General features: G+C 44.2%; 46 protein-coding genes and 1 tRNA gene (2 of these 47 only partly in view). 15 read left to right on the top strand and 32 right to left on the bottom strand.

What is annotated here, in order from left to right:
- The 8 genes from BMZ40_RS13720 to BMZ40_RS13690 all read right to left on the bottom strand — a co-directional run.
- A protein-coding gene (locus tag BMZ40_RS13720) for a DNA-processing protein DprA (RefSeq protein WP_092376917.1) crosses the window boundary here: on the bottom strand, window positions 1-499 show its 5' portion. It extends 497 nt beyond the left edge of the window; the window shows 499 of its 996 coding nt (coding positions 1-499); its start codon is at window positions 497-499; its stop codon lies off the left edge, out of view.
- Between the two features lie 22 nt (window positions 500-521).
- Entirely contained in the window at window positions 522-1130 is a 609-nt protein-coding gene (locus tag BMZ40_RS19325; RefSeq protein WP_143075645.1) for an amidophosphoribosyltransferase, read from the bottom strand.
- Window positions 1131-1132: 2 nt separating this feature from the next.
- Window positions 1133-1741: an HAD hydrolase-like protein gene (locus tag BMZ40_RS13715; RefSeq protein ID WP_092376913.1), complete on the bottom strand. Its 609-nt coding sequence runs from the start codon at window positions 1739-1741 to the stop codon at window positions 1133-1135.
- Between the two features lie 239 nt (window positions 1742-1980).
- Complete coding sequence (locus BMZ40_RS13710; protein ID WP_092376910.1) at window positions 1981-2442, bottom strand: hypothetical protein; 462 nt, start codon at window positions 2440-2442, stop codon at window positions 1981-1983.
- A 183-nt stretch (window positions 2443-2625) separates the two neighbouring features.
- Window positions 2626-4476: a VWA domain-containing protein gene (locus tag BMZ40_RS13705; protein WP_092376907.1), complete on the bottom strand. Its 1851-nt coding sequence runs from the start codon at window positions 4474-4476 to the stop codon at window positions 2626-2628.
- A gap of 37 nt (window positions 4477-4513) precedes the next feature.
- Complete coding sequence (locus BMZ40_RS13700; RefSeq protein WP_092376905.1) at window positions 4514-5749, bottom strand: ISL3 family transposase; 1236 nt, start codon at window positions 5747-5749, stop codon at window positions 4514-4516.
- On the bottom strand, window positions 5691-6149 hold the full coding sequence (locus BMZ40_RS13695) for a VIT domain-containing protein (RefSeq protein WP_092376902.1): 459 nt from the start codon (window positions 6147-6149) through the stop codon (window positions 5691-5693). Before BMZ40_RS13695 ends, BMZ40_RS13700 begins: the two co-directional genes overlap by 59 nt.
- Before the next feature lie 5 nt (window positions 6150-6154).
- Window positions 6155-6571, bottom strand: a complete 417-nt coding sequence (locus tag BMZ40_RS13690; RefSeq protein ID WP_092376899.1) for a helix-turn-helix domain-containing protein — start codon at window positions 6569-6571, stop codon at window positions 6155-6157.
- Between the two features lie 397 nt (window positions 6572-6968).
- Between BMZ40_RS13690 and BMZ40_RS13685 the strand changes: the two genes are divergently transcribed.
- Window positions 6969-7421 (top strand): ATP-binding protein, encoded by a 453-nt coding sequence (locus BMZ40_RS13685; protein ID WP_281243797.1) that lies wholly within the window; start codon window positions 6969-6971, stop codon window positions 7419-7421.
- A 47-nt stretch (window positions 7422-7468) separates the two neighbouring features.
- Here the strand turns inward: BMZ40_RS13685 and BMZ40_RS13680 are convergent, their stop codons facing one another.
- Complete coding sequence (locus BMZ40_RS13680; protein WP_092376893.1) at window positions 7469-7870, bottom strand: AAA family ATPase; 402 nt, start codon at window positions 7868-7870, stop codon at window positions 7469-7471.
- Between the two features lie 694 nt (window positions 7871-8564).
- Here BMZ40_RS13680 and BMZ40_RS13675 point away from each other — a divergent pair.
- The 6 genes from BMZ40_RS13675 (at window position 8565) to BMZ40_RS19315 (ending at window position 13054) form a co-directional block, all read left to right on the top strand.
- Entirely contained in the window at window positions 8565-9023 is a 459-nt protein-coding gene (locus tag BMZ40_RS13675; RefSeq protein WP_092376890.1) for a LexA family protein, read from the top strand.
- Complete coding sequence (locus BMZ40_RS13670; RefSeq protein WP_092376887.1) at window positions 9023-10312, top strand: Y-family DNA polymerase; 1290 nt, start codon at window positions 9023-9025, stop codon at window positions 10310-10312. Before BMZ40_RS13675 ends, BMZ40_RS13670 begins: the two co-directional genes overlap by 1 nt.
- A gap of 9 nt (window positions 10313-10321) precedes the next feature.
- Complete coding sequence (locus BMZ40_RS13665; protein WP_143075644.1) at window positions 10322-10711, top strand: thermonuclease family protein; 390 nt, start codon at window positions 10322-10324, stop codon at window positions 10709-10711.
- Between the two features lie 76 nt (window positions 10712-10787).
- Window positions 10788-11864, top strand: coding sequence for a DUF2569 family protein (locus BMZ40_RS13660; RefSeq protein WP_092376882.1), 1077 nt, complete (start codon window positions 10788-10790; stop codon window positions 11862-11864).
- Window positions 11865-12282: 418 nt separating this feature from the next.
- Complete coding sequence (locus tag BMZ40_RS19320; protein WP_177193179.1) at window positions 12283-12627, top strand: hypothetical protein; 345 nt, start codon at window positions 12283-12285, stop codon at window positions 12625-12627.
- Between the two features lie 55 nt (window positions 12628-12682).
- A complete protein-coding gene (locus BMZ40_RS19315) occupies window positions 12683-13054 on the top strand; it encodes a hypothetical protein (protein ID WP_143075642.1) in 372 nt (123 codons plus the stop codon).
- 247 nt (window positions 13055-13301) lie between these two features.
- Here BMZ40_RS19315 and BMZ40_RS13655 read toward each other — a convergent pair whose 3' ends face one another.
- Window positions 13302-13865 carry a recombinase family protein gene (locus tag BMZ40_RS13655; protein WP_092376879.1) on the bottom strand — a complete coding sequence of 188 codons (564 nt, stop codon included), beginning with the start codon at window positions 13863-13865 and terminating at the stop codon, window positions 13302-13304.
- Window positions 13866-14569: 704 nt separating this feature from the next.
- On the opposite strand from BMZ40_RS13655, the gene BMZ40_RS19310 reads away from it, so the two are divergent.
- Window positions 14570-15214, top strand: a complete 645-nt coding sequence (locus BMZ40_RS19310; protein ID WP_143075641.1) for a hypothetical protein — start codon at window positions 14570-14572, stop codon at window positions 15212-15214.
- Between the two features lie 1032 nt (window positions 15215-16246).
- On the top strand, window positions 16247-16759 hold the full coding sequence (locus tag BMZ40_RS13650) for a hypothetical protein (protein ID WP_092376876.1): 513 nt from the start codon (window positions 16247-16249) through the stop codon (window positions 16757-16759).
- Between the two features lie 204 nt (window positions 16760-16963).
- Here BMZ40_RS13650 and BMZ40_RS13645 read toward each other — a convergent pair whose 3' ends face one another.
- From BMZ40_RS13645 to BMZ40_RS13585, 13 genes are all read right to left on the bottom strand, one after another.
- Window positions 16964-18340, bottom strand: a complete 1377-nt coding sequence (locus BMZ40_RS13645; RefSeq protein ID WP_092376873.1) for a hypothetical protein — start codon at window positions 18338-18340, stop codon at window positions 16964-16966.
- Window positions 18341-18402: 62 nt separating this feature from the next.
- Window positions 18403-20409, bottom strand: a complete 2007-nt coding sequence (gene brxL, locus BMZ40_RS13640; protein WP_245751115.1) for a protease Lon-related BREX system protein BrxL — start codon at window positions 20407-20409, stop codon at window positions 18403-18405.
- 112 nt (window positions 20410-20521) lie between these two features.
- The gene (locus BMZ40_RS19305) at window positions 20522-23581 is read right to left on the bottom strand and encodes a sacsin N-terminal ATP-binding-like domain-containing protein (RefSeq protein WP_143075640.1); all 3060 of its coding nucleotides are present in this window, start codon (window positions 23579-23581) and stop codon (window positions 20522-20524) included.
- Window position 23582: 1 nt separating this feature from the next.
- Window positions 23583-27167 carry an SNF2-related protein gene (locus BMZ40_RS13630; RefSeq protein ID WP_092376863.1) on the bottom strand — a complete coding sequence of 1195 codons (3585 nt, stop codon included), beginning with the start codon at window positions 27165-27167 and terminating at the stop codon, window positions 23583-23585.
- Between the two features lie 162 nt (window positions 27168-27329).
- Window positions 27330-29942: a BREX-1 system phosphatase PglZ type A gene (pglZ, locus tag BMZ40_RS13625; protein WP_092376860.1), complete on the bottom strand. Its 2613-nt coding sequence runs from the start codon at window positions 29940-29942 to the stop codon at window positions 27330-27332.
- Window positions 29939-30403, bottom strand: coding sequence for a hypothetical protein (locus tag BMZ40_RS13620; protein WP_092376857.1), 465 nt, complete (start codon window positions 30401-30403; stop codon window positions 29939-29941). Before BMZ40_RS13620 ends, pglZ begins: the two co-directional genes overlap by 4 nt.
- 114 nt (window positions 30404-30517) lie before the next feature.
- Window positions 30518-31153: a hypothetical protein gene (locus BMZ40_RS13615; RefSeq protein ID WP_092376855.1), complete on the bottom strand. Its 636-nt coding sequence runs from the start codon at window positions 31151-31153 to the stop codon at window positions 30518-30520.
- Window positions 31154-31159: 6 nt separating this feature from the next.
- Window positions 31160-34831, bottom strand: coding sequence for a BREX-1 system adenine-specific DNA-methyltransferase PglX (gene pglX, locus BMZ40_RS13610; RefSeq protein WP_092376851.1), 3672 nt, complete (start codon window positions 34829-34831; stop codon window positions 31160-31162).
- A gap of 64 nt (window positions 34832-34895) precedes the next feature.
- Window positions 34896-36608 (bottom strand): DUF262 domain-containing protein, encoded by a 1713-nt coding sequence (locus BMZ40_RS13605; RefSeq protein WP_092376848.1) that lies wholly within the window; start codon window positions 36606-36608, stop codon window positions 34896-34898.
- Between the two features lie 59 nt (window positions 36609-36667).
- The gene (gene brxC / locus BMZ40_RS13600; protein WP_092376845.1) at window positions 36668-40219 is read right to left on the bottom strand and encodes a BREX system P-loop protein BrxC; all 3552 of its coding nucleotides are present in this window, start codon (window positions 40217-40219) and stop codon (window positions 36668-36670) included.
- Between the two features lie 16 nt (window positions 40220-40235).
- The gene (locus tag BMZ40_RS13595) at window positions 40236-40823 is read right to left on the bottom strand and encodes a DUF1788 domain-containing protein (RefSeq protein WP_092376841.1); all 588 of its coding nucleotides are present in this window, start codon (window positions 40821-40823) and stop codon (window positions 40236-40238) included.
- Window positions 40820-41410, bottom strand: a complete 591-nt coding sequence (locus BMZ40_RS13590) for a DUF1819 family protein (RefSeq protein WP_177193178.1) — start codon at window positions 41408-41410, stop codon at window positions 40820-40822. Before BMZ40_RS13590 ends, BMZ40_RS13595 begins: the two co-directional genes overlap by 4 nt.
- Before the next feature lie 224 nt (window positions 41411-41634).
- Window positions 41635-42027 (bottom strand): hypothetical protein, encoded by a 393-nt coding sequence (locus tag BMZ40_RS13585; RefSeq protein WP_092376834.1) that lies wholly within the window; start codon window positions 42025-42027, stop codon window positions 41635-41637.
- A 334-nt stretch (window positions 42028-42361) separates the two neighbouring features.
- Between BMZ40_RS13585 and BMZ40_RS19300 the strand changes: the two genes are divergently transcribed.
- Window positions 42362-42697 carry a helix-turn-helix domain-containing protein gene (locus tag BMZ40_RS19300; protein WP_143075639.1) on the top strand — a complete coding sequence of 112 codons (336 nt, stop codon included), beginning with the start codon at window positions 42362-42364 and terminating at the stop codon, window positions 42695-42697.
- Window positions 42698-42793: 96 nt separating this feature from the next.
- Here the strand turns inward: BMZ40_RS19300 and BMZ40_RS13580 are convergent, their stop codons facing one another.
- Window positions 42794-43153, bottom strand: a complete 360-nt coding sequence (locus BMZ40_RS13580) for a hypothetical protein (RefSeq protein WP_092376831.1) — start codon at window positions 43151-43153, stop codon at window positions 42794-42796.
- A 272-nt stretch (window positions 43154-43425) separates the two neighbouring features.
- Here BMZ40_RS13580 and BMZ40_RS13575 point away from each other — a divergent pair, with 272 nt between their 5' ends.
- Window positions 43426-43770 carry a helix-turn-helix transcriptional regulator gene (locus BMZ40_RS13575; protein ID WP_218143777.1) on the top strand — a complete coding sequence of 115 codons (345 nt, stop codon included), beginning with the start codon at window positions 43426-43428 and terminating at the stop codon, window positions 43768-43770.
- Between the two features lie 118 nt (window positions 43771-43888).
- On the opposite strand, the gene BMZ40_RS20055 is transcribed toward BMZ40_RS13575, so the two are convergent.
- From BMZ40_RS20055 to BMZ40_RS13555, 5 genes are all read right to left on the bottom strand, one after another.
- Entirely contained in the window at window positions 43889-44023 is a 135-nt protein-coding gene (locus BMZ40_RS20055; RefSeq protein ID WP_281243796.1) for a hypothetical protein, read from the bottom strand.
- 375 nt (window positions 44024-44398) lie between these two features.
- Complete coding sequence (locus tag BMZ40_RS13570) at window positions 44399-46315, bottom strand: AAA family ATPase (protein WP_092376824.1); 1917 nt, start codon at window positions 46313-46315, stop codon at window positions 44399-44401.
- A gap of 1820 nt (window positions 46316-48135) precedes the next feature.
- Window positions 48136-49350: a tyrosine-type recombinase/integrase gene (locus tag BMZ40_RS13560; RefSeq protein WP_092376818.1), complete on the bottom strand. Its 1215-nt coding sequence runs from the start codon at window positions 49348-49350 to the stop codon at window positions 48136-48138.
- Between the two features lie 204 nt (window positions 49351-49554).
- Window positions 49555-49836 carry a hypothetical protein gene (locus tag BMZ40_RS19295; RefSeq protein ID WP_143075638.1) on the bottom strand — a complete coding sequence of 94 codons (282 nt, stop codon included), beginning with the start codon at window positions 49834-49836 and terminating at the stop codon, window positions 49555-49557.
- Between the two features lie 872 nt (window positions 49837-50708).
- A tRNA-Pro gene (locus BMZ40_RS13555) sits at window positions 50709-50785 on the bottom strand.
- Window positions 50786-50954: 169 nt separating this feature from the next.
- Here BMZ40_RS13555 and BMZ40_RS13550 point away from each other — a divergent pair.
- From BMZ40_RS13550 to BMZ40_RS13540, 3 genes are all read left to right on the top strand, one after another.
- Window positions 50955-52418 (top strand): HD domain-containing phosphohydrolase, encoded by a 1464-nt coding sequence (locus tag BMZ40_RS13550; RefSeq protein ID WP_092376815.1) that lies wholly within the window; start codon window positions 50955-50957, stop codon window positions 52416-52418.
- An 83-nt stretch (window positions 52419-52501) separates the two neighbouring features.
- The gene (locus BMZ40_RS13545) at window positions 52502-53347 is read left to right on the top strand and encodes a pseudouridine synthase (RefSeq protein WP_092376812.1); all 846 of its coding nucleotides are present in this window, start codon (window positions 52502-52504) and stop codon (window positions 53345-53347) included.
- A gap of 66 nt (window positions 53348-53413) precedes the next feature.
- Window positions 53414-53839, top strand: a complete 426-nt coding sequence (locus BMZ40_RS13540; RefSeq protein ID WP_092376809.1) for a DUF1499 domain-containing protein — start codon at window positions 53414-53416, stop codon at window positions 53837-53839.
- A 34-nt stretch (window positions 53840-53873) separates the two neighbouring features.
- Here the strand turns inward: BMZ40_RS13540 and ftsY are convergent, their stop codons facing one another.
- Both ftsY and BMZ40_RS13530 read right to left on the bottom strand, forming a co-directional pair.
- Window positions 53874-55511 (bottom strand): signal recognition particle-docking protein FtsY, encoded by a 1638-nt coding sequence (ftsY, locus tag BMZ40_RS13535; protein ID WP_092376806.1) that lies wholly within the window; start codon window positions 55509-55511, stop codon window positions 53874-53876.
- Window positions 55512-55544: 33 nt separating this feature from the next.
- On the bottom strand, window positions 55545-56243 hold the full coding sequence (locus BMZ40_RS13530; protein WP_092376803.1) for a Smr/MutS family protein: 699 nt from the start codon (window positions 56241-56243) through the stop codon (window positions 55545-55547).
- A 176-nt stretch (window positions 56244-56419) separates the two neighbouring features.
- Between BMZ40_RS13530 and BMZ40_RS13525 the strand changes: the two genes are divergently transcribed.
- The gene (locus BMZ40_RS13525) at window positions 56420-57400 is read left to right on the top strand and encodes a response regulator (protein WP_092376801.1); all 981 of its coding nucleotides are present in this window, start codon (window positions 56420-56422) and stop codon (window positions 57398-57400) included.
- A gap of 3 nt (window positions 57401-57403) precedes the next feature.
- On the opposite strand, the gene BMZ40_RS13520 is transcribed toward BMZ40_RS13525, so the two are convergent.
- On the bottom strand, window positions 57404-57671 hold the 3' end of the coding sequence (locus BMZ40_RS13520; RefSeq protein WP_092376798.1) for an HDOD domain-containing protein. The gene runs 584 nt beyond the window's last position; only the last 268 of its 852 coding nucleotides appear in the window; the start codon falls outside the window, past its right edge; the stop codon is at window positions 57404-57406.

Below are 57671 nucleotides of genomic sequence, written 5' to 3'. Positions count from 1 at the left end.
TAGATTGCAAAGCTTGTCTGTGTGCAATTGTGTCGCATCCAAGTGCGAGCCCGCTTACAATAGTTGCACCTTTATTAACAAGTTCATTAACAACACTTCTTTCAATATTCTCTATGTTAGCATCTGGGTGGAGTAGTCCTATTACGGCAATATTTTTATTTGATTTTTTTAAAAGATCTAAATTTCCTTTATAAAATAAAAATATTGGTTTTTCGCTGTCTTTAACGTGTCCTCTGTGTGTTGGAAAGTTTTCGTCTCCTATTGCGATTACGCCATCAATATAACTTGATGAGTTATGTATTATTTTTTTTAAATTATTTTTTTTGTTCTCAAAATCGTCAATTGTTATATCAAACTCTGTTTTTGAACTTTTATTAAGTTGCTCTATTAAAGAGTTTATGTTTTTATAATAATTTATATTTTTTGACACCCATGCGCGTCCAATTCCTTTATACATCAATGATGCTAAAATATTGAGGGCATTTTCCGTATATTTCATATTATACTTACCTATATGTTGTTTAGCGTACTGTTTTCGCAACTGAGTAAAATATTACAGATTTAGCGCCTTGTTCTAATAGTGCTTCAATTGCGTCTTCAATAATGTTTATTGTTTGTGTATAAATATCGTCAACTAGCAATATGCTTTTATTTCTAATGCTGTCAGAAATGTGGCATGTGTTTTTTGTAATCCCTTTGTACGGATAGTCTCCATCATTTTCGTAATTAGGTGTGTTTGGTGGCAAGTGGGTTGTTTTTGTGTTCGTATGTCGAACAATTCCGTTTGTTTCGTCTATTAACCCATTAATATTTGATGAAACGTAACTTACCGTTTTTTTAAATAATAACTGATTTGGTTGATATGTTGATTTTGCTCTTGGAACAACGCAAACATATATTGGTTCTGAATTAATTTTTTTAACGATTAATGGTAAGTCTGTATGTAATACATTTAAGAGATCGTTTACTGCTGAATTTAAATATGATGCTGAGTAGCTGTTGTATGTGTTTTTTAAAATATTTATATAGTTTGGATTCCCTGGTTTTTTGTAGCCGACATAATCGGTATGGAAAAATGCATTAATTTTTCTGCTTAAAAAATAATTTGATTCAATGACAAATTCATTCACAACTAGACTCTCCATATGTTATGATTTGGAATGCCAGATGATATTGCTTGAATAATTTCTGTTTCTTCATTTTCAAATAGAATTATGGTAGATGGTATGATGTTTAATTCCGCAATCGCTATTTCAAATTTGTTTGAATTGTTACTTATTTCAATATTTTCATGTGTGAAAATTTTTGTAAAATAATTTGTCAAATTGTAATATTCTAATGTAGATAGAACTCTGCTTTGTTTGCATTTACTTACAAGTAATGTTTTATTTTTTTTTGATAAACTAATTAGAGTGTCAGTTATGATTTTATTGAGATTTGTAAACGATGTGTATTTGAAGTAGTTATTATCTTTATACTGAATTATTTTATTATATTCAAATGGAGAAATTTTCCCTAATAGTTTATGTAATGAATTTCGAGTCAAGCGTTCTGAAGGATTATACTCAATGTTTTGATTTTTTTTGTAAATTGTATTTATAGCTTCTTTATAGGATAAATAATTTGCATAGTTTGTTTCGACGATAGTTCCGTCTAAATCAAAAAAAATAACGTCGTCATTCTTTATTTTTTCCAGAAATTTATTTAATAAATGATTTGGTATGTTATTATTTTTATTCATTTTAAAATTTCAAATTATATTGAAAATATGTTTTTATATATATGATGTTTACGTTGTGGTTACAATTTTATGAAATGATATCAATTTGCAGCTATTCTTAGATTCGAATTTGTCAATGTGAAGTATAATTAGTTTAATTTTGCTAATTCAAAGTGTTGTTATGTTAATAAAAGATGTTCTGCCAAAGGCGCAAAGCCTAGAATGAATTATTCACGTATTTCTAGTCTTGCGAGTTTCAATTACTTTAAAATATCTTCGAAGTAAGGGCCAAAGGCCCCTTTGATTATGTTGCCATCGGAGATTGGCTGTCTTTTAGGCAAATGTGCATTTGCTTCTTCTAGTTCTTTGTGGATTTTGTCGACCCATTCTTTTGATGGGCCACATTCGTACAAATTATTGTACATCACTCTTCCAATATTTTCATCATTTTCGATAAAAAATTTATATGCGTTTTTTACAGAATCTTCAGGAGTATAGACAGAAATTATATTTATATTCTTCATTAAGTTTGCAGTTTCTTTTTCCGTTAGATCTTGCTTTAACTTGCATTTTAAAATTGGACTAAAAGAAAAAAAGCGTTCTTTTGATTCTGTATCTGTGACTATTTTTATAAAAAAAGCATCTTTTACAAGCTCATTTTCAAAATAAAAAATTATAGTTTCTCCAGAAATAAATGATGCGCATTTAATATCGTAGTTCATTCGTTGCCTCTTTGATTCATACCATGTCTATTTGTTAATATGTAAAATTCGCTAAAATACGATAAATTTTTTTTATTGAGCGCAATTATAATTAGATAATTATGCTTAATTCTCACACATTTCACTATAGTGAGTATTATAGACATGCCTTATCTAGTTACAAAACTATTTACCTTTTTTATGTTAGATTTTTTCAATAACTTCTGCAAGGGTGTCTATTCTTCTCATCTCTCCTTTCGGAGGTAAATTTTTCCCCAAAGCTTTTCGAATACGCCGCGCATCGATACGTTGAGTATTTTGATTTTTTTTAGCCAAGGCAAGGGCAAAAGCTAACACCAACGTTCGTTCCGTGGTCTGGGTTAGTCGATGAGGATTTTCAAACAGTTCGTGTAGGCCCTTCATGATTTCTTGGGGTATTAGCCCATTCAATCGCTCTAATAATCCAAGGTGGATGGCGTCATCCTGCCCGGATTTGATTTGATAGATAACTAGTTCAAGAAAAATATTCTGCCACGTACTTGAACTTGGATCGTTAGGCTCACAATCTTCGAATAGATTATCGTCATTCTCAGAATATGTGAAGGGAGACTCAACAGGATAGTTTTGATTTAAACTTGAAGGAGCCAAATCTAATGACTCATAAATATTGAACGCCATCCCGCCCCAGCGATGAGGAATATTGTGATCTATCTTGCGAATTTTTGGCAATTCTACTGCCTTCTCGGTATCTGTTCTTTTCATTACGACAAGATAATTCGTAAACACGCTGACTAGGTTGTATTCAACGGCCAACTTGACGGCTTGATCTTTGGGATAGTCCTTGATTTTCAAAGCTGCGGCAAAACGAGGCAGTTTCTCTCCGTATTCATTCACCTGTTTTACCGGTGCGCTACACGTTAAAGAGCCTTCGGGAGTCTCCAGGCTGAACCTTACGCACTGTGGCAGGGACTCCAACCAAGCGCAGACCATGATCATGTCACCTTCAAAAACGGGTGGTAAGTTTTGAGGAGCAATGGTCAGGGGCTTATTTTCGTCAAAGTCGAGGTCGGGCTTGCCAGTCAGTGGAAGGATCATGCGTTTAAAATGCTCGAAAACTTTATTGCCCATGTCTTCGCACGGACTAACGAAAATCGCTTCGCCCCTTGTTTTTGAAGAAAGTGTGTGAAGAATACCGCGCTCAACTGCCGATCCCACACCGATGCAGAATACACGGTGATTTCTACGACAGAGTCTGTCTGCGACAGAGGACATATCCCAGACTTGGCCGTCAGTGATGAGTAGGATGTCCTCAGACATGCCCACGGGAGATGCAGAGGACAGCGCTTTGTCCAAGGCATTGGATATTTCTGTACCCCCCATATTCGCGTCCATGGTTCTCACCATGGCCATGGCAGCCTCAATGTGAACTTCGTCAGCGATTTCCTGTTTTCGAAAAAGCATTGTGCTCGAAAATCCGAACTGAATTATGTTGAAACGATCTTCAGGGCGAAGTCGGTCCAGGATACGCAGCAGAGCTTCACGGGCCTGAAGGATCGATTCCCCAGCCATGGAGCCAGAACAATCAACGACAATTTTGACGCTTTTCGCTGGAGATACTGCTGTGAAACGTGGACTAAAGCCAGCACAGACGACGTACCCGCCTTTGTCCATAGCGCATATGGCAAAAGCCGGAGGCAGGCTTTCAGACCGGAAAACTACGATGAAATCCCGATCCATCGAAATAGTTGGCGCGGAATGGGTAAGCTTGGCTTGGCCATATTCTTTTGTCAGAAAGGTTTTGTGGCTTGGGGCCAAAATGACTGCGTTTACCAGGCAACCCTTGATATTTACTTCAATGCTGCAACGATTATCGGCGAGCAGGCTGGTGGCAGGATACTGATGTGGATCCAGGCCTCGAACTGATGGGTCTCCGTAAAGTGGCGCTAGCGTCGTCGGCAGTTCATAACGGGCCTCGTTTGACTTGATTCGTAAAATCTCCATGAACTCTATAGATACCTCGGCAAGTTCATCGGGCAAGATATTTCCGATGTTCAAAATGTAGGTCCTTCCGGAAACTCTGTGGGTAACGTGTTCAAACTGACCTCGGATACAGGTCGAGTCCACCACAGAAAAAATAGATCGCCGTCTTGAAATGATCCTTGTTGCTGTACCCGCACGCCTTTCGCTTGATGCTCATGATCTTGCTGTTTAATCCTTCGGCGACGCCGTTGGTGATCCGGTGGCGGCAGAAAGTCAGGATATTTTCAAGATGCCGCGAAAGTAACTGTCCCACCCGCTTCATTGGTTTCAAGTCGGAACGATCAATCCATTTTATCCAACGTTTGAAGAATCTACGTCCCCATCCAGGAGACATATAGCCCCACAATGACTGCAAGTTCTCTTTCATGGCCCACGCTTTGGCCACCTTGAGAGTGCTGGTCTTGAGGACGTCGAATGTCGGCTGATGCTTGGCAGGCAAGTTCTCGGGCCGAAACAGCCAAAGGTACTTGGTCCCTTTGAGGGTTTCGTCGCCCTGAGTCATCAGGGCCTTATGTTCTTGCTTGCGCACTTTATCCACGGCTCCGTTCACGTGTTTCATCACATGAAATCTGTCGTGGACGATTTTGGCTCCGGCATCCGGCACATGCGCCATGGTCGCCGTGAAATATGGCTCCCACATATCCATTGCGATGGCCCGTATAGAATCCAGTTGATCGGGTGAGAGCCTGCGGTAATATTCCTCCAAGCTGCTCTTCTTCCGCTCTTCGGAAACATGCTCGACCGTGCTGCGCATAAGGTCGCAGACGATGGTCATGTAGGAGTGCCCTTTGCGGAATGCTTTCTCGTCCACTCCGAGATAATGAATCGGACGGGCCTCCTTGCGTGAAAGACCTCGTCGAACAGCTCGCTCCATTACTCCCCAAACCTCATCCCATGTGAGTTTCAGCAAGCGCCGAGAGCCTTCCACTGTCGAGCACTCCGTGAGCACATCTATGATCCAGCGTTCCATGAGCAAGGTGAAGCGCGACCGTGGCTCAGCCCAGGGCACAAGCACCTGGTGCACTCCATGTTCCGGACATTCAACTCGTGGAACTCGGGCATGAAGTAACGTCTTGAACTGACACGTATCCAGATGGCGCCAGACTCGTTCCCCTGCATGGTCCCGGCAGGGCAGAAGCTTGCCGCATTCTGGGCAGGGCCAGCGCTCGCCCGGGCCATGGTTTAGCCAAATATCAACACTATTCTCGGATACTTTCAGATCAACCTTGTCAACAAACCAAGGGGCTTTGACTCCAAGAATCTGCGCGTAAAGTTCGGTGTCTCTCATCGGCGTCCTCCGTGAGAAGACTCCTAACCAAGTCATTTACCCACAGCAATTCCGGAAGGACCAAAATGTAGAGGCCCGAGTCCAGGCGTTCCAGCATAATCGGTGAGTCGCCATCGCACACCGCCTGTTCGTATTCTTCTTGAGCTTGACTTTTTTCAACAGCCACGCCGTGCATCTCGCGCTGGCCGATTTTCACGCGTAGATTTGTCAACACTCCATCGATAGGCAGTGGGAAGGTGTAGACAGTTTCAATGCTGGCGTCCTCACTGTTGACAAATATGTAGGTCATGCGCGTGGCGGCAAGATAGTCGTGGATGTCAACGCGGATATCTACTCCTTGGAGGCAGACGTTGCGTGAATCAGTGGTTTTCAATGTCGGGGCAGTGGTGTCGGAATACATGGACGTCACTCCTTTGAAGTCATAGAAGAAACCAAGTCGGATATTTTTCCAGCTAGCCGTCGTAATTGTTCAGTATTGAGTTTTAGTTCCGAAGGATCAAGGTGTAGTTCAAGACCGGGTGCCAACCACACTTTGGAGCAGATTTTGATCTCTCCGGGTCGCTGCATTGTTTCAGGAATCCCAAGGCTGGTCTGCTCCCCTGACATGATAGCCCGAATGGCATCCAACGATACGCCGGCGGCTTTCCATTTTTCGACCTCCAATAGCTGGCGGACATGCTCACGGGTGTAATGGGCTGCCTTGCGCTGACCGACGGGGCGGTCAATCAGTTCTTTCTGGATGTAAAATCTTATTGTCCTTGGTGATACGGAAGTCAGGCTACTGACTTCGGCTATGCTGAGTTTGTTATCGATTGTGTTCACGAATTACATATGCGACACTTAAGGTGTTTTTGTAAAGTGTCGTAAAAATATTTCAATATTAATTTACTCCATTAAAACAGATAGTAGTCTTATGTTTAGTTTTTAATTTCAGGTGTCTTTAAGTGCGCGGACGATAATCTCAAAGGCGAGGTCCCGGTTCCAAACAGAATCACGAGGTTGCGATATAAGAGTGTTTCCCTAGATGGGAATCGGATGGGATTTGTGTTCCGAAATATGCTTTTGTCTGGAAAATTTAGACTCGTCAGATAAAAAAATGGAAACAATTTTAGCTTGTTGCAATAAGGTGAGGATGTTGGGAATGTGGGATTCATGAAGCCACCACGATCTGAATCGGGGCTGCAATCAAGTAAACCATCACGATGTAGAGAAGGTCCCGGTGCTCATCGTCGGCCCCTGCGGCACCGGCAAGAGGCACCTTGCCCAGGCACTGGGCCACATCGCCGTACGTCGCGGCTACGACACTGTGTTCGCTTCCCACGCTAAGTTGCTAGGTCAACTCGCTTCAGCGCGGGCTGTGGGCAACTTCGAGCGCAAGCTGGCGGCACTGACCAAGGCAGACCTGCTCATCATCGACGACTTCGGCCTCAAGCCAATGCGCCCCGGTCAAGACGAGTACTTCCACGACGTCATCGCGGATCGCTACGAGTGGCGGCCATCGATTATCACCAGCAACCTCGACTTCTCGGGGTGGAACGACGCCTTCCACAACAAACTGCTGGGCGGGGCCACTCTCGACCGGATCAAGCACGGCGCCTATCAAATCGTGCTGGACGGCAAGAGCTACAGGACTACACGCAGTGATCTTTCCCCTTGCAGTGGCGACTCATAAACACATAACCAGACGAGGTTCAGAACGACGAGGATAACTCCGTCAATCTATGGTTTAAATTGATTTTCCATGTGTGCTTCCCATCTATTTTTCATAATTTCTAGCTTATCAAATTCAACTCCATGAATGTTTTTCCAATCTCCATGACATTCGATTATTTGAGTTGAATATTCATATTTTTTAGCCATTTTCAAATATGGTTCATATTCCCATTTTTTAATAAACGTATTGGATACGGCACATTCGTGCCCATGAATCATAAGATTTTCGATTTCATTTTTGCACCAAGCATGGGCTTCTTTGATCTTGGTATGATCAAAGTTATAATTTCCATTTACCGTAAAATACATATCTGCTTCGCGATGAAAATCTTTGCTCACGAGTTTTAGCGCCAGTGTTGATTTACCAGATCCGGGCAATCCTCTCAAAATGTAAAGTATCTTATTCATATCCAATAATGCTCCTTTTATTTGATTATTGAACGACTATGTTTTGTCGTGTCATTCTTACTTGTTCTGGGAAGAGCATTTTTTCATGGTCAACTGCGTTTTTTTTGCTTATTTCGGGGGATTTTTTAATTTATGCCACAATTTTAGTGGGTTGTTGCTTGGTAATGAGTGAGCTGCTTATTTTTTGGATATTCTTGACAGTTGATTAACTTTTGTTAATTGGCAGGGCCATGGGATTCGTTGATTTCTCAAGGAGCCCGTCACGGATTGCTGGTGTTTCGGTCCAGCAGGGTCTGGCCAAACTTTTTGGGATTCAGCTAGTCTTGGATACTTTAGTGGAGAGGAGTGGGTGCCCAAGTTTTCGGTACTAACTCCCTCGGTTTGATAAGTTTGACGTAAACCCTTGTGTACGGGTTTGCTCGGGCTTGATCATTATTTTCTGTACAAACCAACGCTACGCTCAGAACAACGAGATCGACATTCTTCACGTTTTTCGTCGTGTCCGGTGTGATAGCAGGAACTACGCATAGGTTTATTAGGTCTCTTGTGTTTACTTATGTTAATCGCTGAAATGTTGGAGGTATTACATGCCGCAGAGATTTTGTGAATACGGGCATCCGCTTGCTTTCAACGCTTGGAACCGGACGCTGCCTCCTGAGGACGGACGAAATTGAAAACCGCTTTTGATCATCTTATGCCGCCTGAACGATCGAGCGAGGTCAGTGATCGCGTGGACTTCTTGGGCTGCGTTTCGCAGGATTTGGAACTTCTTGTTCTGCCGTTATATTTGCATCGGATACCGGCGGGGTTCCCCTCTCCTGCCGATGATTACATCGAATCGGGCTTGGACTTGAATGATTTGCTTGTCAGGAATCCCGCCGCGACCTTCATGGTCCGGGTCAGCGGTGATTCCATGATTGGCGTGGGTATCCATGATGGGGACATCCTGGTGGTCGACCGGTCTGAGACGGCGGTGCATGGCAAGATCGTAGTCGCGGCCCTGGATGGGGAGATGACAGTCAAACGCCTTCACCTGAAAGACGGACAGTGTCGGTTGGTTCCGGAGAACAAGGCTTTCCAGCCCATACAGGTCGGCACGGAGCAGGATCTTCAGGTCTGGGGGGTGGTCGTGGGCGTGGTCCGGAGGGTCTGATGATTGCCGCCCAAAGCCGGGACTTTTTCGCGATGGTGGATTGCAACAATTTCTACGTCTCCTGCGAGCGGGTGTTCCAGCCTGCGCTCGAAGGCAAGCCGGTAGTCGTGCTCTCCAACAACGACGGCTGCGTCATCGCCCGGTCCAACGAGGCCAAGGCTCTGGGCATCGCCATGGGAGAGCCGGCCTTCAAGCGCAAGGCCTTCTTCGCGGGCAATGGCGTGCGGATATTCTCATCTAATTACGCGCTCTATGGGGATATGTCCGCCCGGGTCATGCAGGTGCTGGCAGGGTTTTCCCCGGAGGTAGAAATTTATTCCATCGATGAGTCCTTCCTGCTGCTCAGGGCCATGAGTCCGGCCAGGCTCGTTCAGATCGCCGACGACATCAGGCAGACGGTCCACAAATGGACGGGGATTCCGGTCTGCGTGGGAATTGCCAGGACGAAAACTCTGGCCAAGGTCGCGAACAGGTTGGCAAAGAAGACCCCTGCCAGTAATGGAGTCTGGCTGCTCGATGAGACGCAGGATATCGAGCGGCAGTTGGCCAAGATCGATGTGGGCGATGTGTGGGGGATCGGGCGCCGCTATTCGCGGTTACTGAAGGCTTCGGGCATCAATACCGCCGACAAGCTTGAGCAGGCTCCACGGGATTGGGTGAAGAAGAATCTGACCATCGCCGGGTTGCATACGGTGTTGGAACTGGGACAAATACCGTGCGTAGCGTTTGAGGAGGTTCCGCCCACGGCAAAAAGCCTTGTCTGTTCACGATCCTTCGGGACCCGGATTGCCGAGTTGGATAGCCTGGAGGAAGCCTTGTCCGCGTATGTCCAACGCGCCGCCGAAAAACTGCGCGTCAAGAAGCTGTTGGCCGGGGTGGTGCAGGTATTTGTTGAGACCAGCCGCTTCCATCCCGATCCTCAGTACAACGGCAGCGGTAGTCAGGCGCTGGCCGTGCCCACCTCGTACACACCGATCCTGCATGCTCAGGCTCTGCGCATTCTGCGGCGCATCTACCGCGAGGGGTTTAGGTACCAAAAAGTCGGGGTCATGTTTCTTGAACTCGTGCCGGAGAACAACCGCCAGCTATCCTTCATGGAGCCAAGCGGGGAAGAGCGCAGGAAACAGCAGGCCCTCATGAACGTGCTGGACAAGGCCAATGACAGATATGGCCGGAAGATTCTGACCCTGGCCTCGTCAGGAGTCGGACACAAACCGTGGCACATGAGACAGGAGCGGAAATCGCCCCGGTACACGACGTGCTGGGCTGAATTGCCGCCGGTGAAATGACCGCAACCAATGACGGCGGATCTGGAAATGAATTATAAGAGGTGGATATGTAAGATCGCAGTCTGGGCTGCTCTAATGCTTCTGCTTGTCATACTCCAAGCCGAAGCAGGGTGGGCATGGACCGGAAAGGTTGTCGGAATCGCCGACGGCGACACGATCACCGTCCTGCGTGACGGGCACGACCAGGTTAAAATCCGGCTTTACGGCATTGACGCCCCCGAGTCAGGACAGTCATTCGGCAAGGCCTCGAAGCAGAACCTGTCGTCCATGGTACACGGGCTATTTCAGCAGAGTATGCTGACTGTGCGCGGTCAGGCATTTTTGGGTAAGCATGTTAGGTCGATGATGAAGAAGCATGAGGAGAGGCAGGGGAGGGCTGGCGAGATGTGCGGTGTATGACAGTAAAGATTCTTGATTATTTGAAGAATCTGAGTTTATAGGATCGAGAAAATAATCTTTTTGGGCGAGGCTATCAATGAGCGACAAAGAACTCGTCGGAGTGAAAGGCTGGTTATTGTTTCTTGTTTTAAGTTTAAGCGTTCTTAGTATTTTAGGAACTATTGCATCATTAGGTCAGTTCAGCATTGCAGAGCACCTATACCCTGGTTTAAAATCTGTCGACACATGGCAAGCCTTTAAACAATGGATTTATATTTTAGCGTTAGCTTCTCTCAGTATGAGATTTTTAAGTGCATATAGGCTTTATTATAAACACGAAAAATCAAGTGTGGAATTAGCTATATTTACTTTGTGGATTACTGGACCTGTATTGTCGATATTTATTATAATTTTAATGCACAGCTTGCTTGATGATGGGTTGCAAATATTTAGTTTAAAAGAAACTATAATAAATTTTATTGGCGCTATATGTTGGACATTGTATTTAAACAAATCTACACGAGTTAAAAATACGTATTATTATGAACAAATAATTAATAAAAATCAATATGGTGACAAGATTGTATTGAGTGACCCTGTAAAGCAAAGTTATTTAAGGTCAATCAATAATATGTCACACAGCATACCAGAGAAGCTGCTTGAGATGCCTGTTCAGACATACAAACAAGATTCAGTGAAGCACAGTGAGATAGCCATGAATAATAATGAGTATTCAGAAGTGTTTAACGAAGACGAACTGTATTTACAAGCAACAAATGAAGTGGAAGATGGGAGTCAAGACAAAGCGCTGTGGGCTAAGTGCATGGCTCTATGTGAGGGCGATGAGGCCAGAGCTAAGTATAAGTATATTAAAGAGAGAGTTGATAGGTTGCGAGATGTGAAAGTAAGAAAGATTGAGGAAGAGAGGATAAAATATAAAAAAAATATCGATAATATAAAATTTCGAAGTTTAGATGATAAGGTAAGAAAGTACTTAGACATAGATCATATTGATGAGTTTAAGGAAATACTAAAACAGAACGGATGTGACATAATTCTTGTGCATGAAGTTGTTCAGTTTTATGATAAAAATCGGACATTCCGAAAATTTCAGGATTCAGACAGCTTTGTTTCTTATTTTGTAGACACATATCCAGATATAGTGAAACTATAAATATAATAGAACTACAGCTAAAAGTTTCCATATGCAAGAAGAATCAAACAGCAATACTTATTATATTAAAGCAAGTGCATGGACATACACGGGTGTAGTTCTGACGGATGTTTTTTTAGAGGGGTATCGGTATAGTAATTTTTTTGTGGTCATCCTAATCGGAGTAATTTTTAGCATACTTTCTGCTAAATTTTTTTATTTCATATTTGGATATTATTTGAGAAGAAATTTTAAACTAAAGAATATAGCCAAGGACATCGACAAAATTCATGCTCTAAGAAAAGAAATAAGAAATTATCAAATAATAACCGTAGCGATTATTTCAATAATTACAGTTTCGAATTTAAAATAATCTATAATACGTATTTATGATTATATTTTTTATACTAATTATAAACATACAATAGAATGTTTTGAAATGGGAATATTCAGAAATATCGCTGTGAAAACACCAGTCAAAAAAGCATTGCTTGATGTGACTGGTGAAATTGAAAAAATAAATAAATCACTAGGCAATGCTTATAGTTTTGGTGACATGGTTTTATTTTACGCAAAAAATAACCCTACAATTGAACTCGATTTAATAGACGAAACATGGGAGGGTACATTCTTTGGTGTTGTTGCCCACAGAGCGCAGTCCGAAATGCCATCAAGTTATTTAATTCAAAATGAGAAAGAATTTACTGTAGTCGTGTCATTAATCTTAGAATGGGTGCATAATTACGGAGGTGATATTTCGAATATAACTAAAAAATTTGATTAATTGAATATCAACATTTATAAGAAAATATGAAATAAAATTCAAAAAAAGGTTTACTATGAAATTTTTTTTATGTGTTCTTTTTATGTGTTTATTTTTTGTAAGCTTGTCGCACAGTCAACAAAAAGGAATATTACAAGAAGGATACCATACTCCTGGAGCTATTTACAGCCAACCTTCTAACTCTGAAGCACAGTCAGCTCCGGCATCAAATAGCCAGAATTCAGAGATCAAAAATGAATATATAAAAGAAGCCAACATTTTAAAGGCAAAATACGATACATGCATGGTAGAGCACGATAGAATGCCAACTCCAACAAGCGCTTTTGATCTTCAAAAATCATTAAAATATAAAGAATGCAAAAGATATTATGATACTTATATGCAACTTACATCCAGAGTAATACAGTTAGAGCAAGCTGGATTTTAAAGAGACTATGGCGAGTGTTTGGTAATTATTGTAAATATGAAATAGTTTTCGTGCATAATTCATGACATAGTTTGTTCTTTATCCTGTATCCACACTTGAAGGCGGCTTCCCGAGTGTGTGTGTTGGTATCAGATTTGGACTGGAGGCCAGCCGGGGACAATTCTCCTCACGAATACGGGTATCTGCGAGTCTCGGCTCGACAGGAAGGACGCCCATTGTAACCATCCTCCCTGGCGCTGATGACTGGCTACTCAGCCAAGCACCGCTGAACGCTGGAAAGAGAGCAACCAATCTGTTCGGCTATCTTTCTAAACGATACACCTTCAGCCCTGAGCTGCGCCACTTGTTTACGGTCAACGGTCTTCTTCCTGCCACCATGACGGGCCTTGTACACGCCAGCCGCCTTAGCCTTGGCTATCCCCTCTCGTTGCCTCTCTCTGATTATGTTACGCTCGAACTCCGCAAACGAGCCCAGCACCTGGAACAACAGCTTGGCGAACGGATCCTGCGTGCCATGATTGACGAACGTCAGACTCTCTTTGTGGAACTTCACCTTCACACCCTTGGTCAACAGGCCGTCGATGAGGCTCTGCAAGTCCTGTAGGCTACGGGCCAGGCGGTCGATGGAGTGGACACTCAGCGTGTCGCCGTCACGCAGATAGGCCAGGCACTCCTGTAGGGCTGGTCTGTTAGTGGAGCCACCAGAAGCCTTGTCCTCGAATATCCTGTCGAAGCTGATGCCAGTGTCCGCGAGCTGCCGATCTGTGTTCTGGTCTGTTGTTGAGACTCTAATGTACGCTACGTTTGCCATGATCGTCCTCGTTGGTGAGGGTGTGTGCTCAGTGCGGAGTTGTGCAAATGGCTCCGTATGTACCCGATGGCATCTAGATGTCAAGTTTAAGTGTACCCAATATTCAATTCTCCCAAGTTATCGATACATGATCCCGTACCCGTTCAACGTGCCCGTCAGGGTGTACTCAATCGGGTATACTGCTGTTCCAAGAAGGATCAAAAATAAACAGCTAATCAATGATCATAAACATGGGTGCATAAAATAATTAAAACCATGTGCGCTATAAGAAATTGAAAAGCGAAGTGCATTTTTAAGTTAAGTCAATCAAAAAAAACGAATCATAATTTTTTATAGCAATAATGTTTTTAGAGGTTGTTTTAAAAACATGAATATGCTATATAGTATGCATGAGAAATGAAACTATAAAAAATATCGAGTTGAAATTGGCAGAGGAAGTTTTGAAAAGTAATAATGATAAGCTCAAATATATAGAAATAGTCAACCTGATTAAGGCGACAATAACATTTCAAGCAGTCATAAATATTGTGTCGAATCATGACGCTGGTTTGACTATTTCTGAATTAAAAGAAAATTCAGAATTATTGTCATCTATATATATTAATTGCTATCGTATAAACAAGGAAATTAATGATATTAATAAATTGATAAAAATTTAGCATGGTAAGTTGTTAACAAAAACCTTTACATTATAAGGAGAAACAATGGAGTGGGCAAAAGTTAAGAGGCTTCGTCCTGCAAGCGATGAGCCGGAGGTAATTATAAAAAATAATAGAATAACATTTAATGTTGTGTTGGATCGTTGGGCAGAACTTGATAAGTATAACTATGTATGTATATATTCTGATGACGAAAGCAGGCGGCTTGGTTTTAAGTTTTTAAGAAAAAAAGACGATAGCGATGCTTTTAAACTATCACGAGCTGGAAATCGAGGTTGTTGGTGTTATAGTCGAGATTTATTTTCAAAGAGCTGGGTGCGTAAAGCAGCTCAAAATGCAGATTTAAATCGATTCGCTTGCACAAAAGAAGAGGGTCTGTGGGTAATAAGTTTAATACCTTCTTTTGAGTCATCAGTTGCGCGGAGTGAAGCGTGTAAAATTGACTCTAATGTTACTGGAATATACAGATATTTAAATTCGAATGGGGATACTGTATACATAGGTAAGGGCTGTGTAAGAGCAAGATTCTCAGAAAAAAAACGTGAGAATTGGATATTTGAAACAATTGAATACTCGATTATCAAAGATGATAAAGATTCGCTAGCGTGGGAGCGGTTTTATATTGATAAGTTTAAGAATGATAACGGTGGAGAATTGCCACTGTATAATAAGATTAATGGTCAAGGATAATAAGTAGTATAGTGAATAGATATTAAACCTACTTCTTCAGTTGTAAATAATCGTATAAGTGGTTTTCCTGAGTAATGTCACGAACTGGCAAGTTTCTCAGGAAAGCCATTTTTTATTGGTGGTACATAAACTAGTGATCAACGTTCAGATTGCATAAATAATGAATGGTTTTTGCTTAAGTTTCAATAAAATTTATTAATTTTTATAATTGTTTAAATATTAAATTTAGACGTAAAGCCATTAAGAATATTATAGGCCTGCGTGAGCAATTTTTTTGCTTGTCGCAATGTTTGCGTCAAAATTTTGTGAATTTTGCGAATATGCGAATATGAGAATTACGCGAATATGCGAATAGGATAATATAATTGTGTTAATCGTTTTTCCAACGCGTGTTGATCAAACTGGAATTGAAAATCATAATAGCATGGTTTTGCGTTTGGTTATTCCCCTTAAAAGACTTCTCATGGGGAAATTCCAGTTTAAAAAATCCTAATGTACTATCGTATGGGGAAAAACCAATTCAAAAAAAATTGAATTGGATAAGGACTTGCTCTTCCAGTTCAGTAATAGCCTCGGTTTTAAAAGAATCAAAAAAAAACCGAACCTATTGAAAAAATCGTATTCTCTGATTCTCTGATTCTCCGATTCTCCGATTCTCCGATTCTCTTTTTTTTTAATGTTTCGAAAATCATTCATTTTAACATATTTGGTTCATGAGGTGTTAAAAAAAATGTGTTTCCCACTTTTTTAAATTGGATAGACAAATTATCTGCCCACAAAAAGAGGTTATATCGATTAGAGCCATCATTGAGAAGTTTTGTCGCAGATTTTGTTTGGTTATTTTTATAATAGAGAAATGAAATTAACACGTGTTTAAGATTTTCAACAAAAAAAACATTAGGCGTGTAAAGAAAAACTTTTTTCCTGGAAATATTTTAAGAAAATCATTCAGATTGATGTCTGGAAATTTTAATAGGTAATGGATTTTTAGAATTCAAATAATAATTAATTTTAGTTAATGAGGAGATGTTCATGGATAAAAATACACTTATGTTTAATGTTCTTTCTGTCGCGAAAAACGCTAGTGATGGTAGTTATATTGATAAGATAGCTGCAATTAAGAATATCGAAAATTTACTTTACGATGCCGTTGAGGAAGAAGATTACGAGTCTTTTTTTCTTAATGTTGAGGAGATGAAAAGTGAAGATTTGGATGGCGAAGATGAGTTTTCAGATGGACCCGTTATAGATGAAATTTATAACGAAGTTACACACAAGCTTTTTGGAAGCGGCGTCTGGTACTACATGTATATGCAGACGAGTATGGATGATATTGATGCTTTCAATGATTGCTTTTATATATCGAGTCCTGTTTATACAGATTTTGGTGGATGTATGTACCTCGCTGGTGAAGTGATTTTTATTAATGAAGATGATGAAAGTTTGATAAATGCAAATGGAAGTGACTTTTATGTGGAAAGGGAAAAAATCATTTCAGCACTTGAGGATCTTGCTTACGTGTGCTTTGTCATTAGCAATATTTAATAGGTTTGAAAACGAGTCGCTTATAATTTGATGGTGACATGTGTAATGAGTTGGCAGCTTTTTCAAAATGAAAATGAGTGAGCTGCCAGCTTCATTGCATCAAATCGTAACTACAAAATAATCTGTTTCCGAACCTTCGGCAGGTATGCATTAGCGATGGATAGCGTTCACTATTCCATTTTAATCAATTTTTTGTTGTTTTTATTACGCGACATTTCGTGTGTCATTTAATTCATTGTCAATCTCTGCGATCCACTCTGCTGCCAATTCTTTTTCTTTTTTAAAATTGTCGGGTTCTGTCAATTTCAAAAAATGTCGAAAGTCTTGCATGGCTTGAGCTTTATCTCCCTTAATTTCCCAGTTAAAAAAGCCAAGGCAGAAGTACAGATGATATTTATTTTCATTTGTTGTTACCCAATATATAAAATCTTCTACTTGGGAGAGATTTTCTGCTTCAAATTCTTCTTTGGCGCACATCCTGTAATATCTCAATGATGATTTCATGTTCCCATTATATGCAAAAAGAAAAGCTAAATTCAATTTCCATATTGGATCTTTTATTTTTTTACACTTTTTTAATACCCTTATGGCTTCTGTTGTATTTCTATCTGTAAAAAACAGATCAATAGATTTTAGCAGTGTAAGTTCGTAGTCGTTAAAAATTATGTTTGTGCTAATCGATGCCATGTATTGTGAAAAATTTTCAATATTCTGGAAAGATTTGTCTTGTCTCCAATTTTCTAGACAATTTTTTGCTTTTACCAGATTAATTTCTGCGAATCTTTTTGGTAATCTTTGTTTTATTTTCGAGTACACATCGATAGAATTTTTAGAATTAATTGGTCGTTTGTTTAAAGAATTGTATAGAGAGTTTGCATACTCAATATTTCCTGAACAAAATGCTGCAATGCCAATAATATACGTTGAAACGAATTCAACCCATTCACTTGTAATGTTGAATGAAAATATATCTTCATCTTCGGGTATTTGTATTTTTTTGGGGAACAGTTCATTGAACTCAATGTTTAAATTGTCACTATTGCCTTTAGAAATTGGTCGATGTTTGACTATGCCGTCTAGTTCTAGAAAATAATAATTTTTCCCTTCATGATTTCGATGTCTTGCTCTTCCGTATATAATGAATAACGACTTTGTTTTTTCCATTAATTCAGAAGCGCTCTCAACATCATCAATTTGTTGAGAAAGATGTCGGCGAATTTCGATAAAATGAAATTTATTTTCTATGTTGTTATTTTTAATGAGTTTTTTTAAGTTAATGACGAAGTCTTCTCTGATACAGTTTTCTTTATTTTTTTCTGAACAATATATGGAAACAACAAATCCTATCTTGCCTTTTGGTGTCTTTTCAATTTTTTTAAATTTATACCATATTAATAAAGTTAAAAGTGATAATACAATACAAAATGAGTATGTTATAAAATTTTCTAAATTCACACTTTTTAAGAAATAAATTATTAATAAATTTTCTAAAACGATTATGCTAGCTAATATGTACCAATGATGCCAGTTCTCATGGAAAAAATTTTCAAATCTTTTGAATATTTCGATTATAATGTCCATTTAGGCTTTTCTTTGTTTAGTTTTGTACTGTGATATATACTTTAAATAATTTTTGAATTTTTTTATTCCACACCAAGTGCCTTAAAAACCGCATCCACAGGGTCCGAATAAAAACTCGTCTGAAACTTCGCGAACAACTCCCCAGGTATTGTCGGGATGTCCGTGACACTACTCATGGGTATCAGGATGCGCTTTGCTCCAGCGTCAAAAGCAACCTGAAGGCTCGCTGCCAGGTTCGCTGCGGGAACAATGCTTCCGCCCAAGCTCATATTGCCGAGGATGACCATGCTGCCCTGCACTGGCCGCGCGAGGAGGCCTGAGCAGAAAGCCACTAGGCAGGGCAACGTCATCATATCCGTCGGTCCGGTATTGTGCAGTTCGATAATGTGTAGATGATAATCCCGCTCTGACGGCTTGGAGGAAGCGCTAACGCGGGCAGCGTGCGCCTTGAAATAGTCGAAGGCGACCTTGATCGGTTCCTTGGCCATGGAGCTGGTGCCCACGCCCGATATGGACAGCTTTCCGTTTCCGGCGGTGACCTGCAATTCCAGACGGTACAGCCCTAGGTGTCCATTGGAGCCCGCGCCTACCGTATGGAGGGTGCCTGGGTTGAGGGGGCCTTCTGGGATTAGAGAGCTTCCACCCTGCTCCAGTACTCCGACAAACTTTTCTTCCAGGCTTTCCTTGTCGATGTAGCTGAAATGAACGTCGTAAAATTCCATCCCACCCAATTTCTTGAGCTGCTCCTTGACCCTGCGCCGTCCTTCGAGCGCGTAGCGCAGGCAGCGTTCAACGGCTTCCTTGTCGAACTCACCGTGTGGGTAGAGCAGCTTCAGCAGTCCTGAGACCGTCTTGCGCACGCCGATGGTGTCACGCTGATTGAGGTTGTTTCCGAGTGAGAAATAGCGGTCGATGGCGTCGGCATAGGTCGTCTTGCGCATCTCCCGGAAGAATTCAGCCATGTAGTCTACGATGAAGCCGTACTGGTTTGTGAAAAACTCCGGGCGCATCTTCGGGATTTCCCAGCCAGGGATATAACAATGAAAGCGATCGAAAAAAGCCGTGTCGATCATGGCTTCAGGAAAGGGCGCGAACAGGTGACTGGTTTTGACCAGCGTATCCACGCTTTGGTTGATGTTGCCCACAAAGACCATGGCCGCGTTGGCACTGATGGAGTCGCGACCTCTGGAGAATGAACCAGAGGCCATGAAATCCTTCATAATCTGCACGCCGTCCTTGTCCTTGAAGCTTATCCCGGCCACTTCGTCGAACGCGACCACATCCCACACGCCGACCAGGCCCACCTTGTGCGAACCCATGTTGTAGAACAGATTGGCAACCGTTGTCTGACCGCCGGAAACAAGGATACTATTCGGGCTGATCTCCTTGTACACGTGGCTTTTTCCAGTTCCGCGCGGCCCGAGTTCGCAGACGTTGTAATTATTTTCCACCAGCGGAATCAACCGCGCCAGAAGGTGCCACTTGGTTCGGTTTTCCAGGGCTGACGGTTCCATGCCCGTCGAGCGAATAAGGACATCAAGCCACTGCTCTTCTGTGAAAGCCTTGCGCCCCTCGTAGAACTCTCCCATATCCATGCCCGGCATCTGGATCGGCTTGAGTTCGGATATGGAAAACGGCGAACCTTTTTGCCCTTCCTCGAAATAGTAATTTATGGAGATGATGCACCAGATCCCGCCCACGAGCAGCTTTTCGAACTGCTTCACGATGGTGCTGGAAATTTCGACACCCTGAACGCCAAGATTCGAAAGTAAGGCTTCGTAGCAATCCCGGCGCTCGTTGAGCTTGACCGTGACCTTGTCGATGACTTTGAAGCTTCCACGCTCCCGGATGATCGATTTGACCTTCTCCGCCTCATCGGGACGAACGTAGTTCTGGGAAAGGATGTCTTTGACGCTTTGGATACCTTCCTGGATGATCTCCTCGTCGTCTGAGGCGCAGTACATCCCGAGCAAGTATTCGAGAACATAGACAGGCACATTGGCCCCTTCCTTCAAAAGCTTGGTCAGATCCTTGCGGACCACTTTTCCTTGGAAAGAGGTATTAAGCAAATTGTCAATTCCAATCACTGCATGCGAAGTTGACATGAAGAAATCCCTTTATAACTATTTAAGTAAATTAGATATTTTTTGAAAATATTAAGTTCATAAAGATGTATATTTATTATATTTCAGATTTAATGACAGATTTCATGTCGTTTATATGATTAGAGGTAAAAAAAATGCACCGCTTCTTGTTAGCTAGTTCGACATCAATTTCGTTATTTTGAGTATGAATTATTTGAGACTTAATATCGTTATTCGGATTATTTGCATGTTTAAACATAGCTGCGTGATTTGGGCAGAGTGCGATATAGTTTTGATAGTGATGTCTAGTTAATTTAGGCAAAATTTCAACAGCTTCAAAGTAATACTCACCATTATGCAACTTAAAAGGCAGAGGTTGTTTGCATATTTGGCAAATCATAACGCCATCATCATTTGTGTATTCATTTTTTAAATACGGATAAGTTTGGGATTTAACTTTAGATAAATTTGGATTGATAGATCTCAATCTCTCTTCGGTGACGCGATCAGGGGAATTAATCGCATTTTCTTCAACAATCGCAGCGCGACGATCTGGATTTTTTGACGATTTAAAAGGAAGTTCTGTTTGTAGTTTTTCAAGATAATAATTTTTAAAATTTATTCGTTCTTCAGTTGTTAGACTAGCAAACCATTTAGCATCTTCAAGAATTCTATCATCTTCAAATCCCAATTCTTTTGCTAGTGAAATTTTTCTTTTATGTTCATCCGATCGTTTTATAGTTTCTTCTCCAAAACGAATAGCCTTTAACCAGGGCCAATCTGAAGCGTAAGGAAAATTTCCCGGCAACAAATCCCTTATTGCATCACATGGACGAACAAAGTTGCCATCAACTTGTGGAATCCAGGAAGAATTATCAAGTGTGCATGCTAACTGTGATGGAGCTTGTGTTAAATTAAATTTTTTACTTGGACGAAATTTAGCTTCAAACACTTCTTCGTTTAAGTGCATCAGTGTTTTCCAAATTAATAGCGACAATTCAATAGATGGCTTCTTTAAAGCTTGTTCTAATCCTGGAATAATCCAATCAATATTGATATAATTATTAGACCATCGTTCATTATAGTGAACATGCAGAATTGATTTATGAGGATTATTACTAATATTGGTTTGTTCAACAGAAATATTATGTAATACTCCAATTTTTTTGCAAAAATTTGTAAATTTGTATTTGTCAATTTTAGAATTAGCGTAAATATCAGAAATATTAGAAAGAGAGTTGGTAGATATCTTGTCTTCGTAAAAATAAGTTAAAAACGAATTTATATACGGAGAATCTAAAATTAAATCTGAAGACATACAGAATGCATTGTGGCTGTTTAGTAAAAAACCAAATCTACAAAAGAATGATTGATAAGAAGGGTTTTCTGATAAGAAATCAATAAATTTTTGTATGTCATCTAGATGAGATTCTAGATTGTCTAACTCAAAAACTTTATTGTCATGATATTTTTGAATCAAAATGTCTGCAATCAGTTCAAATTCGCCAACTTCAGAGACTCCCATTTTTGTAAGAAAGTTTTTTGCACTGGTTTGTTCATTTATGTTCTTGCCAGATGTATATGTCTCTTCATGTACAAATCTTGAAAAAGATGTACTTTGCTTATTCTTACTATTAAAATAGATAAGTTGTCCATTGCTATATGATTCGTCATCTAGTTTTATGATAAATAGATTTTTAAGATATGGTAGTTGTGTTACGTCAACTTCGGTGTCGAGGAAGGCGTAAAATTTCTGATGCCATTCATTGCTTTTTGATTTTAGCCAATTTTGTATGTGAAGAGAGTCAATGCTGTCACTCGCTTCGTTAGTTTTAAAAAGGGCAAATATATCATCTATATCAAAAATTTGTGCATTAAGTGATGCAAAGAATTTGTCTGGATTACTATTTTTTTGTGGTATATTAGCTGCCCATTTGTACGGTCTTTCATTGTATTCGTAAATGAACTCAAGGTCATTATCTTCTATAACATTTTTGAATGATGCCTTCGCGTGAAATAAATATTTAGCTGGATAGTACCATTTGTCATGTGTCGGAGTTAAGTCTTTGTTATTCATTATCTCAACAATTTTTTGTTCTATAATTTCATATCGTTGTTGAATATAATCGTGCGGGTTAGGAAGGACTCCCAAAAAATCAACGTTTAAAAGTCTTAAGTCGCGTATATGGAATAATGAGTTGGATACTAAATCAGCTAGCTGTTCAATAAGTGGGAAGTTAACCGCTGTTTCTTTGACACTAGCGCGGCTAAGTTCGGTCACAAAAGGTGCGTGTATATGAAATCTTAAACCAGAGTGCTCTTTCTCTGCAACAAATGATATTGCGACTAGGCCTGGATTAGCATTTATTATTTTAAACTGATCTGACAGTGGTAAGTTCGGATCAAATGAATTTGAAGCTTTTACGAAATCAAGTTCAAACGCTACAGCAACAAATTGTCGCTTTAAATCTGGAATTTTTTCAATGAATCTAAGAAAATGATAATGCTGAGAATTTCTCCCTTCAACTTTTTTTATAATTTCTATATGATTCGAAGGGTGTTTAATTCGAATTAACTCGCCAGATGTAATATTTTGTGCCTTAAAATCAATTTTTGTAATTTTATTCAAAAATAATATCGAATAAGGAGAAAGTTCGTCGAAGCTAGACAAAATCTCCATATGGGCGTCAGAAGATAATTTTTTTGAATTGTTAAAAGGGAATTCAAATCTTGTTTTTAAAGATGGAGTTTGATATTGTTTAATTTCAAACGGAAGTACAAGGTCTTTAATTTCAAAAGAATATGTAGGGGAATATATTTTTGGGGACTCTGTATAGGCAAATACTGCTTTAAATCCAATTCCAAATTTTCCTATTCTATCGACATCGTCGCTTTTTGTTCCATCGCCAATATCAGTAATGGCGTAGATATCTTTTTCGTCGAAAGGCCTGCCATTATGCTCAAAAATTAATGATTCTTTTGATAAAGTAAAACTAACCTCTGTAGCATCAACATCTTCTGCGTTTTGTAATAGTTCATAAATAAAGTGCGCACTATCAGGGTAAAGATCTTCTATAATACGGCGAATACCGGTATGTCTCTTTAGAACCCGTGCAAGGTCTTCCCTGTCTTTTCGGACCTCTGCAACAATTGTCATGTCAAACTCTCCTTGCTACGCTAAGGCTTCCAGATATAACAGGCGAAGAATGTATGTCAGCTCCACGTTCTGCCTTTTCAAGTTCATCTAGTCGGCGTTCAAAATCAAGTTTAGCTCGGACGAGTTCAGCTTCCTTCATTCTCCGGATTCTTTCATTTGAAATCCGATCTATTTGATCTTCAATTGCTCGACATCGAGCTTGGTTGCTGATTGTCAAACTTTGAATTCTGTGCTGTAGAAGTTCCTTGTTTTCAGATATATGGCTAAATCTAGCCTTATTCCATACAATATAATGACGATGCTCAAGCTCACTCAATAAGTTTGTATTCACATTGTCAACAGTCATTGAATTTGAGCATCTATATAATAGGCTCATTAGTTTTTCATCTAAATCAGGGCTTGTAGTCACAGCGATTAGTTTTTCATCTGGTTTAACCCCAACAATGTTCCATCGATAAATCACAAAATGATAAATTCCTGGGGTTACATCGTTACTGAATACTTCTAGATTAACGCAGACCGAGTCGGAACGTCCGAGGTGTTTTGCCGCCTGCTTTATTAGGGGATGGAGTACCCCAAGATGAACGACGTCGGGGTTTTCCATAGCTGTCTCTTGATCAAACGTTATGGGAAGCATCGGATCGTCACCTTTTAGCCATTTTTCCCACTGACGATTTGTTTGATCTCTTGGCCGTGACTCCTTATAATAATCCTCAAGTAATATACTTCTAGCTTCGTGGTTTAATCTCAACGTCTTAAGTGGCTTTTCTCCAAGAAAATACTGTCCTTCAACTTTGAGCCTATTTGCCAAGTATACGCTCACGCATTTTTGCAATGACGTCGATGACAGCCAGACTGTTTCCGCGTCATCAATTTCTTGCCGCCAAGATTGTTTTGGGATTGTTAGTCCAAACATTTCCGCTTGTTTTTCTTCAAGCGCTTGTTCTTCTTGTATTATTCGGATTGAGTTATCCCCAAGTTGCTTGAGTCGCTTATTGCGTTCGTCTTCGGATAAATTGTAACTTTCAGAAATATTGTGGATCTCTTTTGTAATTTCCCCAAGAATTTCTTCGCTTCCTCCAACAGCATGCTGAAACACTCCAATTCGCCAGAGGCAACGGTCGTAAATATCAGCATCGACAGTACCTGGAGTAATCAAATTTTTTATCGCTACGGTTTCACTTTTCTGCCCATAGCGATCAATTCGACCAATCCTCTGTTCAATTCGCATTGGATTCCAAGGTAAATCATAGTTAACCAGCAAATCGCAAAATTGAAAATCAAGTCCTTCGCACCCAACTTCTGAAGAGAGCAGTATATCCAAAGCGTTTGAATCTTCTTTAGGCAAGGCAAACCGGCGGCGTAAATCTGCGCGTTCCTCATCGACAATGTCGCCATGCACTAAACCGAAACGAAAACCTGCTTCTTCTAAATATCCTGAAATGTAAGCTAAAGTGTGCCGAAAAGTGCTGAAAAGCAGAGCCTTGTTATTGGGCATAGTGATTTTGTCACGGAACACCTTTAAAAGCTCTTCAATCTTTGGGTCTTCTATTTCTAGAAGCTCCGCTTGTTTAAGAAGTTCTTCAATTTCTCCACGTATCGATTCGACAAAACCAAAGCTTGCTTCGATATCAGTATCGCCGGCTTCCATAAGTTCAAGGCTATCAAGTTTGCCAACAAGGATATTTCGCAGCAGCGGAGCCAAACCATAAATACAACTCGCTGCTTGTCTTCTAATTGTGGTCATCATGAATTTTACGCTTTGCTGCCCATGTGTAAAAGCTAAGATTCTGGCGACAAGCTCCAACAGTTTGTCATGCAAGCATTGTTGGGTGGGAGTAAAATCAATTGTTAAAGTTTCTGGTTTTCGGGTCGTGAATTCTCCAATATCTCGTCGGCGAGTTCGATTGATCATTGAACTAAATGTGTACAACTCTTCCAAGGACCGTGTGAGTCGAACACGAGTCGCGCTATCAATCGTTGGTTCTGCCAGTTGGTCGTAAACAGATTGAAAGCTAGGCGTTTCACGAAGATATAACTGTCCCCATTGAGTTTGAGCCGCATCATTTAAGTTAGCGCGAGCATCCTCTTGCCAATTCTCTTGAGCTGCTCGACAGTGTTGAACTGCACTATTGATAAATCTGTTAGGCTCAGCCATTTGCGCAAAACTGGCCTTATCAATTACGATATCAGGACGTAGCACATTGAGGAGGGTGAAAAGATCTTCACTGCCTAATTGAACTGGTGTGGCGGTAAGAAATATTACAGCCTGAGCGTTATCACAAAAATACCTAACTCCCTGATGTAGATATGTTTCAGGATTTCGTATATGGTGTGCCTCGTCAACAATGACCAAATCAAATTTTGGAGGCGGGTTAAGCCCTAATAGTCCTTCCTTCCGCTTCGCGCCCCTACCGTTTTCACCAAAAATCAGTTCGGAATCAAAAAGAGAAAATGGCAAAATGGCTTTCGAATACTGTTCAGGCCACTCGCCATCCAAATGCGTTTCCTTCATGCAGTGCCGCAAGAGTTGGCCATCAAGTGGCGTGAAGTGTTCGTCGAACCGCTTCATTTCTACAAACCATTTTCTTTCGGCCACAAGTGCTTTTGGGCAGATGATCAGCACGGAAGTAATATCCATTCTTGCACGCAATTCTTTTATGATTAGGCCAGCTTCAATTGTTTTGCCTACCCCAACCTCATCAGCAATAAGCAGTCGAGGACGGTCAGCTCGGATTAGTTTTAAAACAGGACGATATTGATAGGGCACAAATTTGACTCGACCTGAGCGAAGAGAGAATAGATTCGAAGTGGAAGGTGATAAAATTTGCAGACTTGTAATGTAAGCTTGTAATTCTTTAGCTTCTAAATACTCATTTTTATCTTCATCCGTTGATAATGATTCTAACTGGCTTTCATAGTATATGATTTTTTTTCCATTTTGAAAAACTTTAAATCGGTTTTCTGCATCGCCAGGGATAATTTCTATGATAGGTACGACAGTTCCTGGGTCTGATCGCAGTGAAACAAGATCACCGACATTGAATGCATATAAGCGATCACTTATTACCTCAGGTCCTGGGACGACGGCGCTTGGTTCATTGTTCAATTTTGTATCGAGCGTTCCAGATTTGAATGGGATGCCTTTGGAATGTGCCATCGAAGCCAACAGGCTTTCTTTAAACATTTCCACAGACTCAAGAGTCTTGTGGTCGGCACTCAACATTTCAAGAACTCGCCCAATTGTATCGGCATCTCGATAAATCTCGCTGGGGGGCATGGCTTGAACAGACAAATGCGCCCATTTGTTTCGAACTTCTTGTAACTCCTTGATCCAACTCCGGCCTTCACGTGCAAGACTCAAAGGATAAGATAGATCATTCCAATTTTGATCGAATGTTCGCAAAAGCGCTGCAAAATCAAGCTGCTCAAGACTCGAAAAATTACGCTCGCGTGCAGTGCGTTGTTGAGAAAATGTCAAACGATCAATTACTCGCAGTTTCCACCAATTTGTAGAAAATGAAGGTAGATGCTTTGCAAGAAATTTGGCAATTTCAACAGCGGCTAGTTGCATCAATTCATTCACGATGAAAACTCCTGATTTGTGATCCCGGGGTGGTGTTTAATTATAAAAAAGTGAAATTATCAATTCGTACCAAAAGATTTCATCGTCTTGCTTCTTAATACAAGCGCTACTCTTGCGTTCAGATTGTTGACTCGTTCATCCGCCAAATCTTTTGCAACATCCTTAGAAATCGTTGATGAAGGCCAAGTCTATTGTCACTGGAATGCGGTCGTACTCGATCTGGGTTTCGGGGTCACGCAGAACCAGGGCGTATTCCCTGGCCTTGTCGTATGCGCCTTTCTTGACCATAAGCTTCACGGGACGTTTGCGTTCTTCCATGGAATCAGACGTAGAGTTGAAAGTGACCAGCACTTCGTTGCTGATCAGCATGTCCCCATCCCGCAGAGAGAACACCAGCACTCGGGGCAGGGCGCGTTCGGTGACTTTTTCGACCTGGATGAATTCGAACTTCTGAAGCGTGTTCACGATTTTGCGGTTTGACCCGAGAATCGAGACATCGACCCGCTTTACGGCGTCCTTGATGGCAGCCTTTCCTTCAAGTTCCCGCACCTGCACGACTGGCACAATGACTTCCTGCGGCATGGCTCCGCCGTGCACGAATCTGGCCCCGCCACTGAAATGGAATCGGTTGATGCCCTTGGGTATCCAGAACTCCAGGGCGGGGTTCGTTTCCGCTGTATTGGCCGTTGACCCAACCCAGGCTTTGTCCGTCTGGCCCATATCCTGGCCCACAATGTAGCGTTTTTTGGATTTGAGAGCGCCTTTGGGTTTCACATCAAGTTCGCTTTTTTCCAGGACAGTGGGGGGCTGGTCCTGAAACAGGAAGCCGTGGTCGGCGGTGACGAAGATATGCGAGCCATTGAGGCTGTTGACGATGAATTTGACCAGCGCCGTCAGTTCCTCGATGGCCGTCCGGGCGGCATGAAATGTCTTGCCTTCGGACGCGGCGTGATCTCCGCATGAATCAATCTGGTCATGATAGATGTACACTAGGCGGGACTGCCGGATGGATTCGCGGCCTTGGTCCTTGCTCATGGCCATGATCTCTCCAGCCCTCAATGCCATGCCTTCATGATTGGCCAGTACTGCGTTGCGCTGCTCAAACGAGCCGCATGGCATTCCGTCCACCACAAGCTGGTCTGATCCGTCCTTGTAGCCATAATGATCATGGGGAAGAAGGGCGGCCATTCCCAAGGCGGTGTAGCTGGGGAGTACGCCAAGCTGGCTGTCCAGTTTGGCCTTGAAGCGGGTTGTGGCATTGATGCTGCGGGTCAATTCCTCGGCAACTTCGTAGCGCAGGGCGTCACTGATAATGACGAAAACGCGGCTTTTAGGGCTTCCGCGAAGAATCGGTTTTACGAAGTTAGAGTGAAAATGCTGCTGCTTGGACACGTTCTCCACGGTCCAGTTAGCAAGCAGGCCATCAGCGCCAGGCATGAAGGAGTCCCAACACATGGCAAGCCGGGTCAGATACCAACCGCTGTAGCATGCTTCCACGACGCTCTGGATTTCCTTGAGCACGTCCCAGCCAGCTAACTCAACCTTGTCCGCGAACTCGTGGAACTGCCGATAGAGCTGGTCAAAGCGAAACAGTTCCGTCGTGTAGGCGCGGTGTAATCGCTGTATCGAAGGGTAGCTGAGACCTTCGTCGTACTTGGTGCGCAAGACCAGAAGATCCAGCGCAGCTTCTATAGCCAGATAGGCAATGGCGTAGACGTTCTCTTCAAATCCGGGCAGCTTGATATTTGCCCAGTGCCCATCCTTGCGTTTGAGGATGAGCGATTTCAACTCCTCGGCGTTGCCTGCTCCTTCGCTAACGATCATGTCACGAAGGGAGCGGATGATCTGGCGCTCCACAACCTCGAAGGTCATGCTCCGAGTCAGGGCGAAAGAACTGGTCGCGCTCAAAAGCTTGTCCAAGCCCAGTTGAGCGGCAATGATGCCTGAAAGTTGCCCGTATTGTTGGTAATGCCCCATATGGCTGCGCCACTGAGAGACAAAGACCGAGGCATTGGTCGCTACCGACTTGTTCGGCAGCAGGAAATGCTCAAGGGAGGTGGGGGGGGCGGCTTTGAGAGTATTTGCAAAGTCCGAAACCAGAAGGCGAATCAACAGATCAAGAAGAGTCGGGTTGGATGCCGTGTACCCAAAGGTCAGTCCCATCGTCTCCCAGAAGAAAGGGGCAAGGTCATATTTTTCAATTTCTTCCAATGCAGGAGAAGCGGGCTGGTATTCTGTTTCGCCCTCAGCACACATTCCGGCAAACAATTTCATCAGGATGTCAAATACACTCGGTTGGTCTGCCCTGCTGATGACAGCCAGCATTTTAAGATCCAGGTCTTTTTCCTGGTCATTCACATCGATCAGTTTTTTGAGGCGGCTGACTCGGTCCTGACTGTTGAAAAACTTACTTCGCAAGGCAACGTGCTGGCGCATGGCTTGCCTGGTCAAGCCCAGTTCGTTCATGACGATGGAGGCGCGGTCGGCGTGGAAAGTGCGGCTGTATAAGCGGATATCAAGCAGCCAATCGACCTCTGGTTCGGGTTCTGGCGTGGGGGCATAGAGCAGGTATTTGTCGTTCAAGTCCACGGTTTCCAGACGCACCTTGAGGGCCAAGGCGCTTTCCTGCTGGAGTTGGATGACAGTCACATCGTCCAAGGCAAGGGATTGTATTTCCTCGGCAAATTCGGCGTTAGGGTCGTGCCAGAAGACGATGCGGTGGCCTTCGGTATGGTAGATTTTTTGTAGAGATTCCTGAAGTTGTGATAGATTCATTTTCCATACATCCTGGTAATTCCAAGAAGTCGAAGCACTTTTTGAATTTCACTAGAGATTTGAGGGCCATCCTTTTTCTCGATAAGGGAGTACGATAGCAAGCTCAAAGACTCGGCTGCGGACAATGCATCACGCCAAGTTGGAATGAGTCGTGTGCAAGAGTAAAAATCATAGAAAACGATTGAAACTAAATATTTCCTTGTATCCGCAGATAATTTTTTCAATTTTTTGCATACAAGTCGTGCTTCTTCAATTCTTTCCCCTTCCTTATCTTCATCCAGACATTGAATGCTTTCAAGTAATGATCTGTATTGAAAAAGTGTAGAGCCAACTATTCCGATATGCTTTCGAAAATCGATACATTCTTTTACTAAACTATTAGCGATCAAAACAAGGCTTCCAAGCAGGATTGTTGCAAAAGCTGTCAAAACAGGCTGGCCTATGTGGACAAAAAAATCCATTTTTTGCTCCTAATTATTGTCAGATATAACATAAGCTGATTATTAAATATTTTTTATATATTTTAGGATTAGGTGTTTTATTGTTATATCTTTAGTAAATTATATTTTAAAATTTCAATAAATATGATGTGCTAGGATAAAAAAACTGATATCTTTCGTATTGATTAATTCAATTATTTTTTCAAAATCATCGCCGGTATATGTCTGATTTTTGTATTCACAATCTTGAAATAAATGGTTGTGAAATTGAGTAAGTGCAGATTGCGCGTTTGTCGCGACATGTATAATATACTCGTTTGTTAGTCCGAATTCATCCCATAGTTCTTTTGTTGGACAAAATGATAAATTTGCATTTACTTTATCAATATGAAAAAAATATTTATTTCTAAATTTTAAAACCTTCTTAGCAAAGTCTTTAAATTCTTTTTTATTTATGTTTTGCTTGTCTAATATTGTTTTCGAAAGCTCGCCTCTTTGATTAAGAACTTCAATAATATTAAAGCTATCCTCATCAAATACTCGTATTATCCTTGTTGTCCTATCATTCGTTAAAGCTGTTTGCAAAATACGCAAAAAGTGTAGATGTATGTGGTTATTGTTGCAGCATTTTTCCATTATGGAAAGAATCGCTGTGTAACGGAAAAACATAGTCAGTTCATCAAGGTGTCTTTTTGCAATTTTTTTTAGCTCACTGTCTGTGAGCTTGGGACTACTATTTGCTTTGGCTTGATGGCTTTCGATGCGACTCATACTGCATCACTCCTCACTTCCACCTGTTATCGCCTTCACCTCCGCCAGCAACCCACCGAACTTTCCGTAGTTGACCTTTACGCCGTCATCCAGGTCTAGGGTGATGCGCTGGTCGGCGTAATGGCGCAGAAGTTCATCAAACGTGCGCAGTTCCTGCTGCTTTTTGGTCATGGTATCCAGTTCCTTTTGCAATTGTTTGCGGGCGGCAGTGGATGGGGCAGCGTCGAGTTCCTTTTTCAGGTACTCGATGCGGGCGTTGAATTTGCCTTGCAGCGGAGTGACGTACATGGCTCGCATGCGTGGCAGGGTGTTGGCGTTGTAGCGATGCAGGTAGACGAGGCATTCAAACGCCTTGTTTTTTCCACTGGAAAAGAGCCAGTAGATGGGGCGTTTTTTGTAGACCTTGAGATGATAGTCCTTGAAAAATTTGGTGCTGATAAAACGGCGTATGGTTTCCACCGGGGTTTCACCTTTTTTCGGGTCCAGGCTGTCGGCCACGAAATTAAGATTTTCGTCCAGGGTCTCGGCAGGCCAAACCGTACGCACAAAATCGACAAAGCGGACTGTGGCGTCATCGTCAAACCATTCGCCATCCATGACCGGGATGATGCCGTCCTCGTCAGCCGGGAAGGTGGCGTAACGGCTCGGGTCAAAACCTTCATTTCCGTCATAGGCATAAATCAGACCCGGTTCGTCCAAGCTGTAGCGGCCCATCATGCAGCCAATGGCGTAGGAGATGAGTTCGCGAATAGTATCGGTGCGTTGCAGGGACTCGTATTCTTCGTCAGTTTTCCCAGGACCGTAGCGGTAGGGCGGATTGTAGGTCAGCGTAATCTCATGCAGAGGCACATCTGGGGTCAGTTCGTTTTGGAGGTCATAGGCGTCGATAAATATGCTATTGTTCTCTTCCTCTAATCGCTGCATCTCAGACGTCATTTCTATCCAGTGAATGCGAATCGTGCTGTAGGTGTCCTTAAGGTTTGTGTGTCGGAATTTTTGATTAAGCAATGGCAGATGAGTGAAATCCCAAGAGAATTCATTCGAGTCCCAATCAGACGCGCTGATAGATAGTGCATCTAAAGATATGTCGTTAATTAGCTTAATTTTATGATTAATTTTATTTAAGTCTATTGGAATTGATCCAATATTTCCGACTTGAAAGTGCATTGTTGGGTTGATAATTTTTAAAAATTCAAAAGATGTCTTTGCGCACATCAAACCAGTTAAAAAATTGAGGTATTCAATTTTTGGAAAAGCTGAATGGCTTGTCCCGTCGAATAAAAATCCTTTTTTAGACTGTCTTACTCCGAATGAAGAAGAGCTAATATCTGTCCATGTAACGGAAGGAATAAAATAATATTCTTGATTACGAATCGCGGACCTTTGTTTTCCGTTTTCGTCACAAAAGCACTTTATTTCATTTCCGTCATTTTCCCAATTGATCACGTATTCGTTATTCCCATACCATTTTCGAAACGCTCCACCTTTGTTATATGGAATCCATTTTGCGTTTTTAGAGAGAGCCTGCTGGATATTTTCGAGTCCAAAAGAAATGTTGTTTATAGCAACTTCATGCCACAGTCTTAAGAAACGTTCATTATTTGCGGTAGCAATTCCTTGTCTAGGAGACGCAAAGTCATTAATAAGGTTTCCGTTCTTGAACGCGTCTCGATAAGATTGAGAGATCCAGTATGATATAGGACTCCCCGGTATTATTGTAAAATCGGTTGCTGATGCGGTATGCCGCAAGGATGGATTTGTTTTAAAATTTGTAATTTTTTCAGCCTCAGACTTTCCATATATCAAGCGGAAATATGATCCATTATAATCATTTTGATATGTTTTATTTGCGACAAAAGCTGTAGTTTGAACAACTTCGCCTCCAATACTGTCAAAGCCTCGTGCGCCGAGATGAATCATGGAGATTATTGTCCTGTTACTCAAAATAGCTGCTCGTAAAGATTCATAGGTTGACAGAAACATCCAGCTTTGCATGGTGATCAATCCAGCCAACCCATGCTGTGTGAGCAACTCCAAGCCACGTTCAATAAACATGGCAAATAAATCTGCCTTAGTGTCTGGAAAGTTATCTTTGGCGTAGGCTTTGACTGCCGGATTCTGTCCTTTGCTGCCCATGTACGGCGGATTCGCCACCACACAATCATACTCCCGCGCCAGAAACTGCGCCTGGCGAACCAAGGGCATGAGCATTTCAGCATACATGGCGGACATGCCATCTGCTCGTCCTGCCTTCACCAGTAGCTTTTCCAGGCGCGGCAAGGCGGCTTTCAGCTTGTCGTGGATACGCAGCAGGGAGCCAAAGGTTTTGGCGTGCTCAAAGACATGGAGCAGGGCGAAAAATTCCTCCGGCGTTGCCTCCGGCTTCTCGGTGGTGGTCAGAGGAAGTTGTCGGGCTGGTTGCGGCACGAAAGAAAGCTGGTGCTGTCCCCCAGTCAAAGACTTGGTCCGTTCCTTGAGCAAGGTCGCGGCGATCTGTTCGATATCCAGGCCCTTGCTATTCTGAAAGGCTAGCACATTGAGCCGTACCGGATTGTTTGCATCCAGTATGCGTCGGTCGTCACCTCTGGCCTTCATAAGCAGCGCAAACCGGGCCAGTTGTACGGCTCGATCATCAATATCCAGCCCATAGAGGTTCTTTTCCAGAATCAGGCGCGGGATATCCCGAGGCCTGTAACCTCGATCCAGATAGATGGCCTTGAACAGGTCATAGGCTTCCACCAATATATGGCCGGACCCGCAGGCCGGATCGAGCAGGGTCAACTCTTCCGGGTTTAGTTCCCTGGGCGTGATGGCATCCAACTGCGCTTGCACCTCAGGCGTCTGTTCCGCCGGGGTGATGTAAAACTCCATGCCGCCTTTGAGAGTGGAGTCGGGGTGGGTCATCATCCAAGTCCGGCCCAAGGTGTTCTGAACCATGTATTTGACGATCCAATTGGGCGTGAAAAGCTGGGTGGCGGCGGGGATGTCCTCGCTTTTGACAACCTTGCCGATGACCTGATCCTTTTTTTCGGAAATATAGAACTGATAGAGCCAACCCAGAATCTCTATCTCCTGCCAGTCCTCTTCCGGGATCGCCGCCACCAGCTTGCGAACGGGCGAATTGGTTTGCAGCAGGTTCTCCGGCAGCAGCAGTTCCGTAGCGTCCCCGACCTTCTCGAACAGCATGGGCATGACCGCGTGCAGGGCGTTGCACTGAGCCATGAGTAGCACTCGGTATAACTCAGCATCCTTGTTTCCGGCCAGCCGCAAGTCCGCCACCAATCCTTTGTCCAACCCTGGCAAATCCACACTGGTGGCCTTCTCCAGAATTTCCGGGATGTCCGAACCGCTGGGATTGCTGAGCACCCGGTAGCCATGGTCCAGATAGTCGTGAACTTCCATGAAACGGAGGGCGCAAAAGCGGTTGAACCATGTGTAGGCCACTTCCTCCATGAGTTGTTCAAAGCCTTTGATCCTGATCTGGCGTTCCAGCTCGGCGCGTCGTTCGGCCACGGCCTTTGGAAAAGCCTGACCGGCAATAATGGCTACGTCGCCTTTGACTTCAGCGGGTTCTATGGCTTTGGCGGACAGGCCCAGGGCCTTGGCGCGATCGGTCACAGCCTGAATGAATTCAAGACGGGCGGCAGGAGCGTAGGATTTGAGAGCTGCTTTGTTCATGGTTGTCAATGTTGTCGTATGATGTGATTTTGGATTGTTGACCTTTTAGGCACTCTGTAGTGAATCAGATTGAGAATTTAAGAAGCATATCGGATAGTATAGGCTTTCTGTTCGAAACAAATTCTAGAAAATTATCAAAATCGTATGATTTCAGATCAGGGATTTTGTGTCTCTCTTTAAAGTTAATGTCGCGTGAGTTTATCCATGTGCCAAAATCTTGTGAGGACTTTGATTTGTTTTCAGAATCAGTGAGCAATTCTAAATTTATAATTGAATTAAAGTATTTAAGATATTCCGCAATTCTTTCATCATTATACCCGCGTGCTTTCAGTTTTGCGTAAGTAAATTCTGATTTTGGAAATATATGGTCTTCGTGATACGTGTTCCCTTTCCAGTCTCTGTCAGGATATAAAAGTGAAAGTATTAAATAGCTATACTTTGATCCATAATTAGTCATTAATAATCCGGAGATCTCTTTTTCATTAAAGGATGGTTCAACTCCAAGTTTGTTGAACATTTCTAGGTATGGAAAAACTTCGCAGTCTGGGTTGTTCAGCAATACTTCTTGCAAATTTTTCAATATAGTGTCTGAAGATCTGCCAAATGAATTTTTTAGTAAAGACAGGACAAGCCATTTTTGAATTATAATTTGATTCCTGACGTCTTTTGCATCTGTTGAGTCCGTATAGTTGTTTCTGTTTATTTTTGATAAGAAAAAAGAAATAGGTAGTAATGCTATTTTTGCGACTATGTTTTTATCGTTAAAGCCAAATTTATTTACAAGGTGTATTGTATTTTCAATATTTTTTGTAATCGTTTCCCAGTTATTTTCTATCTTTTCCAGGTTTGTTTTAGTAAAGTTTTTAACTTTGTACTGTATCGGAAGGCCATCTGTAAGGTAAAGGCATCCTTTCAAGACAAAGTCTTTGCCGAAAGAATAACCGCTTCCAATTAAGTTTATGTTGTCTGTAAATTTATGAATCTCTTCTCTTGCATTGATATTATTCCATTTAGCAGTTGCTGTAGAGAGAAGAATGTCGCTATATTCTAGCTTTACTCCACCTGTGTTTGCGCGAATAAAAGCTTCAACTACTTTGTCATAATCTTGAGATTTTTCTTCATAATAATTCAATAACCTTGCTGTATTGATTCTGGAATGCAACCTTCCTATGTGGGTGTTGGCAATATCTTTTTGTTCATCTGAATATTTTGCTAATTTTAATTTTATATCTTTTTTCGCATCTTCTGCGTCATCAAAATTTAAAATATTTCCAACCAAATACCAAAACTGAGGGCTTGTATCTTTGTTGTTTGGTTGATCGTTCTCTCTGAATGCAAACTGGTAAACGAGTTCTTCTGGATCATCATTTTTAACAGGCTCTTTTAGAATATTTAGATACAATTTTGTTTTGAGCCATTTGTAATAAAAATACTTATATGAGCCTTTGAGTCCTATGAGTAGCGATGTTAAACGTTGCTGCCCGTCAAGTACAAAATATACATCTTGATTAATGCCAGCTAAATTTGCCTCTTTGTTATGAGGCATCGATTGATCAAAATCTCGTATGAATTCATATGCTGTCCATTCATTTTTATTTTCTTCTTTGATTTTCCAAAAAAGAAATGTGCTGATAGGGTAGTCGCCCATTATAGAGTCAAAAAGTTTTTCTATCGCATAAGTATTCCATACGAATTCGCGTTGCATTGCTGGGAGAAATGTCGTTCTATTGACATATTCTGTGACTAATTCGTTGATTGTTTTTGGTATGTAGCTCATGCGATACTCCGATGGCTTTGATGGTGTGTTGTCTGGATTCACAAATCAATTATTTTAAACTATTTTACTCTTATGCGGGTGTTGTTATTAAGTTCGCTCAATAATTTGTCTTTCAATTCTGTAATTAAATTGTCAATATCTTCAACTGACTCCAGATATACTTTATTAGTAATCAATTTTAGATCTATAAATTTCGTCTTTGTTGAAATTGTATGATTATTGTCTTTTGATTTTATATCATCAATTTTGATGATTGCTTCTTCAAGTAATTTTTCGCTTTCTTCACGAATGTACGACAAGGACGGAATGCTTTGCTCCTCCTCAATAGTTTTGAGTAAAACCTGTAACGGATCAAGTATTTGATTGTGGACATCGATCGTGGCGTTCATCTTGTCTAGCAATGAATCAATAATCTGGATTTTGGCCTCAAGATCTGTTCGCACCACTTTCTTTATGTCACAGATCATGCGCTCATTAACCGTGGCGACCTTCAAAATATATCCTTCGACATCTTTGATCATGCCATAAGGGGAGTCATGCGCAGCAATCTCCTGCAAACGCTTCAGTGCCTGGGCTGCATCGGCATTTTTATTCAAGGCCGCCGCGTTTGTGTTGAAGATGCGCAGGCTTTGGCGCAGCTTGTCCCAAGTGGGCTTCTGATTCGCGTAAAAGCCGCTCAGTTCATGGATGTCGTCACCGGCATCAAGCAAGTCATTTTTCTTTCTGTTGAACGCGATGATGCACTCGTAGCTGTCGCGGATAGTCAGGATGCCCTCGATCACTCCGAGCGCCCGATCGATGATGGACGCCCCTGGGTACTGACCCGTTTGCGCCAGGGGGCGGAACTGTCCCAATTGCCTGCGCCAAGTCTGTAACTGCTCTTTGAAGTGCGCAACCAGAGCCTCGCCGGATTCCGGTCCGATCTTGCCGAACAGATCCTGACAGAGCTTGCGGGCTTTTTCGATTTCTTCCGGGCTGGCCAGCTTGCATTTCATGATTCGCACTGCTCGCCATTGCGTTGTCTTCGTAAGCACATCGAGGGCCTGGCGCGGTTCCAAGGGGTCATCGACCACCAGCTTGATCTCACCGGCCATGAACAGTCTCGCGGCCAACAGCACGACTTCCCATTCCGGCCAACCGTAGGGCTTGGCGCTGAACTTGGTGACCATGTCAGCCAGCAGGATGGTGTGGTTTTTCGCCGTGAGGAGGTCGACATGCTCACGCAGTTCCTTGATCGCCTGAGCATTGACCTGTGGAAGATCCATCTGGAGCTGGGTTCTGGCGACATCGTTGGAGAGCAGGACGGCACGAAGTTCCTTGATGGGATCGTCATGGACAACTTCGAGGTATGAAAACTTCAGAAAGACATTCTGGATAACATATTCCAGAGCTTCATCCAGGGCCCCTTTGGCTCCGGAATTCTTGAGCTGCAATTCTTGCTGCAATACGTAGACCTTGGCCTGACACAGCAGGTTTTCAATCAAAACCGTGAGTCGCGTCCGGCGTTCGCGATTTTCCTCTTGTAGCTCCCGCAGGATTTTTTTGAATTCGACGGTCTGCGATGCGTCGCTATTGAGGCGGATGAATTTGTCGGTTTGTAGGTAGTCGCGAACTTCGATTCCAAGTTCCTTTTGGTCAGGTAGTTTGAAGACGATACGCCCGAGATGCTCTCCTGAATAGAGGATGCACTTCATGGAATTGAACAGCGCATATTGGTCATTGAGGGGAGAGATAATCTCCACGGCGATGTCCTGATCCACTTTGCTGCTGTACGGATGCCCGTCCAGAAGACGGACGAAGGCATAATCGCGTTTGTAGGGTCGATATTTGAACTTGCTCTGGTCCTTGAAAATTTCGGCAAAGATGATTTCGGACAGGAGCTTCAATTCCTCGGAACCAGTGATGTCAATATTTTTGATTTGACGTCTTACGGTCTGTTCTTCATTCGTTAAAAAGAAAAAAAGATCTCCGTTTCGGGTGATAAGGGTTTCTTTTTCCAGACGCTGCAAGCCTGCTTCGATACGCCGTTTCAAGGACAGCCTGTCGGAGTCCACCTGGTCAACGAAGAGTGTCACGAGGTTTTCGACGTTGGGCTTGATGATATCCACATAGCGAATCAGGAACAGTGTTTTGAGGAGCTGGATGTCGAAGGGTTTCTCCAGTCCGTCGTTTCCACTCGCCTGCTCAATGGTGCGCTTGACCGCCGTATCCAGGAAGCTTTCGATGGACGGATAGAATTCGTAAAGCGGGACAAGGGCGCCAATGTCCTTGCTAGCCACATTGATGGCGGCGGACTGGAAGGCATCGAGCATCGAGCGTTCTCCGCGACTCAGATGGAGGCCCGTGGCTCCAGCCTTGCGGATGGACTCAAATATCTTCTGAACCAACTGGAAATGGTAAGGCGCAAAGGGATAGCATCCCGCGAAATCTACTCTATCTCGATAGGTTTTGAGATGGGCGCTGTCGTGCGAGAAGCCGAGCTGGCTGTTGATGATGTCGCCTTTGACGTCAAAGAGCCGTTGCAGTTCTTCTTGTGCCGCTGATTTCTTTTCCAGCAGGCGGATCTGGATGACTTCGTCGGTGTTGGAACTGGAGAGAGACAGACGCGTGCGGAAGCGCCCCTGAATCTTGGAAAAATCATTGGCCTTTAAAGAAACAAGATCGAGGATGGCGTCGATATCTTCCTGGGAAGTGACGACAACCCAAGCCCGGCCCTGGCAGACGCGGCCCAGGTCTTCAGTGATGGTTTGCAGGTTGAGCATGAGGTGCGTGTCGTTGCCGATGAACTGGCCGACTTCATCCACGAGAAAGACGATGCGGTGATCCTTGCCTCGACTGTCCAGGTATTCTTTGACCCGTTTGGCGAAGGCGTCGATGGTTAGGCTGACAGAGTTCTCCGACTTGTCGAACCAGGATTCGGTCGATGTGAGGCTCTGACCCAAAGTTTTGGAGAGCGCTTCAACCACCTCGTCTTTTTTGAAGTGGAACGCGTCACGCTCCTTGATCCAGTCCTCGCCGCTGAGTTCCGAGTATGTGGTGCAGAACTCCTCGAATTTGCCCTTGCTGGTCAGGTAGCGTTCCATCTCCGCCAAATGCGGGTACTCGCCGCAGAACCCTTGCATCTCGTTAAACACACGCCAGAACACCGAGAGGATGGTTCCGCGCCCGTCCTGAGCATCGGCACGGCTGTCGATGTTAAAAAGGATGACGTCGGTATTTCCGTTTGTCGCGTTTTTGATATCCGCGAGCAGCAGGGGGTCCTTGATTTTTTCCTCGAAGAACTTCGCGGCCCGTCTGTATTCCGAAGTTTGGGGGTTACAGGCTTCCCGGTTGTTCAGCAGGTAGGACAGGATCTTGATGAAGTGCGACTTGCCCGACCCGAAGAAGCCGGAGACCCAGATGCCCATTCTGTCGGAAAGGCTTGGATCATGGGCGTTGCGTCGAGCGGCCTGATAGGCGTCGAAGAACTTGCGGAAATGCTGGTCGAGTTCCTTGGTGAGAACATACTCTTCCAGTTCCTGCCATACGACGGCATCTTCCTGCTGTTCGGCTTTGACGACGCCGTTGATGGGGCGGAACAGATTTTTTGCGAACAGATCCTTGATCAGCATTCTGGGTTCTCCGTGACTAGGAAGCTTGATGAGGAACGAGAGAAAATGCGCGATAGTAGTTGCTCTCAGGCAGCTTGCCAAAAAGGCGCAAGCTCTGACCGGAATATTGTCCCGGATAGAAGAGGACCAGAGGCGTGTCCTCCATGTATGCGTGCAGGCAATTGAGCAGGGTATGACTGCGGAGCATGGGCCAGGCATTGCCGACGCCTGAAACAAGGACCAGGTCGTTGACCTCAGGTCGTGCGGCTTGGACGAAATATTCGGCTACGCGTTTTTCCTGGAGCGGGCCTTTGAGGGCTTTGAGCAGTTCTTCGTCACCCTTGGTTTTTTGCAACTGGTAGGCGCGGTCCAGAAGTTTGCGCTCAGCCAGGTAGTCGATGAGCAGCTTGAACAGATTGATGTGGACAAACCGAAGATCGGGAGCACGCTTTGTGAGCTGCGCTTTGATTGTTTCAAGAAACTCCCTGAGTCGGAGTTCCTGCTCCGGTGGGTAGTCGAAGATATAGAAGCCGATCTCGTTGCCAAGCCCAGTATTCGACAACAGTTCCTTGGAAAGGAGCCGGTCGAGGACTTTATTCAGGCGACCGTTGAAATCATCGTTCATGAGAGAGCCTCCAGGCACCTGAGGACATACCATTCGTCATTGTCTCGAAGGAGACGTTTGAGTTCCGGCAGGAGCGAAAAAGGGATCAGCCGGAGGGATCTTGTCGATTCGATCACATTGGCCTCGGCTAAAATACGAAAGACGACCTGACGGATTTTGGCGTGCGTCGTTTCCGTCCACTTGGTGATCTCAGGGTCGATTGCGGCGCATTCCTCAAAAAAAGAATTCCAATCGAGCTTGGTCAAGGCGGGTTTGTATGTCCGCCAATGAGCGCAAACCACCTTGCCGACGAAGTCCCCCAGGAAACGGTTATGCTTGATCGCAGCGGCGAAAAGAGCTTGCGTGGTGAGTTCCTGCGAGCCGGAAACGATCATGGTCAGAAATCTTTTGTCCAAGCCCTGCAATCGCGCCAGGATGAGGTTCGTCTGACGTCTGGCCGTGGCGGGTGAACGCTTCTGAAGGCTGTTGTCCGCGCTCACGCGTTCATGCACACCCTTTGGGTCAAGCCCCAAGAGTAGCAGCTCGGCGACACTTCGGCTTTCGCGGATGAGCAGGGATCCTGCCACGATTTCACCGTTGAAACTCAAAAGATTCTCCTCAATTCATTGGATGCATAATGAGTCGCCCAAGATCGTCCTGACAGAGGGGGAAAGTATTGGGCTGACACGCTGTTAAGCCGCATTGGGCCAACCATGTCAACCAGTAAAGATGTATGACAAATACGGATTGGGATAGTAGCGGAAGGGAGAGTGGAGATCGATCCTAAAAAAGAAGATCGTCCCTGGGTGTTGGGACGATCTTCAAAAAAAGATTAATTTTTTCTTTTCAATACGATTTTGTCGGCAGTGACCTGCACATCAAACAGATCGTTTTCTTTGTAAGCTTTGTCAGGGTTCTTCGCATTGAACTCATCGATAAAGAACTTCTTGATAACAATCGTTCCTTTTCTTCCTACGACAGGCGGTTCCGCATCTTTAACCACACTTACAGGTTTGCTTTCAATCAGCTTGAAATTTCGTAATTCTTCAGGTCCGAAAGCATAAGCTTCAATAATAATGTTTCTTTTTACGCCAAAATCTTTTTTCGCCTTGTAAGTATCAAACGTCATTGTTTCGGAAAAATTTTCTTTCGCATATTCCAAAAGTTTCTCTGAAAGTTCTTTGAAATTTACTTCTTTTTTATTTTTCAGCTTGCTCTTTTCCATCTTAACATCTCCTTCTGTTAAATTTTTTGTGGTTTTGACTAAAGTGGTTGATGTCGTATGATGCCTGGAAACAAATAAAAAAATCGATATTTCAAATTTGATAGATCCGATGTGTTTAATTTCTCAAATTTTGTTAAATGTCAATATTTTTAGACACATTCTGAAATATCCTTGATTTATGAATATTTTTCTGGTATATGATTATACGTCTGTTTTGAATTGCGTCGTAGTTAATTATGTGTGTTAAAATTGGATAACTGATTTTTTTCAAATTTTGATTTTATAAATTTTTAAATGATACGAGTATATAAATTTACAAATTTTGGGTAATTTTATGCAACATCAAAATCGCAAAGAAAATAAGTATATCGATATCGAGCATGTCACAAAACGTATTGGAAATAATATTGGTTTTGCGCGAGAATGCAGGGCTCTGAGCGTAGCGAAAATGGCTGAAATTTCAGGTGTATCTGAGAGAACTATCCGGCGGATAGAGGGTGGAGACCCGCACGTGACGACAGGATCAATTGCTCGTGTTTTAAAATCAATTTACCTCGAAAAAACGATGGATTATGTTGCGAGTCATGAATTAGATGATGTTGGCCAGTTTTATTACAAAAGAAACAATCCTGAAATACCTCATGAATTAGATCCAAGGTATGATTTTTAAGGATGTTTGTTTTTTCAAAATAAGGTTATTTTTTTAAAGAGATTATTTGTGCGCCGGGTTGATTATCCCGGCGCACTTGGAATGATCTAGTTTTATTTACTCGACACCTAGTTCAATTTTTGTTTCAATTTGCTCAATGATGATTTTGAGCGCTTTTCTGGCGATTCTCAAATTGAGTTTTTCTCCATTTAGAAGAAAATTTGAATCGAAATATGTACGTCGAGTGGAATATGTTGTCCTGATGTCAATTTCGAGTTCTCCCAGCGTGCATACTACAAATTTTGAATACATGGAGTTCATTCTTTCATGATATTCCCTGTCACGCATTCTGTAACCGTGGAAAAAGAATGATTTTCTGTGTTTTTCGCACAATCGGATTGCTTCTTCTAGATCAGATTTGTTTTGTCTTAATTCGGCGATGGTAACACTCCATGCGCGGTCAATTTTTCTTTTCATCATTATCCTCCTATTTATGATCATTCCTGCTTTGATCTTCGGGAGGAGGATTTTTATAAACAAACTACGGAAAATTATTTTTTGATAGCAGACGACTTAGATATATGTCTCGACAAATGTCTCGGCACCAAACATTTGATAGTTCAGCGTTTGGAGACAATGAGACATTTGAGACGTTATTTTGTATGTATATTAATTGATCAGATTGAGAATTTGAAAAGTCGTGATGTGTGCCATGTATCAAAAACAAGGTAAATTTTTAAGGAAATATGGTGAGTGTATATGAAAATGTGCAAAAAAGAACTTATCTGGGATATGCAACAGATGCCGCACTATTGTTAGGGCAGCAAATCGAACTAGCTAGAAGTCGTAGAGGGATGTCACGGGAGGAGTTGGCTGAACGAGCAGGGATATCAACGGATACACTGCGCGAAATTGAAAAAGGAGGAATGACTGTTGCTGTCGGTTTAGTGTTTGAGGTTGCTGCTCTGGTTGGTGTTTGTCTGTTTGAGCCGGACAAGCGTATTCTAGCATTGCAAATTGAATTGGCACAATGTAAATTGTGCTTAATTTCCAAAGATATTAAAAATGATGGCAAGGTTGACGATAACTTTTAATATAAAATGCAATTGATCTAATCCTTTTGAACGACTTATCATTGAGTATCAACGTAGCTCTAAATGTGAGCCCATGAGTGGGCAGAAATTTTGTGTTAACGGCAGTATTAGTGATTGATCATCCTGTCTTCGAACTGGATACTGAATCGTTGTCCACAACAATCGTGAGGTTGGCCTTGATGAGCATCACAGGTCTGGCGATGACAGCCCCGCCAGGTTTAACGCTCGGCTTGGCGACGAGTTCGACGAACATGTGCTTGTTGCACGTCACGGCATGACGAAGAACACATGCATTCATATCCACGCCGGCATGGACATAGGAGATGGCGAGGTCTGCGGCAAAGTTGATCTGAAAGGAAGGGGATAAACGCTGAGGAAGCCCGAGCGCAGTGTTTTAGCGTTTCTCTCTGATACAAGGTGTCGCCATGTTCGTGAGTTGTTTCCGCTAAGGGTGCCCATAAAAAGGGGCTTAGGAGAGGAGTGCCGACGTTTGGCTCCAGACGGGTATTGATTAACAGGGTCTCGCAGGTCATGGAAAGACTTGCTGGCATACAGGCTGAATCAGTTTTGCCTGCATGCCAGCAAGAAGCTCAATGACACCTTCGTCATTAATATGCCTATCCCTTTATTATGAGCATGTTAGCATCTTAGGATCATCTTCGCAGGTGTCGGGACTGCCGAGGTTGGCGACAGTTTGATCGAAGTCAGTCGGGAACTCAGCGGGTTCCACTTCTACGCCTTCACCCGGCAAACTCCATTCCCAATACCCAGCATCAGAATACGCCTTTTTCTTAGTGACAATTCCTAATAAAGTTTTTGCTCTGCGGACCGTAGCCCAAGCCAACCCTTTTACTTCTGTCGCCTCTTTGACATCTCGTTGACGGAGCGGGCCATCAGCGAGAATTTGCTCCAGAAATGAAGTGGCTTCTTCACGCGCAGAAACCTTCTGCTGCGAAGGCGCAGCGTTATCGAGGATGGTTTTTGCATCTTCATCCAAAAAAACACCCCACTCGACCTTGGAAGCGAATAAGCCGGGTACTGAAGGCAACTCAACTTCCTTAACGTCGAACGTGAACCCTCCGCGATCTGGTCCAATGTTCGACTTAGCTCGAACAATCACCCGCTCCTCTTGGCCAGTCTCCTTATTCATGCGTTTTGAGATAACCATAACCACTCGTGGCAAGGCGCTGAATGCGATTGAGCCAGTAATGCGCTCAGCGACATCCTTTCCCTGTGTTCCCTTACTAAAGTGAGTTATACCTATCACGACGCAATTCGCCTGTTCAGCAAACTCGATCACAGGCTGGAGGTCTCGCCTGACTTCAGCATTTTTATGGCTGTCACCGGAAATGCTGGAAACAATCGGGTCAAGGATCAAAAGCCTAAGCCCACCTATAATTTCAGCCGCTTGACGTACCTTCGGATAGTCGCGCGATGTATCAAAAGCTCTGTTTCCTGCGCCCGACTCACCAACAACGCCATTCAGGAAGTGGATGTTGTTAAGGTCGGCACCAGCAGCAATCAACCTCGGAACAAGCGTATCTTCTGCTCCGTCTTCACCAGACCAGATGGCTACTTGACCTCTTTCACACCGCGTTCCATCAGGCCAATATCCACCGGTACTAACTGTTGCAGCAACCATTACTGCTGCGGTTGTTTTACTCGAACCAGGAGGCCCTCCGATGATATGGAATTTCTTTTTGGCTAACCATCCTAACCATAACCAATCGATTGGTTGTGGAACTATGTCCGCTGCGCACTTAAAGATCAGACCATTTTCCTGCTTGATAAGTTCGGCTTGAGACAAGTTTTCTTTAAGCAAACGCTCTACGGCAATCTGAACCGAATGCGCAACAGCCATGCCACGGTCGACACGTTGAGATAGCTGCCCAAAGCTAGTTTCATGACGTTTTCTCTTCGGCCCAAAATCTGGCTTTGCCAGAACTGCCCGAGATGCTTGTGCCATACTCTCGTACTCTTCTTTGATGGCACCATCTTCAGTTAACTCAGCCAAGATGACGATGTACACATCGGGCAACACGTCTCGAAGTTCTGATCCAGATGTTGCGAGTTCATCTGCGAACAATGGCACCGCCCCAATTGCTCCGACTTCTGTCGCAGCATCAACGGCTGCGTTGATTTCAGTCGAGAGAATTATCAACACATCATTCGCAGCATTTCTTGGTATTTCTTCGGTTCCAAAAAATACAGCCTCGCCATGTTCACGAGCATCAATAACAATTTGATTCATGAACTTGTCGACCATTCTTAGCGCACATATTGATCCATCGCTAATTCGTTTGAATGGGATGATAATAATTGTTCCTTCACCCAGCGATTTTAAGGAGGATGTGTCAAGATTGTTGGTCGAAAGAATTGCCTCTGCCTCATGTTTTTCAATCTCCTTGAATAAGTGATCGCAAAAACTCAAGTTGTTTTTTTCGATGAAGGCATGATTGTTACGAATAATTGAGGAATTATTCCAAATGTCAACACATGCTGAATAGCAGGAGAGTTGAAGTCCTTTTAACATAATTTCTTTCATTAAATACCTCTCTTTATATGTTTATGAAACCCTCTTTCGAATGAGGTGGCCTATAATTATGATTTTCGGGAAAAAGATTTTTTTTTACACAAAATGTGTAAAAAAAATCATCGAATCATAATATTTGAAAGTAACCCATAGTTATTATTGATAATGTTTTTTTATGATCGGATAGAGCTTCGAGATGTTGTCTATCAAAAGTTTTTTGATGTAGTCATCAAGATATTCGCATGATCTGCTGAGTCATTAAGTTGCTAAGATGCTCATGATTTTGAAGTGAGCTATATATAGAATTATCAATAAATATTGCTTGTGCGTGCTTACGAATAAGCAAGTCGAGTCAACTCAGGCATGGGTAGAAGCAGGGGGATTAAAAGCTGAGGAAGGCTTGATGGCTTAGAACTTTGCGTTAAGCGGAGGCTTTTTTGACTGGGTCACGAGTGAGTTGAGATTAGAAGGCTACCGATAAGGGGTAAGATGGTTACATAGGGTTACACATTGTTGTCATTGCATGTTATAATTAATAAAACATAAATAAGATAAAAAAGGCGCAAATCATAACAAATAATGATTTGCGCCATTGCTATTATTTATTCACATACATAGACAAGTTTGTTGTCAATATATAATGGAAGAGCCCCTGTAAGTATGTCATCAATTTCTGTGAAATAAACTATTAAAATCATGTCCTTGATGAATTCGAGTTCTTTTTTGTATTTATTTTTTAACTCTTGATCTTGGCATATGATGTGACACGATGCTGTTTTGTCAACTTCAAGTTTAAAATTGTCAAAGTTCAAAAGATTTAAAAAAACATATGGGTCGATAGATTTTTGATACATTTCATGGTTTATGTTAAAATAACCAAAAGTTTTTTTAAGCAATATACTCGATTCGTGAAAATGATCGTACTGAATGGCTTCAAGAAAATCAATCAGTTTAATCGAATTATACTCCATTAGCCACTCGCAATAGTTGATTATGTCTCCTTTCCAAATATAATTTTTCCTAAGTTCGTCATAGCCACTAGTCGAGCTGGAAAAGTTTTTTAAACAACCTTCCTCGAAATTGATGTGATCAATCATTTTAATTAGGCTACACTTTCTATAATTTCTCTTTAACATAATTCTCCTCATATTTAAAGTGTGAAAAAAGCAAAATGCAGAGTCCGCCATTGTTAACATATATTTAGCACTAGATCCATTATTTTGTCAACGCTTTGTGCTAAATTTTTTTCAATTTTGATGGTTTTCTATCAGGACGAATGATTCTCGAAGTTGTGCTTTTGAAGCATCCCATCATATACTTATGATTTAAGGTTAACTCCTGCAAAGTTTCCGAGGACGGATATCGTCTCGATAAGCTCCGTTTTTCAATTCGATTGTTGCTAACCCAAATAATCATGAGTTGTTCGTGACCGAGCAATCTTCTAGGGTTAATCTTGATGGTTAAGGCCAAGTAAGTTCGACTCGTTTTATTTTTGACGATCGTTAAAAGAAGCGATGAACTCGTCAATGTCAGATTTCCACCAACGCAGTTTACGATCAGCAGCGATCTTAACGGGAAGTGGGGCCTTCCCCTGCGCACACCAGCGTCGCTAGGTCGTCTTATTCACGCGGAAAAGAGTGCTGATCTGCCTTAAATCATAGAGATAATCGTTAAACATGTTTTGTTTCCTAGGGGTTGATTGTTAAACAGAAAATTCTGTGCTTTTAAATCAGTTACGTGGGAAATCATTTTTTTCTTTCAAAGTGATGACATTTCTTGCCTTCAAATATTTTAAAAATTGAAGGCAAGAAACATCGATAACTTTGTGATAGTTATTTCTTATCTATCATTTGATATGGTGTATGGTCATTCAGTCTCCTGATTTCTGACATCCTCTCGGTTGTTATCTGAGAATAAAATTTAAAAATCATTTGAGGGTCACTGTGTCCAATAAAGTTTGCAATCGAATGACAATCTATTCCTTTATAAAGTAGGTATGTTATCCTCATGTGTCTAAAGTTGTATGGAATAAATCTTTTTTTAATTTTTGATTTTTCCATGGCCTTATTGAATGATCTTTTTAATGTCGAAACCTCTTTATTTTTGTAGTTTACAATATAATCAGTGGAAGTTTCTATTCCTTTAGTTTTGCAAAATTCAATGTCTTTTTCTTTTGATTCTTTAATTTTGTCGCTAAGAAACTGGGAAATTTCAACAGTTCGTGTGGCAATTATTTTAACACCATCTTTGTCTGATCTTTCGATGGTAATTAAGTTTTTTTCATGATCGACATATGAATGCTTCATTTTAAATAGTTCACACGGTCCAAAACGAACGCCCAGTTCGTCAGCAAGTAAGATGGCAATTTTTAAATGATCTGGACTGTTTTCATAAAGAGCTGATTTCTCATTATTTGTCAGGAATTCAATTTTTGGTTTATCAGTGCTATTTGTTTTTTTTCCTTTTGAATTTATGGTTAAGTATGTGTAAACAGGGCATTCGGACATCACGACTAATTTGTTAAAAAGAGTATCGTCATTTCTTTCGAGAAACACGGCAATAGCAGTTCTGAGTATATTTAGCTCTCTTCTTATTGTTTTTAGTGATACGCCTTCGACAATTTTTCCATCAACTAATTTGTCTTCAATCCTTTCGTCTGTATATTTAACTAAATCAGAGCGCTTTAAGTCTGAAATTAAAAAATTTCCAAAATGTTTTTTTAAATTATTAACCCTGCTTTTTTCAGTTTTTTTCCTTGTTTCTTTATTGTGTGATGAATAGTAGTCTAAAGCTTTGTTGATTGTTAGTTCTTCTATTTTTTCTTTTTCATCCTCAAAAGAATCAATATTTAAATATTTTTTGTGATGATCATCCATGTAAAACGCTTCTTTTTCAAACTTAACCATATGTTTGAATTGTGAATCTATTTTCTTGGCTTTATTCAGATCGTCAATCTGGATGTTGACTTGTTTTTTTGTGTATGGATGTTTAAAATATACCCTGTGTGTAATTTTTCCGCTTTTGTTTGTATAAGACTTGATTGCCATGCTTTCTCCTTATTTATTATATTTATTTTATGAATTTTTTAGAATTTGTATTTAATCAATTTCTCAATAATTTTAGCTTCGCTATAATTATTTGTTATGATGTTAATTTGTTTTTTTGTTAAAAGTTTTTTAAAATATACACGGTATTTTTTTTGCTTTTCATCAGTGGAATTCATGTTAACAAGTTCTCCTTTATGTTATAGATTATTTATTTTTCATGTTTTCTAAAATTTCTTTCCAATATCCGTGTCGATTTTCTGTTTCTACTTGTTTTGTTTTCGGTTGGTGTTTTAATTCGAACATCATGTTTAAATCACTGCCTAACCATCTCAAGCCTTTGCCGCGACCTATGCCTGTGTCTTTGTAATAGGTTATTCCGTGTTCTAGCATAAATTTTTTTGCTGTTCTCGCTGTTTTGAATTTTAGTTTATTAGCTACTTCCATTGCCGTGTAGATTTCGTTTGGTTCAAAAATTAATGTGTTCATGAATACGTGTTTTGGGAAACACATTTTTTCACACTTCGACGCATTTTTTTTTTTTAAATTCTTATTTTTTTTAGGCCTCAGTTTTTTGTTCCGGTTATTTCCTGGATAATGTGCGTATTATAATGGTATTCATTCACTTGAATCAAGTTCATGACATGAATTCTGGGAATCCCATTTTTTCACACATCGAGAAGTTTTTTTTGATGAAAACTAAATTTTTCACTTTTACCCATTTTGCCATCCTATTTTCCGATTGGTTCTTTTCCTAGAAGAAATACATATAATATGGTATGGGTTCACATGACTCATGTTCATGACATGAATTCTGGGAATCCCATTTTTTCACACATCGAGAAGTTTTTTTTGATGAAAACTAACTTTTCCACTTTTACCCATTTTGCCATTCTATTTTCCGATTGGTTCTGTTCCTAGAAGAAATACATATAATATGGTATGGGTTCACATGACTCATGTTCATGACAAGATTTCTGGGAAACCCATTTTTTTACACATCGAGAAGTTTTTTTTGATGAAAGCTGAATGCAGTTCGAGCTATGATTACGATCTCGACCACTCGTCACGGCTCAAGCACACCTGCATGTACTTATTGAGCACGCCATCACGCAAAAGGGGGAATAACCTCAGGCGACTGTGACCAGTCGAACAGCCTTGGCTGTTCTTTTCTCCGAAGGCTAAACTGCACGTCTCCAGAACCGTGTTCATGGGAACTGTGATTTCTTTCCAATCGAGTGAGATTTAAAAATTGAATGAAAAGGCGAGGTTGGCGGCGGGGGTGGTATTCAAAACCCGGTATTCAAAAAAAATTTGAACAAAAAAAGGGCTTAGGTGAATACCTAAGCCCTTGATTTTTATGGTCGGGATGAGAGGATTTGAACCTCCGGTCTCTGCGTCCCGAACGCAGCGCTCTACCAGCCTGAGCCACATCCCGATTGAGGAAATGCTATCTAGCCAAGATGATTTTGGTTGGCAAGGATTATTTTTGTTTTTCATCGTGTTGTCAGAGTTTTGTTTTTTCACTAAAAAGGGCGAGTACACAAATATTTACGAACTCTGGATGAGCCCGTGCGTTCCTGCGATCTTTCCGGAGGGGTGAGAAAATGACTACAGCTTTTCATGTGCTGGTGGTGGATGACGAACCTGCGCTCAGGGAAATCTGCGAAGAAGCACTTTCCGGCGTCGGCTATGACGTGACCTTGGCCACCAATGGGCAGGACGCTCTGGGAAAGCTCGGGACGGGTGCCTTTGATCTGGTCATCAGCGATTTGCGCATGCCCGACATGAATGGTCAGGATCTCTTGAGCCAGATACGCAAGCATCAGCTTGACGTGGATTTTCTGGTCATGACCGGCTACGGTACCACGGAAACCGCCGTGGACATCATGAAGAACGGCGCGGCGGACTACATCGCCAAACCTTTCGACATCAAGCATCTTCTTTTGCGGGTGCGCACCATTCTCGAACAGCGCCGGAGCCGTCAGGAGCAGGAGAAGCTCTCCGCCGTGGTGCGCATGCTGGGTCTGAGCAAGCGGCTCGGTGCCCAGCTCAATCATGTGGCCGTGGTTGAGGAGTTTCTGATCCACCTGCGCGAGAATTTCTCCCCCGACGCGATCTGCCTGCTCCTGCCGGAAATGCTGGAGCAGGGGCCGACCCTCATGCAGGGCAGCCTGCTCGAAAACAACGAGGTCTTGCGCTTTTTCGTGACCAGACTGTGCGAGCGGATTCTGCGCCAGGGCAAGTCCTATCTCCTTGATCAGCTCACCCTGCAGCAATCTTCCTTCAATTCGTCCCTGTTCCCGGGCGGGTTTCCCTATTCGATCATGGCCGTGCCGCTGGATCTGCCGCAGAAGCGCATTGGGGTCATCACGCTGGTCCGTGACAGGGAAAACCAGCTTTATTGCGAACAGGATCTGCAACTGCTGGGCGTTTTCGCTTCGCATACCGCTTCGGCCCTGCAGAATTCCCACCTCTATTCGCGTCTGCGGACCATGAACCAGGACGTGATCCGCTCTTTTGCCCAGGCCGTGGAACTCAAGGATTATTACACCCGTGGGCACTCCGAGCGCGTGGCCGAGTATGCCTGCCGCCTGGGGCGTACGCTGGGGCTCGGAAGCAAGGAGCTTGACCGGCTGCATATCGCCGGGATGCTCCATGACATCGGAAAGATCGGCATCCCGGATCATATCCTGAACAAGCCCGGCGCCCTGACCGATGACGAGTATGAGAACATGAAGCGTCACAGCTCCATGGGCCGGGAGATTCTGGGGCAGGTCGGCGCCATGAACGACGTGACGGAGATCATTTATCACCATCATGAGCGCATGGACGGCCAGGGCTATCCCGATGGTCTGATGGGCGACGCCGTGCCTTTCATGGCGCGGATCATCTGCCTGGTCGACAGTTACGAGGCCATGACTTCCAACCGCGCCTACCGCCAGTCCCTGCCCCTGGGCAAGGTCATGTACGCCCTGGACAGGGGGGCGGGCACGCAATGGGACAAGGATCTGACCGCGACCTGGATGTCCATCGTCGAACAGGAGCAGCCCGGCTTTCCTCGGCAGTGAGGGCTGATCGCGTCACTTCATTACCCAGGGTTTCAGGGGCAGGTCGATGTTTTTGGCTTGCGGCCTGATTCATCGGCATCTTCATGACAAATTCCTTTTTTTATTCCGAAGACCTTCCGCCGGTCCGACTGGACAAGGCCCTGGCCCAGCATCTGGGGCTTGGCGTCAGGCGCTGCCGGGCCCTGATCGAGGCTGGGCAAGTGCTGGTCGATGACCGCCCGTGCGCCAAGGGCGTGCTCATCCGGCCTGGCCAGCATGTCCTTCTGACGATGTCCGAGGATGCCGCCACGGACTGCCGCGATGTTCGCCTCGTGACCAGCAATGAGAGCTTTGCGGCCCTGTTCAAGCCGGGCGGCCTGCATACGGTGGCGGGTCGGGGCGCTTCGTGTCTTGAGTCCTGTATGCCCGGGCTCGGGCTTGATGGCTGGGAGCTGCTCAACCGCCTGGATCATCTGACCAGCGGCCTGGTCCTGGCCGCCTGCGATCAGGAGTCCGCATCGGCTTACAAGAGCCGGCAGGACGCCGGGCAGGTCCGCAAGTGGTATCTGGCTTTGGCCCGTGGCGTCGTTCAGGGGTTGGATTCAAGGGAACGGATTCTGGATGACAAGCGCCGTATCGTGCGTGTGACCACGGAAGAGGACGAACCCCTGCGCTGGACCCGGGCCCGCGCGGTGTGTCAGGTTGGGGACGACACGTTGCTGCTGGTGAGAATCCTGAAAGGCCGCAGGCATCAGATCCGCGCCCATCTGGCCTATGCCGGGCACGCGCTGATCGGTGATCCGGTTTACGGCGCGGGCGAACCCGGCGGGCTTTATCTGCATCACTGGCGTCTTGAGATGCCGGGTTTCACGGCTTCGCTCTTGCCGGATTGGCCCTGCGTCGATCACGAACTGGTGGAGAACGTCGCTTCGGATTTCGATTCCGATTGAGATCCGCCAAAATTCCGCACCCTGCCATCCGGGGAAGCCAAACCGTGAAACAAGGGGGGAAAGCGAATGAAAAAGTCCTGTCTGGCGATCCTTGTCTGTCTTGGCCTTGCATCCTGCTCCGCGGCTGACGGTAAAGGGCTTGAGAACGGCCACCTGCGGCCATGCCCGGCCTCTCCCAACTGCATCTCGTCAGAGGCGCCCGAAGGCGATGCGCCGCCGTTCGTTGTACAGGGTGAAGATGGATGGGAGCGTCTGCGTCTGGCCATAGTTTCCCTGGGCGGGAGTATCGAGGGCGAGGAAACGGGGTATCTGCACGCGACATTTCGTTCCCGCATCTTCGGCTTTGTGGATGATCTGGAGTGCAGGCAGGACGGCGACGTCGTTCAGGTTCGGTCGGCGTCTCGGGTCGGTTGGTGGGACATGGGGGCGAATCGGCGCAGGGTGGAGAAGCTGCGCAAGGCGTTGTCCGCGACGCCCCCGACCGAAGGGTAGTGACGCGGGCAGGGTGTCCCCTGCCCGCACGGGTTCAATCGAAAAGGGCGCTGGCGAATTCCTGGCCCGAGAAGGGGCGCAGGTCTTCCATTTTTTCTCCCAGGCCGACAAAGCTGATGGGGATCTTGAATTCGAGCGCGATGGCCACGATGATTCCGCCCTTGGCCGTTCCGTCCAGCTTGGTCAGCACGATCTCGTCCACGGGCGATGCCTGGGAAAAGAGCTTGACCTGGGACAGGGCGTTCTGGCCGGTGGTCGAGTCCAGCACCAGGATGGTGCGGTGCGGCGCGCCTTCAAGCTTCTTGCCCAGGACCCTGTTTATTTTTTTGAGCTCTTCCATGAGATTGTGCTTGGTTTGCAGGCGTCCGGCCGTATCCACAAAGACCAGATCGTACCCTTCCCGCATGGCATATTCCACGGCTTCAAAGGCAACGGCTGCCGGATCGCTGCCGTGCGCCTTGGCGTAGAACCCGGCTCCGACCCGCTTGGACCAGACCTGGAGCTGTTCGATGGCCGCCGCGCGGAACGTGTCCCCGGCCGCGACCAGGACCTTGCGGCCCTGCATCTGGGCGCGATGGGCCAGCTTGGCGATGGTGGTGGTCTTGCCCGCGCCGTTGACGCCGATCATGAGCACCACTTCCGGGAGCTGGGGGATCTTTGGCGTCTTGGGTTCGATGAAGACGGAGGCCAGCTCTTCCTTCATGAGGGTCTTGAAGGTTGCCGCGTCCCTTTCAGCGGCCTGGCGCAGCTTGGGCCGCAGGCGCTTTGAAAGTTCCTGGGTGGCGTTTACGCCCACGTCGGCCATGAGCAGGATTTCTTCCAGTTCCTCCCAGAACGCGTCGTCGTATTTACCGGTCATGGACAGGAGCTGGTCGATGCGCATGGTGAGCTGTTCGCGGGTCTTGCCAAGGCCCGCAGAGAGCTTCAGGAAAAGTCTGTTGCGCTCGTCTTCCTCGTCTTCAAGCTCCAGGGCCAGGGCCATGCGGTACTGCAACTCGGAGCGGAACTCGTCGACATGGTCGTACTCCATGTCCAGGAGCCATTTATCGAAGCGGCGGATGAAGTCCTGCGCTTCCTCGGCCGGCACTTCGAGCTGGGCAAAAAGAAACCTGAGCCGCTCCCACAGGACATCGCCGCGCCTGGTCACTCCGTCCAGGATATGAACCATCCAGGTCGAGAGTTTCGGCTCTGCTTCGCCCAGGGCCTGTTGCAGGGATTTCTGCCAGGGCGCAAGCTCGTCCCTGGCGACTGGTTTCTCCTGGAAGAGCATTTCGGCGGCAGGAGCGGGCCTGGGTTCTTCCCGGGGCGCGCTTTCAGCGGCGGGCGCCTTTTCTTCGGTCTTGCCGCCCAGTCCGAACAGTCTGCGCCATCCGCTTTCCTTGCGTGCCTCGGTGTCCACGCCGGGCGCGTCCGCTCTTGCGGCGGGCTGGGCCTCGTGCTCCGGTTCGGGCGGGGCAGGGGGGGGACTGTCCGCGTGCGGGGGTTGCGCCTCGGGTTCTTCTTCAATTTCCGGGATCGTGGGCGCGGCCAAGGGAGTCTGTGTGGGAGCCTGTTCGGGAGTCTGCTCCAGAGGCTGGTCAGAAGCCTGTTCAGGAGCCTGGGGCGATATCGCCTCGTCCCGGGGTTCGCCATCGGCTCCCCAGAGTTTTTTTATGCGTGAGAAAAAGCCCATGTTCTGGTCCTTTGGTGGAGATGTTCGAAAAAATCAGCCGTCAAGGTCTGTAAAGATGTTTTCCCAGGCGATCTTGCCCTGGTCCTTGCGCACCTGACGCAGGAGCAGGTAGACCGCCCCGCTTCCGCCATGTTTGGGCAGCGCGGTGGTGAAGGCCAGGATGATCCGCTTGAGCGGGGCCTGGGTCAGCCAGTTGGTCAGCTCCTGTCGCAGCACTCCCTGACCCATGGGCGAATTGCGTCCCCGCCCGGGGATGAGCAGCACGCAGCGTTTGCCTTCCATGTAGCTTCGCCGCAAAAAGTCAATCACCGCGATTTTTGCCTGGTCCGTGTTCATGCCGTGCAGGTCGAGGTGTCCCTGCATGCTGAATTCCCCGTTTTTGAGCTTGCGGAAAATCTTGGCATCCAGCCCTCGGACCTGTCCCGTGATGAATTCGTGGGTGTACTCCATGTCGAATTCGATGTTTTCTTCCAGCAGGCGGGCAAAGGAGGGCGGTTCCGGCGGGACGACTTCCCTGGGTCTGGGTTTTTCCGCGATATCGCGGCCGCCCTTGGTCAGGGGCTGGACGTCGGAGAAGGCATGCAGAAACAGGTCTTCCTCGGACGTGTGATCCCTGGCTTTGTCGTCACGGCTCGCGGCGTTGGACGGCGCGGCTTTTCCACGGGAGGGCTTTTTTTTGAGCCGGGACCGCAGTGACGGGTCTTTATCTAGTGATTTGAATGGATTATGCATGCATGGCTTCCGCTGTAGTCAGGGCTCAATACACAATATTGCGGCCAAGGGCAAAATCTTAAGGCGAGGCCCGGCGCCCGGTTTGTGGACAAGGAGCCCGCTCGTCTGCTACCCGGAACTCTTGTCAAATCCAGGCGATTTTCCATTCACATCTGCCGGAATCAGAGAAAGCACGCATGAGTACATCCCCCCTGGAAAAAGACCGGTTTCGATTTCTGGTCGTCGAACCGGATGAGGACCTCGCACGGGAAATGATGATCGTGCTTGAACGGCTTGATGTGCAGGTCGACCATGAGCGCGGCCACCTCAAGGCCCTGGCCGTGAGCGAGGACACCGAATACGATTGCCTGCTGGTCGCCTCTCGCGGCATCGACATCTCGGGCCTGGAACTCTGCGCCCTGGTGCGGGCCCGTGAGACCCGGCGTTCCCTGGCTCCCGCCTACATCATCCTGGTTGGCCCTGAAGAGGATCTGGTAACTGTCTTCACCAGCGCCGACGACATCGATGACTACATGCTCGGAACATGGATGGATCTTGAACTCGAATGGAAGATCAAGCGCGGCCTGCGCGCCATGTCCGTGTGTCGCGACTTCGGAGCGTCCCGGCTTCTTGACACCGAGACCGGCCTTTTGACCCCGGAAGGATTGCGCACGTTCCTCCTTGAGGAGGTCAATCGCATCGGCCGCAGAGAGGGCTGGCTTTCCATGAGCATTCTTGCCGTGCCGGGCCTTGGCGGCCTGCGCGTCAGCTATGGGGAGGCCTGGCTGGAATGGTTCAGGGACGGGATCTGGTCGTCGCTCAGAAGGCAGCTGCGCAATTATGACCGTCTGGCATCCATGAACAACGGTTTTCTGTGCCTCATTTCTCCCGACCTCAACGAGGAGGGGACGCGCTTTCTTCTGGCGCGTCTGGCCTCGGTCATCAGCGAGTACCAATTTCAGGAAAACACGGAACCATCAACTCACGTTTCCCTGGCGGCGCGTTATCTGTGCGTGCGCGTGCGCGGGGACTACAGGCAGTTCGGGCGTACCGGCGATGTGCTGTGGGGCTGGCTGCGCGAGAAGATGACCGAACCCATGTCCGAGGGGATCATGGGTTACACCGGCACCGTGGATCTCAACCTTCAGGTCGCGCTGACGCTCGCCCCCAAGGACTGATCGTCAATCGAAGGCCTGGCTGACCAGCATCTCCACTTTCAGCGCCACTTCCTCGATCACCGGCTGGAAGTCGTTCTCCAGGAGGAAGACGGGAATGGTCAGGCGTTTGAGTTCAGCCGTAAACATGGGATTGAAATGGTACCCCGTCTCCGTGGCCAGATAATCGGCGAGCTTCAGGAGCATGATGGCCGGCGGTGGGGAATCGTCGGAAATGGCGCGGTGGTGGGCATATACCGCAAGCTGGACATTTTTCGGAAATTTCCACAATTTG

Origin of the sequence: Desulfomicrobium apsheronum (assembly GCF_900114115.1) — a bacterium.
Classification (GTDB): Bacteria; Desulfobacterota; Desulfovibrionia; order Desulfovibrionales; family Desulfomicrobiaceae; genus Desulfomicrobium; species Desulfomicrobium apsheronum.
This window is presented reverse-complemented; position numbering and strand designations above follow the sequence as displayed.

Excerpts from the sequence above, each read along its gene's own strand:
- BMZ40_RS13715 (WP_092376913.1), bottom strand. The coding sequence starts at position 1,741 with ATGAATAAAAATAATAACATACCAAATCATTTATTAAATAAATTTCTG.
- BMZ40_RS13710 (WP_092376910.1), bottom strand. The coding sequence starts at position 2,442 with ATGAACTACGATATTAAATGCGCATCATTTATTTCTGGAGAAACTATA.
- BMZ40_RS13700 (WP_092376905.1), bottom strand. The coding sequence starts at position 5,749 with ATGAGAGACACCGAACTTTACGCGCAGATTCTTGGAGTCAAAGCCCCT.
- BMZ40_RS13695 (WP_092376902.1), bottom strand. The coding sequence starts at position 6,149 with ATGTATTCCGACACCACTGCCCCGACATTGAAAACCACTGATTCACGC.
- BMZ40_RS13680 (WP_092376893.1), bottom strand. The coding sequence starts at position 7,870 with ATGAATAAGATACTTTACATTTTGAGAGGATTGCCCGGATCTGGTAAA.
- BMZ40_RS13675 (WP_092376890.1), top strand. The coding sequence starts at position 8,565 with ATGCCGCCTGAACGATCGAGCGAGGTCAGTGATCGCGTGGACTTCTTG.
- BMZ40_RS13670 (WP_092376887.1), top strand. The coding sequence starts at position 9,023 with ATGATTGCCGCCCAAAGCCGGGACTTTTTCGCGATGGTGGATTGCAAC.
- BMZ40_RS13665 (WP_143075644.1), top strand. The coding sequence starts at position 10,322 with ATGACGGCGGATCTGGAAATGAATTATAAGAGGTGGATATGTAAGATC.
- BMZ40_RS13660 (WP_092376882.1), top strand. The coding sequence starts at position 10,788 with ATGAGCGACAAAGAACTCGTCGGAGTGAAAGGCTGGTTATTGTTTCTT.
- BMZ40_RS19320 (WP_177193179.1), top strand. The coding sequence starts at position 12,283 with ATGGGAATATTCAGAAATATCGCTGTGAAAACACCAGTCAAAAAAGCA.
- BMZ40_RS19315 (WP_143075642.1), top strand. The coding sequence starts at position 12,683 with ATGAAATTTTTTTTATGTGTTCTTTTTATGTGTTTATTTTTTGTAAGC.
- BMZ40_RS13655 (WP_092376879.1), bottom strand. The coding sequence starts at position 13,865 with ATGGCAAACGTAGCGTACATTAGAGTCTCAACAACAGACCAGAACACA.
- BMZ40_RS19310 (WP_143075641.1), top strand. The coding sequence starts at position 14,570 with ATGGAGTGGGCAAAAGTTAAGAGGCTTCGTCCTGCAAGCGATGAGCCG.
- BMZ40_RS13650 (WP_092376876.1), top strand. The coding sequence starts at position 16,247 with ATGGATAAAAATACACTTATGTTTAATGTTCTTTCTGTCGCGAAAAAC.
- BMZ40_RS13645 (WP_092376873.1), bottom strand. The coding sequence starts at position 18,340 with ATGGACATTATAATCGAAATATTCAAAAGATTTGAAAATTTTTTCCAT.
- BMZ40_RS19305 (WP_143075640.1), bottom strand. The coding sequence starts at position 23,581 with ATGACAATTGTTGCAGAGGTCCGAAAAGACAGGGAAGACCTTGCACGG.
- pglZ (WP_092376860.1), bottom strand. The coding sequence starts at position 29,942 with ATGAATCTATCACAACTTCAGGAATCTCTACAAAAAATCTACCATACC.
- BMZ40_RS13620 (WP_092376857.1), bottom strand. The coding sequence starts at position 30,403 with ATGGATTTTTTTGTCCACATAGGCCAGCCTGTTTTGACAGCTTTTGCA.
- BMZ40_RS13615 (WP_092376855.1), bottom strand. The coding sequence starts at position 31,153 with ATGAGTCGCATCGAAAGCCATCAAGCCAAAGCAAATAGTAGTCCCAAG.
- pglX (WP_092376851.1), bottom strand. The coding sequence starts at position 34,831 with ATGAACAAAGCAGCTCTCAAATCCTACGCTCCTGCCGCCCGTCTTGAA.
- BMZ40_RS13605 (WP_092376848.1), bottom strand. The coding sequence starts at position 36,608 with ATGAGCTACATACCAAAAACAATCAACGAATTAGTCACAGAATATGTC.
- brxC (WP_092376845.1), bottom strand. The coding sequence starts at position 40,219 with ATGCTGATCAAGGATCTGTTCGCAAAAAATCTGTTCCGCCCCATCAAC.
- BMZ40_RS13595 (WP_092376841.1), bottom strand. The coding sequence starts at position 40,823 with ATGAACGATGATTTCAACGGTCGCCTGAATAAAGTCCTCGACCGGCTC.
- BMZ40_RS13585 (WP_092376834.1), bottom strand. The coding sequence starts at position 42,027 with ATGGAAAAGAGCAAGCTGAAAAATAAAAAAGAAGTAAATTTCAAAGAA.
- BMZ40_RS19300 (WP_143075639.1), top strand. The coding sequence starts at position 42,362 with ATGCAACATCAAAATCGCAAAGAAAATAAGTATATCGATATCGAGCAT.
- BMZ40_RS13580 (WP_092376831.1), bottom strand. The coding sequence starts at position 43,153 with ATGAAAAGAAAAATTGACCGCGCATGGAGTGTTACCATCGCCGAATTA.
- BMZ40_RS20055 (WP_281243796.1), bottom strand. The coding sequence starts at position 44,023 with ATGTTCGTCGAACTCGTCGCCAAGCCGAGCGTTAAACCTGGCGGGGCT.
- BMZ40_RS13570 (WP_092376824.1), bottom strand. The coding sequence starts at position 46,315 with ATGAAAGAAATTATGTTAAAAGGACTTCAACTCTCCTGCTATTCAGCA.
- BMZ40_RS13560 (WP_092376818.1), bottom strand. The coding sequence starts at position 49,350 with ATGGCAATCAAGTCTTATACAAACAAAAGCGGAAAAATTACACACAGG.
- BMZ40_RS19295 (WP_143075638.1), bottom strand. The coding sequence starts at position 49,836 with ATGAACACATTAATTTTTGAACCAAACGAAATCTACACGGCAATGGAA.
- BMZ40_RS13550 (WP_092376815.1), top strand. The coding sequence starts at position 50,955 with ATGACTACAGCTTTTCATGTGCTGGTGGTGGATGACGAACCTGCGCTC.
- BMZ40_RS13545 (WP_092376812.1), top strand. The coding sequence starts at position 52,502 with ATGACAAATTCCTTTTTTTATTCCGAAGACCTTCCGCCGGTCCGACTG.
- BMZ40_RS13540 (WP_092376809.1), top strand. The coding sequence starts at position 53,414 with ATGAAAAAGTCCTGTCTGGCGATCCTTGTCTGTCTTGGCCTTGCATCC.
- ftsY (WP_092376806.1), bottom strand. The coding sequence starts at position 55,511 with ATGGGCTTTTTCTCACGCATAAAAAAACTCTGGGGAGCCGATGGCGAA.
- BMZ40_RS13530 (WP_092376803.1), bottom strand. The coding sequence starts at position 56,243 with ATGCATAATCCATTCAAATCACTAGATAAAGACCCGTCACTGCGGTCC.
- BMZ40_RS13525 (WP_092376801.1), top strand. The coding sequence starts at position 56,420 with ATGAGTACATCCCCCCTGGAAAAAGACCGGTTTCGATTTCTGGTCGTC.